The organism is Corynebacterium sp. HMSC05E07 (assembly GCF_001807225.1).
Lineage (GTDB): Bacteria > Actinomycetota > Actinomycetes > Mycobacteriales > Mycobacteriaceae > Corynebacterium > Corynebacterium singulare.
Map to the genome: position 1 here is coordinate 96,349 of NZ_KV788224.1, position 57,671 is coordinate 154,019.

The window sequence follows — 57,671 nt, forward strand, 5'->3', positions numbered from 1 at the left end:
AAGACCGAGAAGCCGGTGCCGTTTGAGACCGAGATCGTCTTTGATGATTCCTTGAAGGCGGGGGAGCAGGTCGTCGATAAGCAGGGCGAGAACGGTACCGAGGTTGTTACCTCCACTCAGAAGATTGTCGACGGCAAGCCTTCTGGTGAGCCGACTGTGACCACCGAGCGCACCAAGGAGCCGACCAACGCGGTCATCCGCGTGGGAACCAAGACCGAGGGCACGAACACCACCGAGTCCGAGGTTGAGGTTCCGTTCGAGACCGAGATTCAGTTCGACGATTCCCTGCCTGCTGGCACCCAGGAGACCGTCCAGGAGGGCAAGCCGGGCAAGGATAAGGTCACCACGACCCAGACCATCGAGAACTCGAAGGTCACTGGAACGAAGACCACGACTGAACGCGTTGAGGAGCCGGTCAAGAAGATCATCAAGGTCGGCACCAAGGGTGACACCACCTCTAAGACCGTTGAGTGGACTGAGAGCACCCCGTTCGAGGTTGAGGTTCGCGAGAACCCTGATCTCAAGGCCGGCGAGACCAAGATTGTTCAGGAGGGCAAGCCGGGCGAGGTCAAGCACACCGTCACGGTGACTTCTGATAACGGTGACATCACCACGGACGATTCGACTGAGACCATCAGCGAGCCGACCAAGCAGATCATCGAGGTTGGTACCGCACCTTCCCAGACTGAGCTGAGCGATAAGCACACCGAGCAGCTGCCGTTTGAGACGATCATTGAGGTTGATCCGAACCTCGAGGCCGGCAAGGTCATTGAGGACCAGGCAGGTTCCTTCGGTGAGAAGGAAGTAACCAAGGTTTGGAAGCTGAAGGATGGTGTAGCCGTAGGCGACCCGGAGACGACTGAGAACGTCACCAAGGAGCCGACCCCGCGTAAGCTCCGCATAGGTGCCAAGACCGTCACGGAGACCCAGAAGGTTACCGAGACGGAGAAGGTTACCGAGACGAACAACACCACGACGACCGTGACTGAAAAGGAGCCGGCACCGGCCCCCGCGCCGCAGATCGAGCGTTCTTTCTACGGTGTCCAACTGGTCAAGCCTGGCCAGTCTGAATCCCAGGATGTCAAGAACCACACGGACGGCAACACCTATGAGGTGCCGTCGGATGTTGATGGTTGGAGCGTCTCTGTTGATGAGAACGGCAAGGTGACGGCGACCGCACCGTCGACAGCAAAGTCTGGCGACTACATTGAGGTCCCAGTAACGGTGACCCCGAAGGATGGCAAGCCGTACGTGACCAACGCGGTGTTTATCGTCAAGGAGGACGCACCGATTGTGCCGCCGGAGCCGAGCGACCCAGAGGTCATCACGGCGCCGACCTACAACCCGGACGTCATCAAGGCTGGTGACACCAAGACGGTTGGTATCAACTACGGTCACACCGAGGGCAACACCTACGAGTTGGGTGAAGTTCCGTCTGGCTGGATTGTGACCATTGATGAGTCCACCGGTGAGCTGACGGTAACCCCGCCGGCTGACACCCCGAGCGGCACCATCAAGGAGATTCCGGTGAAGGTCACCACCAAGGATGGCGAGGTCTTTAACATCAAGACCGTCATCGGTGTGGTCAGTGATAACTGTGGTTGCGAACCGGTAGAGCCAGTTGAACCGACTGAGGATCCGAGCGAGGAACCTGGTAACACGGACAACAATCCGAAGCCAGAGCCAAACGATCCGGAGGTGCCAGCGGATCCGACCGGTGGCAGTGAGGAGCCGAATCCAGCGCCGGGTACTACCCCGACTGAGGATCCAACCGAGGACCCGACCGAGGACCCGACCGAGGACCCGACGGTTACCGTTACGGTCACTGAGGATCCGTCCAAGCCGACGCCGAGCGACGAGCCTAAGCCGACGAAGGAGGACCCGACGCCGTCTGGTGAGAACCCAACTGTGACGGTTACTGTGACCGAGACGCCGAACCAGCCGACCACGGATACTAAGCCGTCAGAGGGGCCGAAGGACCCAACTACGGACCCGAAGGACCCAACCGAGGACCCGACGGTTACCGTTACGGTCACTGAGGATCCGTCCAAGCCGACGCCGAGCGACGAGCCTAAGCCGACGAAGGAGGACCCGACGCCGTCTGGTGAGAACCCAACTGTGACGGTTACTGTGACCGAGACGCCGAACAAGCCGACCACGGATACTAAACCGTCAGAGGACCCGACCAAGCCAGCCGAGCCAAACGACCCGGACGAGCCAGGTACCCCAGAGGTTGACGGACTGTGGCCGGTACTCATCCCGCTGGTCCTGGTACCTGCGGTTCTTGGACACATCATGAACCAGCCGCACAACCCGGCAGCGCCGGCGCAGCCGGCTAAGCCGCTGAAGCCGGAGACCCCGAAGGACGCGGTGGAGCAGCTGAAGCCGCAGGATCCCAAGGCTCCGAATGCGGCAGAACAGCCGAACTCGATTGAGTCCAAGGATGTTGAGTCCAACGATGTTCAGCCGAGCCAGAGCGACAACACCAGCCGCTACACTGGCACAAGCCCGAACACGACGGATTCCAACAAGAGCACCAACTCTGGTCTTCTGGCCAACACTGGTGCGAACGTCCTTGGCCTTCTTGCCGCAGGCCTAGCCCTTATCGCTGGTGCCGCACTGCTGCTGCGCCCTGGTCGCCGCAAGGAATCCTAGAACTGACAAGGATCCCTGGGGGCCGGCCTGGCCCTTAGGCAACGGCGTGACACGGCCGTGAAAAAGAGCCCGAGCATCTGCTCGGGCTCTTCCTTGTATTCAGGGCACTCCGGAACTCATGTCCTTGCGAGGCCAGGGTGAGGGTGTGTGACGCTTGGACGATGGGGGAGGCGTCGACAAGCGCGCGAATGGTACAGCAGGGGCGCTGCGCCGTATCACGATGCTTGTTGGCCAGCAATTGTTAACCGCGCGGGGTAGTGGCGCTGCGATGGCCACGGCCAGTACGTGCAGGGAAGGGGCCGGGGCCACGGTGCAGCGCCGGCGCATGGCAAAGACCCCGGCCGCCACGACTCGGATGTGAGTGCGGCGACCGGGGCCAGTGCGTGTAGAGGACCTAGGCGTCTTTAGACGTCGAAGGCTTCCTCCAACAGGTTCTTCTGCTCAATCTGGTGAACCTTTGCGTTACCGGTGGCAGTCGAGGACTGCGAGCGGCGGGAAACGCGGACCATCTCCGGCATATCCGGAATGAGCTCACGCAGGTGCTCGTTGTAGAACGGCCACGGACCCTGGTTGGCCGGCTCGTCCTGAACGAAGCGAATCTGCTCAGCGTTCGGGTAAGACTTGAAGGCCTCACCCAGACGGTTGAACGGGATCGGGTGGAGCATCTCTACGCGCACGATGGCGATGTCATCGCGGCCGTCGGCCTCACGCTTCTTGGCCAGCTCCCAGTAGAGCTTGCCGGAGACCAGCATGATGGTCTTGACCTTCTCTGGGTCCCCAACCTTCTTGCCATTGATGTCGAAGAAGTTCGGGTCATTGATGACGGATTGGAACTTCGTGACCTCAGTGAAGTCGGAGACCGAAGAGGTCGCTGCCTTGTTACGCAGCATGGACTTCGGGGTGAAGACAACCAGCGGACGCTTCATCTCACCGAGAGCCTGGCGGCGCAGCAGGTGGAAGTGGTTAGCCGGAGTGGACGGCTGGGCCACAGTCATGGAGCCCTCAGCACACAGCTGCAGGTAACGCTCGATGCGGGCGGAGGAGTGGTCTGGGCCCTGGCCTTCGTAGCCGTGCGGCAGCAACAGGATCAGGCTGGAAAGCTGGCCCCACTTGGCCTCACCGGAGGAAATGTACTCATCGATGATGGTCTGCGCACCGTTGGCAAAGTCACCGAACTGCGCCTCCCAGGCCACAACAGCATCCGGGTTACCCACGGTGTAGCCGTATTCGAAGCCCATGCCGGCAAACTCAGTCAGAGCGGAGTTGTACACCATGAACTTGCCGCCGTTGCCCTTGGACCCAGCCAGGTGAGCAACCGGGTTGTATTCCTCGCCGGAGTTTGGGTCAAAGGCCACTGCGTGGCGCTGGGTGAAGGTACCGCGGCGGGAATCTTCGCCGGCCAGGCGGACGACCTTGCCAGAGTTCGCCAGGGAGCCGAAGGCAATGAGTTCGCCCCAGCCCCAGTCGATGCCACCCTCGCGGGAGGTCTTCTGGCGGTCCTTAGCAACCTTGCCCACACGCTTGTGGTACTCAAAGCCCTCCGGCGGGGTGCCGTAGGCATCGCCGATTTCGGCCAGTTCCTCGGCGGTGATGGAGGTGTCCAGACCACGAGTCAGCTCCTGGGAGGAGGTGATGCCGGTCTGCTCCTTCGGGCCAGCCTTCTCAGCTTCCTTGTGCTCAGCGAAGACGGACTCCATCTGGTCGTGGAAGTCACGTGCTGCTGCCTCTGCCTCGTCATCAGACAGGTCGCCGCGGCCAATGAGTTCCTCGGTGTAGCGCTCACGGACGGACTTGTGGTTATCAATGATGTCGTAGAGCTGCGGCTGGGTCATGGACGGGTCGTCGGCCTCGTTGTGGCCGCGCAGGCGGTAGCACACGAGGTCGATGAAGACATCCTTGCCAAAGCGGCGGCGGTATTCGGTGGCAAGCTTACCTACCCAGACAACGGCCTCCGGATTATCACCGTTGACGTGGAAGACCGGGCAGTCAAAGCCCTTCGCCAGGTCGGTGGCGTAGTGCGTGGATCGGCCCGAATCCGGGGTAGTGGTGAAGCCCACCTGGTTGTTGACCACGACGTGGACGGTACCGCCGGTGGTGTAACCACGCAGCTGAGAAAGGTTGATGGTTTCCTGAACCACGCCCAGTCCGGCGAAGGATGCATCACCGTGCAGCATGATCGGGACAACGGTGTGGCCCTCCGGGCCCTTGTCCAGGATGTCCTGCTTGGCGCGGGCAATACCTTCCATGACCGGGTCAACGGCCTCAAGGTGGGACGGGTTTGCAGCCAGTGTGACCTTGATTTCACCGTCGCCGAACATCTGCAGGTGCTCGCCCTCGGCGCCCAGGTGGTACTTCACGTCACCGGAGCCGCCGAGCTGGCCACCCTTGTAGTTGCCGTCGAACTCGCCGAAGATATCGGCCAGCGGCTTGCCCACAATGTTGAAGAGAACGTTCAGACGGCCACGGTGCGGCATACCAATAACGACCTCGTCGAGGTCCTGGCCGGCGGCAGTGTCAACGATGGAATCTAGTAGCGCAATGAGGGACTCAGCGCCTTCGAGGGAGAAGCGCTTCTGACCCACGTACTTGGTCTGCAGGAAGTTCTCGAAAGCCTCAGCGGCGTTGACCTTCTGCAGGATGTACTTTTGCTCAGAGTTGGTCGGCTTCGGCATGCCGGCCTCGATCTGCTCCTGCAGCCAACCGCGCTCGTCGCGGTCCATGATGTGGGCGTACTCGGAGCCTACCTTTAGGGTGTACGCGGAGCGCAGACGGGTGACGACTTCACGCAGCGTCATGGTCTCCTTGCCACCGAAGCCACCGACATTGAAGGTGCGGTCGAGGTCCCAGATGGTCAGACCGTGGGTAGCGAGGTCCAAGTCGCGGTGATCCGGCCACGGCAGACCAGGCTGCTTCCAGCCCAACGGGTTGACGTCCGCAAGCAGGTGACCACGGGAGCGGTAGGCCTCGATGTACTGCATGACGCGCGTGTTCTTATCGACGCCCGTGTTCGGGACGTCGGCAGCCCAGCGGAAGGGCTGGTACGGCACGTCGAGGGACTTGAAGAGCTCGTCCCAGAAGGCATTGTCCAGAATCAGCTCACCGATGGTGCGCAGGAACTCACCGGACTCCGCGCCCTGAATAACGCGGTGGTCGTAGGTGGAGGTCAAGGTAACGAGACGGCCCACGCCCATGTCTGCCAGGCGGTCAGGGGAGGTGCCAGCGAACTCAGCCGGGTAATCCATGGAGCCCACGCCAATGATGGAGCCAGAGCCCTTGGTCAGGCGTGCGATGGAGTGACGGGTACCAATACCGCCCGGGTTGGTGAGGTTAATGGTGACGCCGGAGAAGTCATCCATCGTCAGCTTGTTCTTGCGGGAGCGGTCCACAATGTCCTGGTAGGCATCGATGAACTCGGCGAAGGTCTTGTTCTCCGCCTCCTTAATAGCAGCAACCACGAGGGCGCGGGAGCCGTCCTTCTGCGGAAGGTCGATGGCCAAGCCCAGGTTGACGTGCTCCGGCTGAACCACAGTGGGCTTGCCGTCCTTGATTTCGTAGCGCACGTTCATGTCCGGGTGGATCTGAACGGCCTTAACGAGGGCGTAGCCCAGGATATGGGTAAAGGAGATCTTGCCGCCGCGGGTGCGCTTAAGATGATCATTGATCATCGCACGGTTTTCCCACATGAGCTTGACTGGGATGTCACGCACAGTGGTAGCGGTAGGAATCTCCAGAGACTCGTCCATGTTCTTAGCAATGGCCTTGAACATGCCCTTGAGCGGGCGGGAACCCGGCTCCGGTGCGTCCTGGATGCGGTCGAGCGGGGACTCGGCCTTTTTCTTGTCTGCCTTCGCCTTCGTGGCAGAAGTCTTGGAATCGCTCGGAGCCTTGGCACCCGGGGCGGCGGGGGACTTTTCAGCGCGTGCGGAGTCCTTGGACTCAGCAGCGCCCGCCTTGTCCTTGGCCGGGGCAGAAGCCTTGGAGCTGGAGGCCTTTGCGGAGGAGGCCTTGGGCTGTGCGGCTTGCTTGGGAGCTCCGTTTGCCTCAAAGTAGTCGCGCCACTCCTTATCTACGGAGTTGGGGTCCTTTGAGTACTGCTGGAACTGTTCGTCAATCAGCCACGCGTTCGGGCCGTAGATGCTCGAGTTGCTCACGGCAGGTGTTCGCCTCTTTCTGTGCTTCTAAGTTTGTCTTTAGTCGACTCTAGTAGGCCGTTCCATGGGTGCGAAAGGCACCCCGAAAGGTGTCTCCTCATATGATACGGCCCCTGTAAGTTTGCTCACTACCCTGGGGCGCGTTTCCCGTGTTTATTCCCCCTGCAGGGGGGAGAGCTGGGTGTCCGAATGCTTCATAACTTGGCGGGCAAGTTTACGGTTGGCAGTCGTTCCCAGTACCGCACCGACACCCATCGGCAGGAGCTTGGAGAGCCATGCCCACTTGTGCTTCTTTCGGGCCTGCTTGAGGAAGAGCTTGGTCAGTCGTCCGTTGATACCGCTCAGGGTGGGGCCGGAGAAGCGGGAAAGGGTAGCGGCCGACTTCATGCCGGAGAGCGTTGTGACGTCACCCAGCAGAGTATCGACCAGAGCGCTGCCTTGGGATCCGGTAAGGACAACGAGGACGAGAGCGCGGCGGCGCTCTTCATCACGAATGTCATCGCCGCGCAGGTGTGCGGAGGCCAAGATGTACCAGGCAGCGGCCTCGAGGAAAAGGAGTGATTCCGCACCAATGGCTGCAGCACCAGACACCAAACCGATGCCGGGGATGGCCGCTGAGGCGCCCGCAGCCGCACCGGTTCCAGAGACAATGTTGAGGAAGTGCTTGTCAATGAGCTCCTGCAGCTCTTGAGGGCTGGCATTCTTGTTGCTCTTCTTCAAGCGTTCGACGTAGCCGATGATGATAGAGGACTGTGCCGAGATCACCTTGTTGAGTGCGGCCATGAAGCTCTGGCTAATGCGGTTGTTTTCATCCACTTCGAGCTTCTCCACAGCGGCGGGTTCGTCCTGTGTCTTTTCTCCAAGTCCAAACATGTTTTTCACCTGATTTCGTCTAATTTATAAACAGTATGTACACCACCGTATCGAAAAACGTGTCCCCAGCGCGGAGCCAGGCTGTGGCATTAGTCTAGGTGCTATGAGCGAGTACGAGCCTTTCCCTCCGCGTGAGGTCAGCGCGGCTGCGGCCCGCCTGCTTGCTGAGAACCTGCATGCCCGCGCCCACGCAGCCCATGAGGCTGCCAAGACGGCGCTAGCGGATGACATCACTGTTTTAACGACCTCGGGATGGGTTCGCGGCTGCATTGAGGAGGAGTTGCGCCCTGACCGGCCAATCTCTTCTCCGGTGCGCTCATGGCGTGGGATTCCCTTCGGAGCGGATACCTCGGGAGATCAGCGTTTCCAGGAACCAAGGCCGGCACCGGCCTGGGAGGGGATCAGGGATTGCCGTGAGTTTGGACACGTGGCACCCCAGCCGGTTTATTCGTGGACGGATCGTATTGAGGGCTCGGAGGATTGCCTGACGCTCGATATCGTCCGCCCACACACTCAGCACAGCTCTGAATTCGTGCCAAATACGGAGAAGCTTCCCGTTGTTGTCTATTTACACGGTGGCAGCTTCATCGTTGGGTCCTCTCACATGCTCATGCTTCGCGGCTTTGAGTTCGCGGCGCAGATGGACGTGGTCTACGTGTCCGTCAATTTCCGTTTGGGGGCCTTGGGCTATCTAGATGTCCGCAGTCTTGGCGGGGAGGCCTGTGCCAACCCTGCCGTGGCGGATCAGGTTCTTGCTTTGGAATGGGTCCGCAAAAACATTGCTGCCTTTGGTGGTGACCCGGACAACGTCACCCTCATGGGTGAATCTGCCGGTGGCGCAGCAGTTCTCACGCTTTTGGCTGTTCCTCGTGCAGAGGGCTTATTTCACCGAGCTATTGCGCAGTCACCGCCGATTGGCATGATTCATTCGCGCGCTCAATCCATGTTCTGGGCGCGCGAGCTGGTGGACAAGATGGCGCTGCCTCGGGATGCAACGGCTGAGGATCTGCGGCGGGAGGACTTCGCGGATCTGGTGCGCTCTGGGCAGTCGATGATGTGGCGCGCGGGTGAGCTGCTGTATTTGAATTCCTGTTACGCCCCCACCGTGGATGGTGAACTCATTCCGCAGCATCCTATTGAAGCGTTTGAGGATGGTGCCCAACACCCAGTGCCGTTGCTCATCGGTACGAATTCCGGTGAAGCCAGCTTCGGTAAGTTTCTCTACCAACGTCAAAGCTCCCGAGAGCGCGCCGCGTTGCGCCTTCTGGCTTCCTTCGATCCGGAGAGCGCCCCTGATGTGGTCGCTGCCTATGGTGGGGCGGTGTCTCGTCGGGACTTTGGAGACTTGCTTACCGACGCCCTGTTCTGGGGCCCCACCGTCCGTGTTGCGGGTGAGCATGCGCGCCGTTATCCCACCTGGATGTACCGTTTCGATTTCGCCCCTGCGGCTCTGCGTTGGTTGGGCTTGGGAGCGATGCATTCGATGGAGCTATCCAATATCTTTGGTGACCCTGGGGCGTCGCGGGTGTCCTTTCTGACCACCATGGGTAAGTCCTCCGATATGGAAGAGGTTACTGAGAATATGCAGGCCCAATGGGGTTCATTCATCCGGAACGGTGCTCCGCTAGAGGATTGGCCGCGATACCGTTCCCCACAGCGCGAGACGATGATCTTTGACGTGGAACCTCATGTGGAATCGGCACCGATGGAATCGCGCCGCCAGGCGTGGGAGTCCTATGACATGTTGGAGTGGGGAACCGGACGTCCAGAAATCTTAAAGCGTCTGGGTTTCATGCCCGATGGCCACGATCGCGGGTAGGATGTGGGTGGCCTTGGCAGCAGCCGGGGTGAGACCGCCACATGGATGGATGTTAATCACATGAGCTTTTTTGAAGATATCGCTTCTGCGCTGGACGGGGAGGGTATTGAGTCCCGCGTCAACGATGATGTGATGTTTGTGCCCATCACCTCCGATTTGGAAATCCAGTTTGTGGAAATTGACCCGATTCTCCCCGCGGCCAACGTCTACATTGCTGCCGCGGATGTAGATGAGGATGATGAGGATTTTGAAGCAGTTCTCGTCTCCGTTGCCTTTTCCGTGGAGGATGCGGTGGAGGCGGTGTCTCGCCACATTGCCACCGACCAAGTGGTCACCGTGCTGCGAGACCTGCTTGAGGGTACCGATGAGCGCATTGCCGAGTTGGAGTTTGTCCAGGATGAGTTCAACCCGAACCTCGTCGTGGCTGACGTTGCTAACGATTCCGAATTGCGCGTTCTCGTTGAGACTATTGACGGTGTTCCGAGTGCAGTCGTGCGATTCCTCTCGTTTGACTTCGACGAAGAGGAACTCGACGAGCTTGAGGATGAGGCCATCAACGAGTTGTGGGAGAACGACTCTGTGGAGGACTTGAGGGAGGAGGAGCGCGTCGCGCTTTTCGACGCCGGGGAGTTCGACGACACCACCCTTGCCCCCATCATCGAAGTGCCTGCTGAGGCTCTTGAGCTTGGTACCTACACCGATTTTGATCGTCTTTTCGACGTCCTGAGTTTGGTCTCGGATCAGGCCTTGGATTGGGAGGCTCAGCTCGTTAGCGTGGATGACCCGGACTTTGATGAGCCGGACGTTTATGACATCTTCGGCGCTGACGATGAGGATGATGACGTGCTCTTCGACGATGACGAAGATGATGAGGACGACGACACCGATGTGGACGCTGATAATTCCAATGGTGAGGCTGACGACAGCGAAGGCTAGTCGCTTCGTGCGGAAGGGCGCGCTAGGATAATCGGGTACATTTTTGAACTCGATGAGGGGCGTCCAGGGACCATGCCGGTTGATATGGCTTTTCGCGGCCAGCGAATCTGCGTTGGTTTCGCCCTAGCATGTGCTGCATTCGCGTGGTGCCTCACGCTTGACCCAAACTTTGAACATGCCGATAGGACGTTTGAATCCGTCCTGCCAGCATCGGTCTGGGGTTTGAGCCTTCTTAGTGGGTTACTCTTTTTTGCCTCTCAATGGGGGACGCTGAGAAGCCATGCGATCATCAACCCGCTGTTTGCTATCGCCGTCAACATATTGGGATCCTTGTTGATCTTCAACCTCAACATTCCGCTGTATTTGGACACCGCCGGAACGATGTTTATCGCCATTCTCTATGGTCCAATTCTTGGCATGGGGACATCGGTGCTCTCAGTGAGTCTTGGGGCCGTCAGCAATCCGCTGGGCTTGGCATATGTTCCAAACGCCGTGATCGTGGCCTATTTGGTGGGGTGGATGGCTCGCCGCGGCGTGTTTAAGCGAATGATAGCCACGCTGCTCTCAGGCTATGGGCTTGGAATCGTGGCGGGGTTGGTGTCCTTGCCGTCGACACTGCTTGCGTTTGATGAGAATCTTCAGCGCGGACCCCGAGAGCTCACGAACTTCATCCTGTTGATTGTCCATGATGAAAACATTGCTGCGCTGATTCAGGCGATGAGTTCTGACCCCATCGATAAGGCCTTTACTGTGGTCCTCGTGTGCTTGGCCATTCGCTTTGCGCCGAAGCCCATCCGGTACTTCTTCGATCGCCCCGAAACCCATGCAGCCGTTGGCCGGGTCCTGACTGAGGACCGTTTTACGCTCTCACTAGATGAAGAGCCGCCCCACGGTCTTCTAGACCGCCTGCAGCGCTACTTGTAGCCGAACCCCCGGTGTGGAGGAGACAGCCATCGTAGGCGTAGCGGCTTAGGCCGCCTGGCTAAAGCCTTCGAAAAGTGACAGTGGTGACCGCACCGGGGTGTAGGAACTATCAACAAGCCACACAAAGGTTGCGGCGCTGCTGCTAGAAATCTCGTGCACGGCTGACACCAAGTCTTCTGGGACGAGCGTGCGGACCCACGCTTCAGCTAAGGCTGGCGATACTGGTTGTCCTGACGGAGACGTAATACGCACGGTAATGAGATAAGCCGGTACCCGCTTTTCACCGAAACCCAAAACGCGAGCCTGGGCGCGCTCGCCAACGCGATGACGGGAGACGGTGAGCGTCAGCGGTGGGGTAGATTCACCTTCTCTAGTCCGGAGCGACACAGGTGGCAGAGACTGTGACGGCGGCCGCCACTGCGGCGTGGGTCGGGCAAGTGAGCGTGGATGGTGGATGATGCTCTCGATGGATTCGAGGATCTCGGGGTGATGGAAAAGGATGTCCGCAGTGAGCTCACCGGTATCGATAGGAGATTGAATGGAGCGTGGGGAAGTGGTGCGAAAGGCGTTGTAGTTCTTCATGGCCTTCACACTAGAAGAGGGGATGGACACGAATTCGACTACAGTAGAAAATAAGTTCGATTATTTGGAGGGGTAGGCTACAGTTAGTGAAGCTATGAGTGACGGTGTGATGCAAGAACTAAAGATTCCGCGAGAAATCTGGGTGATGGTCTCGGCGGGTTTCATTATTGCCTTAGGCTACGGGCTGATTGCCCCATTGCTTCCCCAATTCATCGTCAGTTTCGATGTCTCGATGGCTGCCGCTGGGCTCGTCGTGTCCATATTCTCTGCGAGCCGCCTGATTTTCGCCCCTGCGGCGGGGCGCCTCATTGATCGAGCAGGAACGCGGGGCGTGTACCTCACTGGCTTGTTAACTGTCGCCATCACCACCGGACTAGTGAGCATTGCCCAGGACTATTGGCACATTGTGGTGCTGCGCGCTATTGCCGGAATCGGATCCACCATGTTCACCGTGGCAGCGATGTCCCTTATCGTGAAATTATCTCCTCCCGCTATTCGGGGGCGCTGCTCGGCGACGTACGCGACATCCTTCCTCCTGGGTAATGTTATTGGTCCACTCGTCGGCGCCAGCTTGTCCTTCCTTGGTTTTCGTTGGCCCTTCTTCATCTATGGGGTTGGGGTAGCAGTCGCTGCGCTCGTGGTCTGGGTGCTTATGCCCGTGGTCGACGAAGCTGAAGATCCGCGGCGTCGTTTGCCGCCGATGCGACTGCAGGAGGCATGGGGGGATACAGCCTATCGTGCGGTGCTTACCTCCAACTTTGCGCAGGGCTGGATCAATATGGGAGTGCGAGTTGCGGTGCTGCCTCTCTTTGCTGCTGCCATATTCCATAACGGTGCGGAAGCTTCCGGCATAGCACTAGCGGTCTTTGCTGCTGGCAATGCCGTTGTTCTGCAGTTTTCTGGATCGTGGTCGGACCAGGTTGGCCGGCGTCCTTTAATTATTGCTGGTTTGGTGGGGTCGGCGGTGTTTGTGGGAACTCTGGGCTTGGCGCACACCGTCTGGATGCTCCTTCTCCTGTCCGCCTTCGCCGGTGCTTCTTCTGGGCTCATTGTGCCGTCCCAGCAGGCGGCCATCGCTGATGTGGTGGGATCGAAGCGTTCTGGTGGGCAAGTCTTGTCTACCTTCCAGATGGCCGGTGACTTTGGGCAGATCCTCGGCCCCATCGTCATTGGATTCCTTGCGGACCACTACGGTTTCGAGGTGGCCTTTGCGCTCTGTGCTGTAGTGGCGGCAGGGGGTGTCGTTGCGTGGAGCTTTGGCCGCGACACTTTGCAAGACAGGAAGATTATTTTGCAGCGATTGCGCCGCGACTATAAACCAAGGTTATACTAGCCAGCAGGAATGTTAATGTTTGCGTTATTTTTCAGCAATATGCCACTGCACCCGCAACATTTTGAAGAAAAATGTCACGATCTAAAAATTTTTTGTTAAACTCGGGGTGTGAATTTTCAACAAAGGGTGGAGCGTCACCGGTCGGAACTTAGCAGGGCGGATGAGGCAGTTGTCGACGTTATCCTGAGTCGCCCCCAAGAGGCAGCTTTGTGGCGTGGCGAAGATGTCGCTGCAAAAGCCGGTGTGCACGGTTCGGCCGTAACTCGTACAGCGAAGAAGCTCGGATATAAAGGCTACTTGGAACTGCGTCAAGAGCTGCGCATGCTGCATGATCAGTATCTTGCCGCTGAGCATTCAAGCAGTAGTCAGACTTTCCGTAACGAGGCCGGCCAGACCATTTTGGGGCAGCTCGTCTCGAAGGAGTTGGACTCCCTGTCCGTGGCGTCGGGAAGCGTAGACCAGCACTCCGTCAACAAGGCTGCGGACTTGGTCATGAACGCTCGCGATATTTACATCTATGGCCGCGGTAACTCTATCCCGTTGTGCGACCAAGCTGAGCGTCGCCTGCGTCGACTCGGACGTTCGGTACACGACCTGTCTGGGGAGACCGACCGGGATATTGCTGAACAGCTCCTGCTTATGGGTGAGCCCGATTTGCTCTTGGTGTTTGCTTTCCGTCGCTCGACGCGCTCGCTCCGCCAGCTACTGAACTACGCTGAGATGGTGAAATGCAAGGTCATCCTCATTACAGATGATCTGCGTATCGTCCACCCAGTTCCCGTGGTGACTCTCGCGGCCCCGCGTGGCGATGAAGGAGCCTTCACTACTCTCTCTGTCCCGATGCTTATGCTGAACGCGATTGTGCTGTCCATTCTGCAACGCTACGAACATGACGTTGCCCCGTATCAGCAGAAACTTCAGAACATTCTGAATGGTTTCGAGCTGTAACGCTTGCTTTCGCTTCACTTCACTGTGCGTAAACCCCCACTCGATGTGGGGGGTCTCGTGCTTTAATGCGGGTTGCTGAATGTAAGCAAAGCCGCCAATGTGGTGAGGCTATTGTGTCCTCGGCTGAATTAGCGGTAAAAGCGATGGGGCAGGAGTGGGGGCGTGGCTCTAGTGGCCGGGGTGCTCTTTAGTGGATAGTGCGAGCTCGCTGGCTGCAGGCGGCCCAGCGCGGGTTATTGCCTGACGAAGACTTGAAGTTACGCTCGCGGAAACGCGTGAAGCCATAGTTAGAAGACTCGGAACCGGTGTTCGGGCGGCTCCATCGCTTTTGGTTATTCTCGCTGGCGGCGTCCATGTCCTTCCTCCGTCTGTTTCTGGCTAGCCATTTATACTTAGCTCATTTTAAGCTGATGAGAGAATGCTAGGTTAGGCTGTGTTGTTAGTCAATTTCACAGAGTGAGATCTTTCCATTCGGGGGTAGCTAGGCGTTGTACGTGTGGCCAATCGGAAAAATGGTTTACGTGTCATCAACTGCGGTTATCTATCGGCCCATCGTATTTGGGGGTGACTGGAGGTGTCCGAATTTAACTCAAGTCACCTGACGTTTGGATCCTGAAAATTCTTATAACAATTCGACGCAACTGTGCAAAATAACTTGCATTGTGCGGGTGGGGATCTAGACCAAAGGAGTTGTAATCGTATTTAGGCTACCGTGCGACCGGCGGTATAGAGTCTCTTCGGCATGTCACGGCGAAGGCGCCACTCAAACTGGATGGGCTTTTCACCCCTGTGGTCAACGTAATCGACGTTGCCGAGGAAAGTGTACGCCGATGCTGTTTCAACCTTGTTCTTCTTGGTAAAGCGTGTAGCAATGATGATATTGCCGCCGCGCTCGCGGTGTGTGATGTAACGCTCGGCCATCGCGGACTTGAGCGACGTTGTGGATTGTGACTCCCAATGCAATAGATCAGGGGACAACGGATAGTCGCGATAGTTAGTTGAAGCACTGACGTTTTCATCTTTCTGGAAGGTGATCAGGAACAGATCAGTATTCGACCTGTCGAAGCGTTTGACTCCTTCGCGCGGTAGGTTCGCCAATTTTTTGAGAGGTCCGTCATCCAGTGCCCCAATGAGTTCGGCAAGGCTGTAGTCTGCATGTGTTTCGAGCACGCTACTCGAAGACCTCTTCGGGATAACGCGGGATTCGTCGAGCGAGTATCGCATGACTTGGTTAACTTCGTTAACGAAGGCTGGGTAGGACCGGATAAGTGAGAACGCATCATCCAAAGTGGCGGGAACTGCTCTATTGGAGTTGGCCCAGAGAGCTAGAGTGAGCATGGTGGCATATCGCTTCTCCCGGTCATCCATGTCTTTTTCTGAAGGGCCGTTCGCTGCCATGAGACGGCTATAGGCTTCGACACGATCAGGGTCATTAATGTGGAGGAGCACGCGAATGCGGCTAAGAAGGAAACTCTCTACCTCATCTTCTATCGGCGATGGGAGGAGATTCTCGTCCCTGAGCAACGTCGTCCACGAAATTCCTTTGCGGCGGTAGATGTCCTCCACGGGAATATCGGAGGTGTGGAGGAAGGCTGAGAGGTCAGTAGTGCCGTGTTCGCTAATCTGAGCCCTAATTTTCTTAATGGAGTTGCGTGCCAGACGCTTAACGTTAGCCAGTACGCGTTCGGTCGTCACGCGGTCCAAGGTGATGTGGGAACCTGGCGGCGCGGTAGGAAAGCCTTGCTCTATTTCTCTGATTAAGCTCTTGCCGCGAGCGGCGGTGAGTACCTTGTAGCGCTCCTCAAAGTCGAATTCCTCATGTTGGAGGCCGAGAAAGTCAAAGACAATACACGCATCCTTCCCCTCGTTGAGACGTAGGCCGCGGCCAAGTTGCTGGACGAAGAGTACCGGGCTTTGAGTAGGGCGAAGGAGCAAAAGAGTGTTCACGGAAGGGATATCGACGCCTTCGTTGAAAATGTCGACGGCGAAAATGATTTTGATGTGGCCGTCGCGAAGCTGCGACAGAGCTTTTTGACGTTCCTGAGTGGTCAGTCTGCTGCTTACCGCTAGCGAAGGAATCCCGAATGCATTGAACTGCTCCGCCATGTACTCAGCGTGAGCGATAGACACACAGAAGCCGAGTGCCTTCATGGAAGCTAAGTCGAAGATGCGACGGTTGAGTTCATTGATGATAAACCTGGTTCGCTTTTCGCCGGCCTTGATGTACAACTCGCTGAGCTCTGATGCCTTGTAATCCTTCTTGCCTTGAACCCATGTCAAGCTCGTAAGGTCGGTATTGTCGTCGACGCCGTAGTAGTGCAACGGCGCCAGCAGTTGGAGCCGCAGTGCGTCCCATAGGCGAAGTTCATGGGCAACACGGTAATCGAAGAACTTTTGGACGTTGTGACCGTCGCCGCGCTCTGGGGTTGCCGTCAGTCCTAGAAGCTCGCGGGGCTGGAGGTAGTCCAAAATCTTCCGATAGGTTGCTGCTTCAGCGTGGTGAAACTCGTCGATCACGACGATCTCAAAGTGCTCGGGCGAGATGCGAGTCACGCGCTCTCCATGAAGCGACTGGATGCTCGCAAAAACGTGGTCCCAGTGATGAGGCTCCGAACCTCCGACAAGAAGCTCGCCGAAGTCAGAGGCCTGGAGAACTTCGCGATATGTGCGGTGGGCTTGTTCAAGAATCTCGCGGCGATGAGCAATGAACAGCAGCCGAGGCCTACGACCGTAGGATTCACAAAGTCGACGATAATCCAGCGCGGCTACCACTGTCTTTCCAGTACCGGTGGCTGCAATGAGAAGGTTCTTATGGCGGTCGTGGAGTTCACGCTCGGAACGCAACGCCTCTAGCATCTCCTGCTGGTAGGCGTATGGCTCGACGCGAAGTCCCGACAGTTCGAGTTTATGTCCCGATGCGGAGCCGAGGAACTGTGCTCCGTGCAGTGCTTCTAGCAGTCGATCGTAATCCCGTGCTGGCTCAAAAACCTTGAAATGATTATCATGCCAGTAGCTCTCGAAGGTCTTGATGAACTTTTCAATAATTTCCGGGGTGGAGGATCGAGAACCGCGAACGTTCCATTCCCAGCCGTCGACCAGCGCTGAGCGCGACAGGTTAGAGCTACCAATGAAGGCGGTATCGAAGCCTGATCTACGACGGAAAAGCCAGGCCTTAGCGTGGAGACGCGTCGATTTGTGTTCGTAACAAATGCGAACCTCGGCGTTGTAGTCTTCGACAAGGCGGCGAACCGCGGCGGCTTCGGTCGCACCGCAGTACGTCGAGGTGATCACACGAAGCGGAATTTGATGATCTCGCACATACTCAAGCTCGTCACTGATTACGGAGATCCCTGAGCTCTTGATGAAGGCACACAGTAGATCGACGGAGTCTGCAGTCCGGATTTCGCGGGCAATCTCTACCGACATATTGGTGTCATCCACACTATTGGTGAATAACGCGCTGGTGTTGAGGGAGACTTCAGGAAGAGAGGGAGGGTCAGCAAGCTCCGACCTGTAGATGGCGTAGAGCAACTGCTCAGCAGACATCCTCTCGTCTGAACCAAGGTGCTGCGCAAGGCTATTGATGAGCGCTACACGTTGTTCCGGATTCCTGATCTCGGTGAGTCGCTGCTCAAGGATCTTGGCGAAATGCTGCGCAACTGCAGCAGCAAACCTTGGACTCACCTCGGCGGAGCTATCCTCCACAATGCCCGAAGCAGCCGTGGGAATAGCCCGTTTTGTCTCCTCTATGCGCTCGTGAATACGGGCGGTAACAGGAGTTTCATATATGCCGAAAGGAAGGAGAGAGTGGGAGGTCATAGGCGCGACGAGATGAGTTCGACTGCTGGGATGTCTGCCGGTGCCCAGTCGAGTGTTTGAGCCTCAGCTGCGGTGACCCAGCGGGTGGCGTCATGGTCAGTAAGAACCAGCTCACCAGACTGGATAGTACACAGGAACGTGGTTAGTTCGATGGTGGCGAAGTCATATGTGTGGACAGTCGTGGTTACTTTGTCACCGACGACCGCCGTGAGGGAGAGCTCCTCGCTGAGTTCGCGAGCCAGGGCCTCTTCAGGAGACTCGCCCGGTTCAATCTTGCCACCGGGGAATTCCCACAATCCTGCCAAAGACTTTCCGGGAGCTTTTCGACAGGCCAAGACACGATCGCCATCAACAAAGATGGCGCCGACAACGCGAATCGGTGAACACATGGGACCAGTATGCCGGCTGGCCCGACTCTTATCCAGAGAACCCAAACTTTGACTAGACAGCGGGGACGGAAAAGTGCGCGTTCACGATGTCGTCGATAAGCCGGGCTGCAAGCTTGGCGGTGCGGGAGTCGAGGTCGAAAGAGGGGTTGAGCTCGACAACGTCGACAAGCGCAAGGCGTCCGGTGGAGGCGATGGAGATGGCAAGGTCGCGGATGATGCGAAGATCCACACCGAGGCCGGCGGGGGCAGAAACACCGGGGGCTTGGGCGGCGGGGAGGACATCCAAGTCGATGGAGAGGTGGATGGGGGACGAGTCGGCGCAGAGCTGTGTGGCGTGGGAACGCAGCTCATCCCGAGTCATGGCGAGCAGTTCCTCATCCAGGGTGATGGTGACACCGAGGTTGGCAGCCTCGTCGAAAAGAACCTTCGTGTTATTGGGGCGGGAGATGCCGAGAACGGAGTAAGCGAAATGTTCGGGGCCGACCAGCTCAGAAATCTGTTTGAAAGGAGTGCCAGACGTGGGCACATCGGCGGTGCGCAGATCGAAGTGAGCATCGAGGTTGATGATGTTCAGTGGGCCCTGAGCCCGGAAAGCGCCGCGGTGCGAGCCGAAGGCTGTCTCATGGCCACCGCCGAGAATGATCGGCAGGTGGCCTGCACGAGAGAGGGCCTCCACAGCGTCCGATAGGCGCTCATGGGAGGACTCGAGGTCGGTGCCTTGGGTGGTGATCGTGCCGGCGTCGTAAAGCACATGCTCATGGTGCAGCGCCAGGGAACCCAACGCGGCGCGCAAGGCAGCCGGGCCTTCCGCCGCGCCGGGGCGGCCATGGTTGCGTTCCACACCCTCATCAGAAGCGAAGCCAAGCAGGGCGATGCCAGGCTGTGCCTGAGGGTTCGTCACATCGAGGGGGCGGATCACACTGTGCCACCGCGCATGATCAGGACCTGGTCCATCGGAGCGGCCGGACCACTCAGGGGCAGGGGAGTACGCGGGGGCATCAACGCTGTTCATAGCTATCCTTTCGAGGTGGGAATGGAGTCACTGCTGGTGGCCTGAGTCCGGCGGCCCGTGACGTAGAAAATGGCGGTCATGAGGATGATGAAGCCAACGCCCACAGCAAGGGCCGGGCGGTACTGTGCCTGCCATGCCATGATGCCAAAAGTAAACGTGATGAAGGCGATGGCGAAGTATTGGCCCCATGGCCAGAAGGGAACCGTGTAGGTAAGGCTTGCGCGTTCCTCCGGGGACATCTTCTTGCGGGAGGCCACGTGGGCCAGAAGAATCATAAGCCAGACGTAGATGGTGGCGAAGGTAGCCAGGGAGGCAATGACCTCAAAAACATTCTCCGGGATAAGGGCGTTAAGGGCGGTACCGATGACCATGACGATAAGCAGGATGACCATGGTCATGACTGGTACGCCGCGTGCTTTCTTGGCCATGATCGCGGGGGCAAGGTTCTGGCGAGCTAAACCGGTGAGGACATTGCCAGCGCCGAAGAGATCGGCGTTGATGGCAGAGACCGCCGCGGTGATGACCACGACGTTGAGTGCGGCAGCGGCCCACGTGACGCCCAAGGTGGAGAAGATTTGGACAAAAGGACTTTCCTCACCGGTAATGGTGCGCCACGGGTTAATCATGAGGATGACCAGGATGGCGAGCACATAGAAGAGGAGGATGCGTACGGGGATGGTGTTGACGGCCTTTGGCACGGACTTCTCCGGTTCCTCAGCCTCCGCACTGGCGACGCCCACAATCTCCGTACCACCGAAGGCAAAGAGCACAAGGATAAAAGAGGCAATCATGCCGGACGGGCCGTTGGGGAAGAAGCCGCCATCGTTCACAAGGTTGGCGGGGCCAGTGGTCTCCGCGGTGGAGAGGCCGAAGGCCAAGACCGCTACGCCGCCAAGAATCATGGCGACGACTGCCCCGACCTTGACGATGGTAAAGGCGAATTCGAGCTCGCCGAAGGCCTTGACTGTTGCGAGGTTCGCACCGCCAACGAGGAGAAGCGTGGCAGCAACCCAGACCCATTGCGGTGAGCCGGGAAACCAGAATTGCATGTAGACGCCGATGGCGGTGAGGTCCGCGAGCGCCACGATGACCATCTCAAAGGCGAACATCCAACCGGTGATGTAACCAGCCCAGGGGCCGAGGAAGGCGCGCGCGTACTCAGCGAAAGACCCCGTGACCGGGTGGTGCACGGACATCTCGCCGAGTGCCCGCAGGAGGAAGTACACCACGGCGCCGCCAAGGAGATAGACCAGCAACACTGAGGGGCCGGCAGCTTGGATGGCGCTGGCGGAGCCGTAGAAGAGGCCGGTGCCGATGGCCGAGCCAAGTGCGATGAAGTGCAGGTGGCGGTGCTTGAGGCCTCTGCGCTGGGTGGTGGTCTCGGGCACGATGGCCGTCCTCCTCCTTTGTTACTAGTGCGAGTGGACAATGCGTCTGAGAGCTACTTTCCTCTAGTTGCCGCGCGGGGTCAATTCCATGACATTCTGTTCAGTGACGTGTCTTTCACTAGGTACCCGGGGGTGAGCTGGATGACATTTAAGAAAAATGTGGTTAGTATTCTTGTGACCCGCGTGTGGCTGTTGCGTGGGCATGGTTGGCGTGTCTTCCTTCACCGTGTGTTGGTGGGCTGCCTGCCGTGCTAGAGACGTGTACTTTGTCGCCCATTCCGTGAGGTAAAACATGAACAACGAAGACGCCCTTGTTGACGCCTTCTATGAAACCGAAGATGCCACGCCCACGAAAAAGGGGCTGTGGCGGCTGTTTGTCTACAGTGCCATCGGAGCTTTCGTCTTCTTTTTCCCCATTAGTTACGACGGGAAGAAGTCCATACCGCTTGACCATATGGTCACCATCATCCGTACACACGCAGAAGCTGCGGTGCCGTGGATTATTTTGGCGCTGGCCGTCTATGGCACCGTGCGCAGCATTGTGAACAAAAACTGGCGGGACGGCGCCATGCAAGCTGTGTTTACCGTGCTCAATGTCGTGGGCATGGTCGTTTCTTTCCTCATGGTGATAGGGACTTTGCCAGGAGTGCTGGCACATGAGGACATCGTTCCCTTCCTGTGGAACTCCATCGCCACGCCCGTAGGGCTTATCGTCCCCATTGGTGGTGCCTTCTTGGGCCTGCTTATTGGTTATGGCCTGCTGGAGTTCGTAGGCGTGTTCATGCAACCCATCATGCGGCCGCTCTGGCGCACGCCAGGGCGCTCCGCCATCGATGCCGTGGCTTCCTTTGTGGGTTCCTACTCGCTGGGTATTCTCATTACTGACCGGGTGTACCAGCGCGGCGGGTATACCGCCCGCGAGGCTTCCATCATCGCGACGGGTTTCTCCACGGTGTCTGCCGCTTTTATGGTCATAGTGGCCAAGCAGCTGGACTTGATGGACATGTGGGGAATCTATTTTGCTGTGTCCCTGGTGGTGACGTTCGTTGTTACCGCTATCACCGTGTGGATTCCGCCGCTCAGCACCATCCCCAACGAGTATGTTTCCGGCGTGACACCGGACCCAGAGAAGCCGGTCAAGGGCAATTACTTCTCAGCAGCATGGAGGGAAGCTTTGTTGCAGCTCGACCGTGCACCGTCGTTGAGGGCAGCTATCTGGGAGAACCTGCGCGACGGCGCGCGCATGGCCGCGGCCATTGTTCCGTCCATCATGTCGGTCGGCCTCATTGGCCTGCTGCTGGCTAAATTCACGCCGCTCTTTGATTGGTTGGGCTATGTGTTCTATCCCTTCGCATGGATTGTGCAGCTTCCAGAACCCGAGCTAGCGGGTAAAGCTGCAGCGATGGGGATTGCGGAAATGTTCCTACCAGCCACCATGGTGGCGGATTCCTCCAGCCTGACGCTGAAATTCGTCATCGGCGTGGTAGCGGTGTCTGCCATCATCTTCTTTTCTGCACTGGTGCCGTGCATTCTGGCCACCAAGATTCCTATCAAGCTATGGCACTTGGTTGTTATCTGGTTCGAGCGCGTGGTCCTTACCATTATCATTGCCACTCCGATTGCTTTCCTCGTGACCTAGCTAGACTGTCGCGCTATGAGCAACTCCCGCGTTCCGGCCGCGCGCAATGCGCTGGAAATCCTCCGGCTGCTATCCACCATCGATGTGCCCATTTCAGCGGCACGTATCCGCAGCGAGCTGGACCTGCCACGCTCATCCACTTACCACCTGCTCAAGGAGATGGTGGACGCGGGATTCGTGGTGCACCTCCCAGAGAACCAAACCTACGGGCTGGGCCTCGCGGCCTACTCCATGGCCGCGGCCTATGCCACGCAGCAACCCCTCGTACGGGCTACGCACAACCACCTCGAACGCATTGCTGGCAAGGTAGGCGGCTCTGGGCACCTGTCTCGCCTGGCGGGGTCAGAGATCCTTTACCTTAATGAGGTCCGGGCGCCGAAGGCTTTGTCTTTGGTGACGGACAGAGGGGTGCGCCTCCAAGCACAGCGCACCGCCTCAGGGCGAGCGATGCTGGCTCTGCTTCCGGAAGCCGAATGGCGTGCGGCGTATTCGGCCGGAGCTCTCAGCTTTGGGCAGTTCAAGTCCATCCTGCGTGACGTGCGTGAGCGCGGGTGGGCCGAAGAGGTTGAGGTGGTGGCGCGCGGACAAGCCTCGGTAGGGGTGGCAATCGTTGACCATGTGGGCAGGCCAGCCGCGGCGCTTGCGGTAACGTATCCGGTGGGCACTGCCGACGCACCATCCATAGCGCAGGAACTGCAGGCGGCGGCAGAGCAGGTGGCGGAGAGAATGTATGGACGGCGTTAGGGGTCAGGGGAGTGCCGGGGGTGCGCGCCGGGGTGGCTGTTGTACTATGAGCGCAACGCGTAGGGCTGTTGCGCGTATCACTTTATTTCCCTACTTGTGAAAGCAAGTATGTATTTTTTCGCGTGCCTTTTTCTCTGCCTGGCGTTGACGCGGGCGGTCTGAGGCCACGCGTCGACACGTGAAGGAGCCTTATCATGTCTATTTCTTATCCCTCATCCGTCACCGTGGGCATTGGTGCCTTGAGCATTGAGGAAGTTGTGGCCGTTGCGCGTTATGGCGCGAAGGTAGAGATCTCTCACGATGCTCTGGATGAAATTGCCACCACACGTTCCCGAGTGGAGGAGCTGGCCCAGGACCCGACGCCGGTCTACGGAATTTCCACTGGTTTCGGTGCGCTCGCTCGTCGCCACATTCCGGAAGAAATGCGCGCCCAGCTGCAGCTCTCCCTTGTGCGCTCCCATGCCGCAGGTACTGGCCCGGAGGTGGAGACCGAAGTCATCCGCGCACTCATGCTGCTTCGCCTCTCCACCCTGTGCACCGGCCGCACCGGCGTGCGCCCGGTGGTGGCGGAGACCTACGCCGCGGTGCTCAACGCCAACATTCACCCGGTCATCCGTGAGTATGGATCGCTAGGCTGCTCTGGTGACTTGGCGCCGCTGGCTCATGCGGCACTGGCGCTGCTGGGTGAGGGAGAGGTGCGCGTCGATGGCGGCGACATCATCCCGGCGGGTGAGGCGCTAAAGGCGGCGGGCATCGAGCCACTGCAGCTGCGTGAGAAGGAAGGCTTGGCGCTCATTAACGGTACCGATGGCATGTTGGGCCAGCTCTGCCTGGCCATTACTGATTTGCGCGAGCTGGCTAAGACGGCTGATATTGCTACTGCGATGACGGTGGAGGGCCTGCTGGGTACCCTCGTAGTTTTTGCCGATGATCTTCAGCAGCTGCGTCCGCACCCAGGTCAGGCGGATGCCGCTGCCAATATTCTGGCTGTGGCAGAAGGGTCTGCCATTCTGGAGGCTGCCCTTGAGGAATTCAAGAAGAACCAGGTTCAGGACGCCTACTCGGTGCGCTGTGCCCCGCAGGTGGCCGGCGGTTTCCGCGATACCGTGGCGCACACCGCTGTGGTAGCAGAACGCGAGCTTGCCGCAGCTGTGGACAACCCCGTCGTGACTAAGGATGGTCGCGTGGTATCCAACGGTAACTTCCACGGCGCTCCGGTGGCTTATGCGTTGGACTTCCTGGCTATTGTGGTGGCTGACTTGGCCTCCATGTCGGAGCGTCGTACCGACCGCTTCCTTGATACCGCCCGCAACCGCGGCCTACATGCATTCCTGGCCGATGATCCGGGCGTCGACTCCGGCCACATGATTGCGCAGTACGCGCAGGCAGGCATCGTCTCCGAGCTCAAGCGCCTGGCAAACCCGTCCTCCGCGGATTCCATTCCGTCCTCCGCTATGCAGGAGGACCATGTCTCCATGGGCTGGTCTGGCGCCCGCAAGCTGCGCAAGGCCGTCGATGGCCTGCAGCGAGTGCTCGCCATTGAAATCCTTACCGCGGCCCGCGCCATCGATATGCGCGAGGGTGAGCCGGCCAAGGGTACCGGCGCGGTTATCGCCGCCCTCCGCACGACCGTGCAGGGCCCGGGCACAGACCGCTACTTGAGTCCGGAGATTGAGGAAACCGTGCGCCTGGTCAAGGAAGGTGCGCTCGTGGATGCGGTAGAGGAGGTCGTCGGTACGCTGCGCTAAGCGCCACCCCGGCCCCCATGGACCCTGCTGAGTTTCGCACGGTCCATGGGGGCCTTTTCTGTGCGTTTTCGAATCCACGTGTCCAGACCTCAAAGCCGAACGGCGCAGGTGGGCGTCGAGAAGCGCGTGGCCAGTGCTTGGCGACGACCTGGGTGGTTGGACTTCTAGGTCTGGACATATGGCTCGAGCTTGGTAGGTTCACGATGATGCCGGTCGCTCGACAGTCTGGCATGTGAGACAGGTGGACAAAATGTGGTCTAGAAGATAGACGTGAGTCACAGTAGTTTGTTCTCTGTGACGCCAACCAAACTTCGGGGACAGCCCCGGGAAACCGGCCTGGGGTTTGGGAGGGCGTCGATAAGCACGAGTGAAAGGAAGCCATGTCTCAACCCCGCGAAGTACGCGCCCCGCGCGGAACCGAACTCACCGCCAAGTCTTGGCAGACCGAAGCCCCACTGCGCATGCTCATGAACAACCTTGACCCTGAGGTTGCCGAGCGCCCAGAGGACCTCGTTGTCTATGGCGGCACCGGCCGAGCCGCCCGCAGCTGGGAAGCCTTCGATGCCATCGTGGAGTCTCTCAAGGACCTCGAGTCCGATGAGACCCTCCTGGTGCAGTCCGGCAAGCCTGTGGGTATCTGGAAGACCAACGAGTGGGCACCCCGCGTGCTCATTGCTAACTCCAACCTGGTCGGTGACTGGGCCAACTGGGAGCACTTCCGCAAGCTCGAGGACGAGGGCCTCATGATGTATGGCCAGATGACGGCCGGCTCCTGGATCTACATCGCTACCCAGGGCATTCTGCAGGGCACCTTCGAGACCTTCGCGGCCGTGGCTAAGAAGCGCTTCAATGGCAGTCTGGCCGGAACCTTCACCCTGACCGGTGGGTGCGGTGGCATGGGCGGTGCGCAGCCGCTGTCGGTCACGCTCAACGGCGGTGCCTGCCTCATCGTCGACGTGGATGAGACTCGTTTGAAGCGCCGCCAGCACAAGCGCTACCTGGACGAGGTTGTGACCGACCTGGATGAGGCTCTCAAGCTTGTCTTGGACGCCAAGGAGAATAAGAAGCCACTGTCCGTCGGCCTCGTGGGCAATGCTGCTGAGATCTTCCCGGAGATCCTGCGCCGCCAGCGCGCGGGCGAATTCACCGTGGATATCGTCACGGATCAGACCTCCGCGCACGACCCGCTGAGCTACCTGCCCACCGAAATCACTGTTGAGGACTGGCACAACGAGGCTAAGGCCGACCCGACCACCTTCACCAAGAAGGCTCGTGAGGCCATGGCTGCCCAGGTCCAGGCCATGGTGGAGTTCCAGGATGAAGGCGCTGAGGTCTTTGACTACGGCAACTCCATCCGTGACGAGGCCCGCAAGGCCGGCTACCAGCGTGCCTTCGAATTCCCGGGCTTTGTTCCGGCCTACATCCGCCCGCTGTTCTGTGAGGGCCTGGGCCCCTTCCGCTGGGCTGCGCTGTCCGGCGACCCGGAGGACATCAAGGTCACCGACCAGGCGCTCAAGGAACTCTTCCCGGACAACGAGCACCTGCACAACTGGCTGGATGCCGCCGAGGAATACGTCGAATTTGAAGGCCTGCCGGCACGTATTTGCTGGCTGGGCTACAACGAGCGACACAAGGCTGGCCTGCTCTTTAACGATCTCGTCCGCGAAGGCAAAATCAAGGCCCCGATCGTCATCGGCCGTGACCACTTGGACTCCGGCTCCGTGGCCTCCCCGTACCGTGAGACCGAGGCCATGCTCGATGGCACCGATGCTGTGGCAGACTGGCCACTGCTCAACGCCATGACTGCCGTGTCCTCCGGGGCAACCTGGGTCTCCATCCACCACGGAGGAGGCGTGGGCATGGGCCGCTCCATCCATGCCGGCCAGGTCACGGTTGCTGACGGTACTGAGCTGGCCGCCGCGAAGCTGCGCGCGGTGCTCACTAATGACCCCGGCATGGGCGTTATCCGCCACGTGGATTCCGGTTACACTCGCGCCAAGGAAGTAGCGGACGAGCGCGGCGTGCGTATTCCGATGGAATTCAAGGCCCGCGACTAGACAAGAGAGGAATAGAAGATCATGTCCACCCTGTTTACTGGAATCTCTGAACTGCGTACGGTGTCGGAGGCTGGCACGCTTGCCGACGCCGCACTCATCGCCAACACCGACGGCACCATCGCCTGGATCGGAGCGGCGTCTGAAGCGCCGGACGCCGACGAGAAGGTCGACCTTGGCGGGCGCGCAGTTCTGCCGGGCTGGGTGGATTCCCATACCCACATGATCTTCGATGGCGACCGCTCCGCCGAGTTCGAAGCCCGCATGGCGGGTGAGTCCTACCAGGCCGGCGGTATTGCCGTGACCATGGATGCGACGCGCTCGGCAGGGGAGGAGCGCCTGGAAAAGCTGTTGGTGGAGCGTATTGCTGCAGCGCACCGCGGCGGAACCACCACGCTGGAGACTAAGACCGGCTATGGCCTCAATACCGAATCCGAGGCCGAGGCCGCGCGCGTGGCCGCCCGCCACGTTGATGACGTGACCTTCCTCGGCGCTCACCTTGTCCCGCCGGGGGCGGAGGCTGAAAGCTACCTCGACGAGGTTGTTGGCTCGATGCTCGATGGCGTGGCGGAGTATGTCCAGTGGATCGATGTCTTCTGCGAGCGGGGTGCGTTTGATGAGGAGCAGTCGCGCCGCGTGCTCGAAGCCGGCAAGGCCCGCGGGTTGGGTGTTCGTGTGCACGGTAACCAGCTTGGTGAAGGCCCCGGCGTGGCCCTCGCTGTGGAGATGGGCGCTGCGTCCGTTGACCACGTGAACTACCTCAGCGACTCAGACGTCGAGGCCCTCGCTGCCTCCGACACGGTGGCCACCTTGCTGCCCGCCTGCGACCTCTCCACGCGCGAACCCTTGGCCCCGGGGCGCACGCTTCTCGACGCCGGCGCGACCGTCGCCATCGCCTCCAACCTCAACCCCGGTACGTCGTACACCTCCTCCATGAATTTCTGCGTGACCACGGCTGTACTGCAACAGCACCTCACCCTCGACGAGGCGATTGCTGCCGGCACCCTCGGTGGTGCCACGGCATTGCGCCGCCAGGATGTTGGTGACGGTAAGGATGTGCAGGGCCGCCCCGCAAAGGGCTCGCTGGTTGTGGGGGCAGCTGCGGACCTTCACGTCCTCGACGCTCCGAGCGCCATCCACCTAGCCTACCGCCCGGGAATGCCGATGACCTGGAAGACCTTCGTGGCCGGTCGCGAGGTCTAGGCCGAAGGGGCAACGAGGACTCGAGCCCCTTAGCTTGAGCTACTGGCGAGGAAGAGCTCCGGCAGCCTTCGAACGTCTTCCGTGATGTGCGGGAGAAGTGCACGCTCAACGGCGGCCCTCGCAGCAAAATAGCTAAATGTACGTAGGTGCCGTACTCTGGTCTGGGCAATGAGCATTACCGATAACGCCACCGGCGGCGTGAACGAGCCGGAAGAATTCAATAAGTCGGAATCTCAGGAAAACTCGCAAGGTGGCGAGGCGCAGGACGCTTCGCAGGTGAATAACCAGGACACCGGGGCTGCGAATAACCCTGAGGACACCGGCGCTGAAGACACTTCAGCCACTGACAACTCCCAGGGTTTTGCACACCTCGGTCTGCCTGATGACGTTCAGGCCGCTGTCTCCAAGGTGGGCTTCACCCAGCCATCCCCGATCCAGGCAGAAACCATCCCGATCCTCATGGAGGGCCGCGACGTTGTCGGCCTTGCCCAGACTGGTACGGGTAAGACCGCAGCTTTCGCGCTGCCGGTTCTCTCCCAGATCGACGTCGATGCCCGCCACCCGCAAGCACTCGTCCTCGCGCCGACGCGTGAGCTGGCCCTCCAGGTCGCGGACTCCTTCCAGTCCTTCGCCGACCATCTCGGCCGGATCGAGGTTCTGCCTATCTATGGTGGCCAGGCCTACGGCATCCAGCTTTCGGGTCTGCGCCGTGGCGCCCAGGTCATCGTGGGTACCCCGGGCCGCGTCATCGACCACCTGGAGAAGGGCTCCCTGGATATCTCGCAGCTGCGCTTCCTCGTCCTCGATGAGGCCGATGAGATGCTCAACATGGGCTTCCAGGAAGATGTCGAGCGCATTCTTGAGGACACTCCGGATGACAAGCAGGTTGCGCTGTTTTCGGCCACCATGCCGAACTCCATTCGCCGCCTGTCCAAGCAGTACCTCAACGACCCAGCGGAAATTACCGTCAAGTCGGAGCGTCGCACGAATGACAACATCACCCAGCGCTTCCTGCTGACCCCGCACCGTCACAAGATGGATGCTTTCACCCGCATCCTCGAGGTCATCGATTACGACGCCATTATCGTCTTCTGCCGCACCAAGCATGAGACCGAAGAGGTGGCGGACAACCTCAAGGAGGCTGGCTACAACGCGGCTGCCATCAACGGTGATATTGCCCAGCAGCAGCGTGAGCGCACGGTTGACCAGCTCAAGGATGGCCGCTTGGACATCCTTGTCGCCACCGATGTCGCTGCCCGCGGCCTTGACGTAGACCGCATCACCCACGTGGTGAACTACGACATTCCGAATGACACTGAGTCCTACGTCCACCGCATCGGCCGTACCGGCCGTGCCGGTCGCAGTGGTGAGGCCATCTTGTTCGTCACTCCGCGTGAGCGCCGCATGCTGCGTTCCATTGAGCGCGTTACCAACGCCCGCCTCGAGGAGATGGACCTGCCGACGGCCGACGAGGTCAACGCTAAGCGCAAGGAGAAGTTCTTCGCCTCCATCGCTGCCTCGCAGGAGGACAAGCAGTTTGAGTTCTTCCGCGACATGGTCCGCGAGTACTCCGCTGCTGAAAACGTGGCCATGGATGACATCGCTGCGTCGATTGCCGTGCAGCTCCAAGGCGGTACTGACTTCCTGCTCAAGGAACGCCCAGTGACCAAGAAGGACCGTCGCGATCGCGAGCGCTTTGATCGTGACGGCCGTGGCCGTGACCGCGACCGCGGTGGACGGGGTCGTGACCGCGATCGTGACCGTGGCCCACGCCGCCCGGACGGGGACTTCGAGACCTACCGTCTGGACGTCGGCAAGCGCCAAGGCGTTCGCCCGGGCGCCATCGTGGGCGCACTGGCCAACGAAGGTGGCCTGACCTCCAAGGACTTCGGACGCATCACCATCGCGGTGGGCCACACGTTGGTGGATTTGCCGAAGAACCTGGACCCGGCCGTGCTGGATCGTCTCAAGGACACCCGCATTTCTGGCCAGCTCATCAAGATTCAGAAGGACACTGGCCGCCCGCCGCGCCGCAACTACGATGATGACCGTGACCGTGGTGGTCGCGGCGGACGCGGTGGCCGTGATCGCGGTGGACGCGGTAGCTATCGTGACCGTGACCGCGGTGGCCGTGGCCGTGACCGCGGCGGACGCCGAGGCGGCTGGCGCGACTAACGCCTGGCACGAAAGAAGCCTCCTGCACTGACAAGGATTGCGGCTCGGAGCTGAAGCTCTGGGCCAAGTCCCATAAGTGCGGGAGGCTTTTCTATGCTCTATCTGCGCGTGTGCGCAACGTTGTTATTTAGATGTACATGAGGAAGGCACACACAACCCACAGCAGATTGAAGATGCCGGAGAACATAGCCAGCTGCTTCTTCAGCTTGGAGGCATCCGCAGTGCCCGGGGTAGCGATAGCGGCCATGGCCTTATTCTGCTTCGGAATAATGACAACGAGCAGGATGACCCACGCGATGACGGCGAGCAGAAGCGCAATGTGGAACTGAATCTCGGACTTGTAGGCAGAGAGGTCGGTCAGGAAGACAGCCAGACCCAGAACCGGGACGATGGCGGAGATGTAGCCATAGGTGGACGTGATCTTGTTGAGGATGCTCGCAGCACCAGCAGCGGAAGCATCACCGGCAGCGGCCTTCTCAACCTGACCTGGGAAGGCGGAGGTGGAGATGCACACGGTACCGACCAGCAGAATGGCCGCGAAGACGTGGAGGAAAATTAGCAAGCTAGACATGAGGAGAAGTGTGTACCTTTCTGATCACGGGGTTTTCCAGCGAAAGTCTAACGGCGCCAGCTGATGAAATCGAATTGACACTGGTGGCGCATGGTCTCATAATCGCGGGCGGGGAGGGGCAACTCGTACTTTCGCGCCACCGCGGCCAGTCGCCGGGAATAATCGCAGCGGTCTGCTGGTGGAAGCCAGTCCGCGGGTAGCGAATCTGACTTGGTTTGGTTGAGCGCGCTGGCCGTGGCCACGAGGTTGAGAGGATCGTTGGCAAAGGCCAGCTTCTTGTCTTTCGTCCACATGGAGGCCCCGAGATCCCACGCCGCGGAGAGCGGGAAGACGTGATCGACCTCCACGCGGTTGCCGGCGGGGGCACGGGCATAGGGGTCATACAGAATGCCGTCAATAGTCTGCGACTTCATGACGGTGTCGCGGGTTCCTGGCAGCCAGCCCCCAAAGTCCGCGCGCACGTAGCCGGGGACCTCGACACGCGCGGACACGGTTGCCACGCCCAGGTCGGGCCCGGGCAAAAGGTGCCAACACGCGTAGAACACAGTGGCTACGGAAAGGAAGCCGATATAGGCCGTGCGCAGGTTCATACACTTTTAGACTGCGCGGTGGCTCTAGGGGTTCCCGTAGTGCTCCATTGCAGCGTCAAACGGTCCCTCTAGTTTGGTGCCTATACTTTGGTCTCTTTGCTCACCAAAGGAACCATTTAACCGTAGAAATAGCGTCTAAAAGGTCTCTTGTCAGTGCACAGGGACCAAAGTAAAAGAACCTTTTGGCCAGCATGTTAGGGCCATGCCTGAAACGGCGAAACCCCCGCCCCAGCAGAACGGTTAACTGCTGTCGGCGGGGGCCGCGTTGAAAGAGTCGGAAGGAAAACGAAAGGGGAGAGGGAAGTAGGCTACTTCTGAACCTGCTCCGCGGCCTCCTCGAAGTCGAGGTCCTTGTTGTTCTCGACTAGCTTGGCCAGGCGAGAAGCCTCCTCGAATTCCTGGGTGACCTTCTCGTCTGGAGCCTTCGTGGCCAGGGACACACCGACAGCCACGAGGAGTGCGGAGAGGAAGCCCGGAACCAACTCGTAGAGAGTATCGCCCAGCGGGCTCATGCCCCAGCCGATGGCCACGATGGCGCCGGTGAGCATACCGGCGATGGCGCCGGTGGAGTTGAATCGCTTCCAGTACAGCGACAGAAGGACGATCGGGCCGAAGGCGGAGCCGAAGCCGGCCCAGGCGAAGCCGACCAGACCCAGAATGGAGTCCGACGGGTTGATGGCCAGCAGGGCACCGATGATGGCGATGGCCACAACTGCAGTACGGGACAGGTTGATCAAGACGTTCTGGCTTGGCTTCTTCTTGGCAAAGATGAGGAAGAGGTCCTCAATGAGGGAGGTGGAGACAACCAGCATCTGCGAAGACATGGTGGACATGATGGCTGCCAGAACAGCGGTCAGGACCAGACCAGCGAACAGTGGGTGGAACATGACCTGGGCCATGTCCAGGAAGATGGTCTCGTAGTTCTCTTGGTCGGTAATAGAGTGGTTGGTCTCGGTGAAGAAGACGGTGCCGGACAGCGCAACGAAGATAGCGCCGATGAGGGAGATACCCATCCAGCTGACACCGTAGAAGCGGCCTGCGCGGGCATCGGAAGGCTTGCGCAGCGCCATGAAGCGCACGATGATGTGCGGCTGGCCGAAGTAGCCGAGGCCCCAGGCGAGGTTACCGATGATGACGGCGGCGGAGACGCCGGAGAACATGGAGAAGTAGTTCGGGTTCTCAATGGCGCCATCGGTGGCGTACGGGTTGTTGGCCGCAAAGCTGAAGATCTCGCTCGCATCGTTGAGAGAGAAGAGCACCATGATCGGCACGATAATCAAGGAGGCGAACATGAGCAGACCCTGGACAGTATCGGTGTAGGACACTGCCAGGAAGCCACCGACGAAGGTGTAGAACACCGTCACGGCTGCCACGATGAGCATGCCGACGAGGTAGTCGCCGCCGAAGGTGGACTCAAAGTAACGGCCGCCGGCCACCATGCCGGAGGAGACGTAGAAGGTAAAGAAGAAAATGATGATAGCCGCGGCGATAATGCGCAGCATGCGGGACTTATCGTGCAGGCGGTTTTCGAAGAAGGACGGCACGGTAATGGAGTTGCCGGCGATTTCGGAGTAGGAGCGCAGACGCGGCGCAACCCACTTCCAGTTCGCCCACGCACCGACGAGAAGGCCGATGGCCATCCAGAGCTCGGACATACCGGTCAGGAACAAAGCACCCGGCAGGCCCATGAGCAGCCAGCCGGACATATCGGAAGCACCGGCGGACAGGGCAGCCACGAAGGGGTGGAGGCCACGGCCGGCGAGAACGTAGTCGTCGTATTCATCCGTCTGCTTGTAGCTCCAGAAGCCAATGGCGGCCATGGCAAGCAGGTAGATGATCATCGCAACGACGTACCAAGTGGAGTCTTGCACTGATCTCTCCTTGAGTTTGAGATTAAGAGTAGGACTCATTCACGCTAACGAGGCTCAGGGCCCTGCCCAACTGGAAATTGGCACCTTGACCAGTATTTGGTAACCCTGGTCACAGCTTAATGTACGGTTTTACTGGCGTAACGCCATAATGTAACGAGACTATAACGATTGGGCATTTCGGCAGGATTTGGGAACTTTCTTCAGTCAGTGCCCCCAAATGGTGTGCTGCTAGACTGGCCGTTATGGCTTCTTACCTGCTGCATGGCCTCTGGCTGCCCGTCTCTGGCCTGAGTCTGTGGATCGAACAGGTCGAAGGACACAAGATTGTCATGCCCTCCGCTGTGCCTGAGGGCACCTTCCCGGACGTCGTCGACACAATCTTGGAGAAGAAAACCTTCCGCAACCGAGCGCGGGTGTCACTGCGCACACCAAAGGGCAAGGATGTTTCCCTCATGGTCCCCATGGCCATGTTCGCCCCAGATGAGGCAGTCGAAACCTTAGCCAAGCTGGAGTACCTCGATACTGACAGCCAGGCAGTCACGGCGGAGCAGCGCCTGACCATTGCTCCGGATCTCCTGTGGCTCATCCGCGCGTACCGCGGGCTCTACCGTTTCGTTCGTGCAGGGCGGGTGACCATCCGTCTTTCGTACCAGGCAGGCGAGTGGTACCCCATGTGGCAGCTGGCCTCCGGTTTGGGGGAGCGCAGCTGGCTGGCCGAAATGCTTGCCGCCGCGCCGGGCATTCTCACAATAAACAACCGCGCGCTGTCGGATGACTTGGCCGATGAGCTTACGCACTGGATCGCCTATACCCAGCTGAAGCCGCAGATCGAGGCGCCTCGCGCCGCGCCGTGGCATGATTTTGCCCTGGCACTGTTGAAGACCTCCCCTGTGAAGAAGGGCCGTGCTCAGCTTCTGCGCGGGCTTAACGAGTGGAAAGATTCCATCACGTCGGTGGATCTTCAGTTGGTCTTCCTCGTCGAAGAGCCGCAGGAGGATGAGGATCCGGAAGAGACTATCTGGCCCATCCGGGTGCTCGTGCGCTCCGGTACGGATTCTCCGCGTCCGGTGAAACAGGAGCAGTTGGATCGGGGGAGCGTCGAGAAGCTGCGTGATGCCCGTCGCCATGCCTTCGACGTTGCCCCGCGCCTGAAATACAACTCCGGACAGGCCTCACCCTACGGCGGTGACTGGGACGTCTACCTTTCAACGGAGCAGCTCGTGGAGTTCGTCACGCACGATGCCGCCGCGCTGCGCAAGGCGGGCTTCACTGTGATGCTGCCGAAGTCCTGGTCACATATGGAGACCAAGGCCAAGCTGGAAACTGTCGAGGCTCATGACCCAGCCGAGGGCTCCACAAAGGCGCACATCGGCATGGAGAAGCTGGTCAACTATGACTGGAAGCTCTCCGTCGGTGATACACAGCTCACTGATTCTGAGATGGAGGAGCTGGTCCAGTCTAAGTCGGGCCTCATTAAGCTGCGTGGTGAATGGGTCATGGCGGATACGCAGTCCCTCAACAAGATCCAGCAGTATATGCGTGAGCTCGCCGATACCGCCCGCAGGCGCGCGCTCAAGGAGTTGGAGAAGCTCGCCGCCACTGCTGAGATGGCGCGTCAGTTGGGTCAGCCCGGCTGGGAGGAGCTCGTGGCGGAGGTGGAGCGCCGCCGCAAGGAGTTCAACGAAGGCGAAGAAGAAGCCGTGGTCTCCCTCGCGGATCTGCGCGAGATGGCGCTCAAGTCCATGGCGGAGGACCCGATCGCCTTCACCGGATCTGAGTGGCACGCTTCGTTGCTCGGCGGGATGGAGACCACCGCGCCCGACCGCGTCGACATCCCTGATACGGTTCACGCGGAGCTGCGTGATTATCAGCGCCGCGGCGTTGACTGGCTCTATTGGATGTCGCAGAACAATATTGGAGCCGTGCTTGCCGACGACATGGGGCTGGGCAAAACCCTTCAACTACTGTCGCTGCTTGCCGTCGAAAAGGCGGCGTCTGACGACGCCGCATGGAACCCCACCCTGGTCGTCGCACCCACCTCCGTCGTGGGCAACTGGGCCCGCGAAGCCGCACGCTTCGTGCCGGACTTCACCGTCCTGGTTCAGCACGGCACGGGACGGCTCAAGGGCGAGGAGCTTGTCGCGGCCGCCCAAGCCTCCGACGTTGTCATCACGTCCTATGGCACCGTGGCCCGAGACTTCCTGACCTTGAGCAAGGTGGACTGGGATCGCGTGGTCCTCGATGAAGCTCAAGCCATTAAGAATGCCGCGACCCGTTCGTCCAAAGCTGTGCGCGCCATCCCGTCGCGTCACCGCGTGGCGTTGACCGGTACGCCCATTGAGAACCGGCTGTCGGAAATGCGCTCCATTCTGGATTATTGCAACCCAGGAATTCTCGGCTCGGCTTCTTTCTTCCGCAACCACTTTGCCAAGTCCATCGAACGCGAAGGCAGCGACGTCATGGCAGAGCGTCTGCGCCTGCTCACCGCACCTTTCATTCTCCGTCGCCTCAAGACAGACCCGAATATCATCGATGACCTGCCGGAGAAGTCCGAGCAAATCATCACCGTGCGGATGACCGATGAACAGGCGGCGCTGTACAAGGCCTTGGTCAATGACGTGGACGAGGCGCTGAAAAAGAAGGAGGGCATGTCGCGCCGCGGCCTTGTGCTCGCCTCGCTGACTCGCATTAAGCAGATCTGCAATCACCCGGCACACTTCCTTGGTGATGGCAGTCCCGTCACCATCAAAGGCAGGCACCGCTCCGGCAAGGTAGAAGAGCTTATGCGCATCGTCGACCAGGCCATCGAGTCCCATGAGCGCGTGCTCGTTTTTACCCAGTACAAAGCCTTCGGTGATATCCTCCAGCCCTATCTTTCAGACCAGTTGGGCTGCGATATTCCCTTCCTCCACGGTGGGGTGAGCAAGAATCGACGCGACCACATGGTGGAGGACTTCCAGGCACCCGATGGTGCGCCCGTCATGCTGCTTTCCCTGAAGGCGGGCGGTACGGGCCTGAACTTGACGGCGGCGTCGATTGTCGTGCACATGGACCGCTGGTGGAATCCGGCGGTGGAAAACCAGGCCACGGACCGTGCCTTCCGCATCGGTCAGGAGCGCAATGTGCAGGTCTACAAAATGATTACCGCCGGCACGCTGGAGGAATCCATCCAGGACATCCTGGACGGCAAGACGCAGCTCGCGGGCGCCGTCGTGGGCGAGGGCGAAGGATGGCTCACCGAGCTCACCCCAGAACAACTGGCGGAGCTTATGAGCTACAAGGGAGAGGAGAATTAAATGGCGCCAGCACGTCCCAAAGACGACAACGTCATCTACGCCAACTTCGGCACCCGCAAACGCGTGAGCACGCCGGAGGAGGTTCACCGCGTCGACCGCGTGCGCACTATGCAACCGGCGGCCACGCGCGTGATCAACTTTGTCAATGAGCAGACGGATTCCGGGCGCATCAGCCGCGGCCGCCAGTACGCAGCCGACGGTCACGTTGTGGGCCTTGACGTGCGCAATGGTGCGGTGCACGGCAAGGTTGCCGGCTCGCAGAACGAGCCTTTTGCGGTGCTCATTCAGGTGCCCTACCGCAACAATGAGGACATCGCGCGACTGTCGGAGATGTTTGCGCGCACCCCCAACTCCGTGGCGAAGGCCAGGGAGGGCATGCTTGCCGACGACGCCCTCGACATCCTCGTCGCCGAATTCGCCGACGACCTGCGCTTCTCCTGCACGTGCCCCGACCCGGAGTACGTGTGCAAACATGTCGTGGCAGTGGCAGACCGCCTGGCTGCCCGCATGGACGCAGACCCATCCGTAATTTTTGCCCTGCGCGGTCTGGACTTCGCGCGCCTCGAGCAGTCCGTGATGGAACAGGCAAAGTCAGCTTCGGAGGATTCCTACAGCGGAGCAGACTTAGATCCGGAGGAGCGTAATGCGTTGTTTTGGGCGGGGAGAGAGCTGCCTTTGCTTCCCGAACCTAAGTCCGCACCGGCGATTGATGATTCCGACCCTGACCTGCTGCGCAAGGCCATGCGCTCCGTGAGCCATACGAACATAGATGTGCTTCGCGCGGTCTCCGATGTCGACGACCTTTACTACTATCTGACGCACTAAGGATTCCCGCCGCCGCGATCTCGAGGGAGAAAAGGCTACATGACAGCAGTAACGTTCATCCACACCTCCGATTTTCAGCTGGGTATGACCCGCTGGTTTCTCAGCCCCTCCGCGCAATCGCGCTTTGATGATGACCGTGAAGAAGCAGTCGTTCGACTAGGGGAGTTGGCCACCGAGACCGGGGCGGAGTTCATTGTCGTGGCCGGAGACGTGTTTGAGCACAACTCTCTCAACACGTCCACGTTGTTGCGTTCCAAGGAAGTGTTGAAGAACCTACCGGTGCCGGTGTACCTGCTACCCGGTAACCACGATCCGCTCGTGGCGGATTCCATTTTCTTTAATTCCTTTGCGGATAACGTCCACGTCATTGCGGACTCTGAGCCCATCGAGGTTCGCTCGGGCGTGGAGATTGTTGGCGCTCCCTACCTTTCGAAGCGAGCAAACTATGACCTCGTGCGCCGAGCACTGGAACCACTCGAGCCGCTCGACCGCGCCTCCGGGGCGGTGGCACGCATTGCCGTGGGGCACGGCCAAGTTGAATCCCGCGCAGGTGAGGCCGAGGAATCTGATGCTGACACCATCGATCTGACCTTCGTGGAGGACTGCCTCGATCGCGGCGTCATCGATTATCTAGCACTCGGGGACACACATTCCACGGCTTCGTTGGGGCGTACCGGGAAAGTGTGGTTCTCCGGCAGCCCGGAGACAACGGCTTTCGATGACCGCGAGCGTGACTCCGGCAATGCCTTGGTGGTGCGGGTTGAGGGGGAGGCGGTGGACGTCGAGAAGCGCAGCGTCGGCCGGTGGGCCTTCCGCGCGCTTGACGCTGACGTCAACTCGATGGACGATGTCGAGCGTTTTCTTGCGGAGCTGGAGGAGATGCCGGGCAAGACGCGCACGGCAGTGAAGTACAGCCTGCGCGGCACGCTGGGCCTCAGCGCCCAAGCACGCCTGGAGCAGGGGCTCGCGAACCTAGAGGAGGTCTTTGCCTCCCTCAAACCCCGTGAACGCACGATGGATCTGCACTTGGCGCCGTCCGAAGATGAGCTTAGTGAACTGAGCCTGAGCGGATACGCCGCCGATGCCCTCTCCGAACTACTCGAGGACCTGGAGAATCCCACTGCCCGTGATGCCGCCAACCTGCTGTTTCGTCTCAGCGCGAAGGGAGCCTAAACCATGATGCACCTGCATTCTGTTGAGTTGAGCAACGTCCGCGGCGTGGAGCATCTTGAGGTCACGGACCTACCTGAGACCGGCGTCGTGGTGATTGGCGGACCTAATGAAGCTGGTAAGTCCACGCTGGTGGAGGCCATTTCTTTCGTGCTGACGGAAAAACACACCGCGGGTTCGAAGAAGATTAAAGCGTTGAAACCTGTTGGCCGTGACGTGGCCCCAGAAGTGACGCTGGAGGCCACTGTGGGGCCGTACCGTTTTCGCATTCACAAGCGGTGGCTGAAGAAGCGGGCCTCGGAGCTCCAGGTGTTTTCTCCGCGTCCGGGGCAGTGGACGGGAGCGGAGGCAGATGATGAGTTGGATCGGATTCTGTCTGAACACCTTGACCGCGCGCTGCTCGACGCACTTTTCGTGCGCCAAGATGATCAGCACGAGGGGATTGCTGCGGTTGGTATTCCTTCGCTGACTGCGGCCTTGGAAGAGGAGACCGGGTCGAATGCTGTGGCCGAGGACTCCGAGCTGCTCACGCGCATTGAGTCCGAATACATCCAGTACTACACCGCTAAGACAGACAAGCCGGCCGGAGAATACAAGGCAGCTATCAAGACGCTTGAGGAGGCTGAATCAGCCTATGCTGCTGCTGAGGCCTCCATGCGTGAGCTCGATGGTGTTGTGGAGCGTTATGAAGCTGCGGAGCTGAGGAAAACTGAGGCGGAGACTGCTCTTCCTGCGGCGGAAGAGGATTGTGTGCGGCTCGATGCTGAACTCGCTGCCGCCCGTGTGGCCCAGGAAAAGGTGACTGCCCAGGAAGCTGCCGTGGCCCGCGCGGCAGCGGCTGTGGCACGGGCCCAGGAAGATGCTGCTCGTCGCACCACTCTGGTGAAAGAACATGCGGACGCCACCGCAGCTGCTGAGCGTGCCGCGGAGGTCGTGGCAGAGGCCAAGGAACGCGCGGAGGCAGAGGCCGCTGCTCGCAGCAAGCTGGAAGAGGAACGCGCTGATATCCAGCAGAAATATGACGCTGTGCGCGAGGAACGTCAGCGTGCCCGCCGTGCCCAGCTCCGCGCGGAGCACGCGGCCCTCGGAACGCGTTTGGAGGCAGTGGCGTCTCTTGAAGACGCACTGGCTTTGCGCCGTCGTGAGCTGGCAGCAGCACCTGCGATTCCGAACCTGCGAGAGTTGGAGGAGGCCGAGCGTGAGGTGGGCATCCAGGACCGCTTGCGGGCGGCCGCTGCGGCGAAACTCTACGTAACTGGAACGGGCGAGGTTGTCGTGGAGGGAGAGGCCTTCTCTTTGACGTCAGGGGAGGAAACTCCGGTTGAGCTGCACGATGGCACGGAGCTGCGCATTGGCGATGTCACCGCACGGTATGCGGCCGCGGCCGGTGAATCTGGCGAGGAGAGTGTTGAGAAAGCTCGCGCGGAACTCGTGCGACTGCTCGAGGACGCCGGGTGCACCAACGTTGCGGAGGCCCGCGAAGCACAGGCGAAGCATGAGGAGCTTGCTGCGGCTGTGGAAGGTGCATCCCGCGAATTAGCAGCGGCCCTCGGCGGTGACGACCTCGGTGAGTTGAAAGCTCGCTTCGAATCGAGTTCGGCTGATCATGAGGAGAACGCAGAGGACGACGGTGAGCCCCCGCGCGAGCTTGCTGTGGTGGACAAGGAAGAAGAAGAGCTGCGTGGACGCCTCGATGAGCTGGACCGAGCTGTGGCACCCTACCGCGAGAACAAAGCCGCCGCGGCACTCGACGTTGCCACAGTCCGAGCCGAGGATGCTGAGGCTCAGCGCGTCCTCAAGGCGGAGGGCCTCGACGCTGCCCGCGCCCAGCTGCGTGACGCGGACGTCACTGCCGCCATTGAGGCTGCCCGTTCAGCCCAGGCAGCAGAGCAAGCTGCGCTCAAGGACATGTCAGGCGTCGATGTTGAGACTGCGGAGACCTTGGCTCAAGGCGCACGCACGCACGTGGACTCCCTGAAGAAATCCGTCGCCGATGCCAACGGCGACATGCGCGAGCTCAGCGGACGTATCGAGATGCACTCCGGTGCAGCAGAAGCCGTGGAAAAGGCCGCCGCGGAACTGGAGGTGGCCCGTGAGCGCCATGCGGCCACCGAACGCCGCGCGGAGGCGGCTCGATACCTGCGCATGCTCATGCTGCGTCACCGCGATGCCGCTCGGCAGCGCTATGCTGCACCTTTTGTTACTGCGCTCAGCGGTTTGGCCCGTACCGTCTTTGGCGGCGACGTGGACTTCCACTTGTCTGAGGAGCTCAAAGTGGAAGCGCGCAGCCGCAATGGGGACACCGTGGCCTTCGACGGTCTATCTGGTGGTGCCAAGGAGCAGCTGGGAATTTTGACTAGGTTCGCCATCGCCCAGCTGGTGTCCGGGGATTCTGTACCGGTCATCATCGACGACGCTCTCGGTTCGACCGACTCGACCCGCCTTCAGCTAATGGCAGCGCTTTTCACTAAAGCCGGTAAGAATTCGCAGGTCATCGTGCTGACATGCATGCCTCAGCGCTACTCCTGGGTTGCAGGCCGTACGGAATTAAGTATGGAAACTCTGAAAAAAATTTGAAATCGGGGTGTAGGGTTGGTGCCATGACTGCGGAAATTCGATGGCTGACTGACGATGAGCAACACCTGTGGCGTCAAGTGCTGAGCAGTATCCGCAAAATTGATCGCGGCATGGAAGAGACCTTGCTCGCCTGCGGGGACATCTCGATGTCCGAGTACTCCGTGCTTGTGTCCCTCTCAGAGGCCCCGGAGCGCCGTCTGCGCCTTCGCGAACTGTGCTCTGAACTTGAGTGGGACCGCTCCCGTGCTTCCCACCAGATCACACGCATGGCAAAGCGCGGACTGGTGACCAAAGAAAAATGCGAGGGCGATGCACGGGGAGTCGAAGTCGTCATCACCGACGCTGGGTTCGAGCGCCTCAAAGCTTCTGTGCCTGAGCACGTTGAATCAGTGCGCCGCTTGGTCTTCGACCACCTCGATCCTGCCGATGCACCTGCCCTCCTTCGATTCTGTGAAGGCGTACTCGCAGCAAATAACCTTCCGGGCTACTCCGGCTTTGTTCCCGATGAGCGTTTAGGCGGGCGCAGCTCCTAGCGCGTGCACCATCGCGGGTACAGTGGGGATGCCGACAGCACACTCACCAGGAGGTGATTCCGACATCATGATGGGACAAGAACTTTTCGAGCACCCGGAGCGTCAATACACTCAGTACCGAATTGAGGCGCTGAAGGACCTGAGCGCGCAGGTGGGCCCTGTGGATGACGTCGAGAAGCTCAGCGATGAACAGGCCGCTGCACTTGAGCAGGCCTTGGAGAAGCATCCTGACGGCGCTGTGACCTTTGATGAGCTATCTCAGATGTGGATTATCGGTGCCGAGGATGATATCAACCGCATGTTCCAGGATCGCGAGGAGTTCATCGAAGCCCTTGAAAACGACGAGGACCCTGGGGTCTAGCCACAAGTGGTGTCAAACTTACGTCGGATAGCGTCAGAGATTTCTGCGTTTGACTACGGCCGACTCTGCATAACCTGCTAACATACGTTGTGTTAAAGGGCGAGCATTTCTCTGGCGTAGGGGAGATGACTCCGGCGTGAGCATCCTCGGTGAGGAGCTAAGTGAAAGGACTAAACATGATCGACCAGCGCGATTTGGCTCAGGAGCAGCGCGAGGCTGCCGCACGCGACAAGGCTGACGGCTGGGTTTCTGTCTTCCTGCAGTGGATTCCCCTGATGCTCATCGTCGTGGTTGTTATCACTGCTCTCTGGCTCGGTATGTTTTACATTGAGCACGGCACCCTGGACATCACCCAGGAAATCGTGAACCCGTTCATCACGCAGTAGAGCGAACAGGTGGGACGCCTCTCTTGCGTCCATGAACCTTTATTCTCGAGCCCCAGCACCATGGTGCTGGGGCTCTGTTGTGTTTTTGCCCCAACGTCTAGCCTGCGGCCACGGGCGTGCATAGCGATAAAAGTGATACTGAAGGTGTCCTCGTGAGGTTCTTCAAGGATGCCGATTTCCCGATTGCTCCAGTCTTCTTAATGACTCATTTCCGCGAAGCCATTCACGTTGAGGCGCACCTCTGGTATGCGGGGCGGCGTGGTACCGATCCACAAAAGCCATGCAATTCCTTGACCGAGCGAACATGTGGGGAAGCTGCTCCACGAGGCTGGTTTGCTCAAGCCGCGTTCCTAGCTTCCATTAGCAACCGACCTTCGCGAGCAACCGACCTTCGCGCTCACGGGGGAGGCTCGTTGAGCGGTAGGCGGTCTGCCGGTGAGCGCGAAGGGCGTGGAGGCAGGCACACCCACGGTGTATGACACGCGCAGCTGCTGGGAATGATCGAGGACGAGAGCAGCCCCCCGTGGTGGCCCAACCTTTGGCGCGCTATGCAGCACCACGACTTTTCACTGGATACGCCAGCCCCTGTTCGGTAGCCTTGTGCTCTATGAGAGAAAGTGTCTACGTGCGACATCTTAACGGACCTCTCCTGTGGCTAGGAATCATTGTTGGCTTAGCTGTGGTGGCCGCGCTGCTGCCAACGATGGTTGATTCCACGTGGGCAGCACTTTTGTTTGGTGTGCTGGTCATTGTGGCAACGGTGGCCTGCATTGCCATGCGAGTCAAGATCGTCGTGAGCGACGACGGCGTGACCGCTTCCGTCCTGGGAGTCTTTCAGAAAAGAATTCCGCTCGATGACATCACCGGTGTAAGCATCGGCCCCGAGACGGGGCTGAAAGAAGGCGCAGGACCACGTGTTGTTGATGGTGCGCCGGCGTATATCGTTTCAGGCCCCACCGTGCGAATCGACCACGGTGCTTCCTCTTTCATCGCCTCGGCACAAGACCCTGGCAAGGTAGTCGCTGACATACAATCCCGCCTCGCGTTGAGCCCTGAGGCGGGGCCTAATGGTGGTGCCGAATAGCCCTCAGATAGAGGTATAAACGCAGCTCACGACATAAAAATTGTGCCCCTGACAGGGATCGAACCTGCGACCTTCGGTACCGGAAACCGATGCTCTATTCCGCTGAGCTACAAGGGCATCGCTGGCGAAATGCCAACGATGCGATTCTAGCGCATGGAGGGCAAGGCCAGAAATTGACGCTCATAAGATTGGAGGTGGAGGGGGTGGCAGCGCCGTCCCAGGAGGCTAGGAAGCCGAGCACAATGACATAGTGAGTTGTCAGTTCCTCTGGCCGCTTGAAGTGACCGCCGGTGAGCGAAGCGGATGAAAACGTGAGGAAGGCGCATAACAGAACTTCTCGCCGGTCTGGCTATGGTTCTAGGTTATGCGCCTTGAACAGTACTTTTCTGTCCTCTTCCCCCTGCGTGCAAGGTTATACAGCAACTCACACGTCAGCTGTCTGACCTATTAATTCTGGGGCTGCTCGGCCTGGGGCTGGTCGAGGAAACCCGGGGCATCGGCGGTGGTGACTTCGCCGGTGCGTAGGTAGTTAACCACAATGTTGTCAACGGCCTTGTTGCCCAAAGCGAAGTGGCCGTGGCCGGGACCATGGACAGTGACCACGCGGGACTGCATCGGGTCAGACAGTCCGCGGTAGTAGGCGTACGGGGTCTGCGGGTCGCCGGTGGACTGAATCTGCAGCGGCTTGGTAGCCAGCTGCGCGCCGCTGACCTGTACCGGCTTAGTGATTGGTGCGCGGCCACCGCAGCCGACGCCGGAGGCGTACATGGAGTTAAACAGCGTGAAGGGGTCAACGGTGACGTAGTTGGACCACAGGAAGGCTGGGATGGCGGTCGGATCCGTCGGCGCAGTGTTCTCATTGCACATGATGATGTTCTGCATGCTCTGCGTGTTCACTAAGGTCTGCAGCGCAGCTTCCTGGTCCGCTTCGCTAGCCTCCGGTTCGACTGCATTGAAGTCGAGCGGCTCGATGCCCCCGATGTGCTTGGCCATCGCGTCCCAGGCCTCTGGGCGCGGGACAACCTGATCGCGCGTGACCTGGAGGGTGGGGGAGGTGGCTTGGATGCCCTGCGGGTTGGATGCCTTGCCCGCGAGGTGCTCGGCCTGCACGCGCAGCTCGCCCGTGGCGGTCATGATGTTGGCTCCAGGCTGGCCGGCGAATTCCAGTCCCGGCGGGAGATCACCAATCTCGGCGTCCGGCGGCAATACGGTGGGGCGCACGCCAGCCTCGGCAGCGACAATCTGGGACCAGCGCTCGTAAGCCTTCAGCGGAGTCTTGCCCGCGTGGTAAATGTCATCGTTCTTCGCCACGAAGCTAAAGAAGTCATGCAGGGCATTCTCGTAGCCTGCCTGTTGGGAGGCGAAAATCTGGTTCCATGCCATTTGCGGGTTCATGCCGGAATCGAGGACTACCTTGTCCGTGTGCTGCGGGAAGAGCGTGGCATAAGTTGAGCCCAGGAACGTGCCATAGGACAGGCCGACGATGTTGATTGTGTCGTCGCCCAGCGCTTGGCGAACAACCTCCCAGTCACGGGCGGTGTTTTCGGTGGTGATGGAGTCGGTGTAGCCCGGGGTATTCTTCTCGCAATCATCGCGAGTGATAGCGCCCGCCTTGGTCAGGCCGTCGAGCGGATTAGCCGCGGCCTCGCTCATGCTGCAGTTAAGAGGCGCGGATTCCCGCAGGCCGCGGGGCTGCACGCCGATGATGTCGTAGTCCTGCTGAACCTCATCGGGCCAGTTGGCGTTGTTGACCCAGTTGTAGGCGTCACCATTCGGGCCGCCGGGGTTCGTAAACAGGCTGCCCTTGCGCTCACCGAGCGCCTTGAGACGGACGAAGCCGACCTCAATCGTGCCCTTATCCGGAGCGTCGTAGTAGGTCGGCACGGTTACATGACCACACTCGGCACGCTCTTGGTCAACCCCCTCTGGGCACTCGCCCCAGGTGATAGTGGGTTGGTCAGCGTGGGCAACAGCGGGTGCGGCAACTAGGCCAGCAGCAAGGGCTACAGGGCCTAGAACCGAGCTCAAAACGCGAGAAAAGCGCATAGAACAAGGCTCCTAAACTTCAGTGGGTAGGTACTCGCCTAATCCTATGCGCCACGAGTGATGTACGTCAGCTCTGTGAGGTTAGAGGTGGGGGTGGCTACCCCCGTCGGCCTCACTACTTAACAATCACCACAATGAGATCACGCGGACCGTGGACACCCTCGACACGGGTGAGCTCAATGTCCGAGGTTGCGGACGGGCCGGAAATCCAGGTGGCTGGACGCTCCGGGTTCATGCGCGAGACAACCTCTGGGATACCGAAGACAATCTGGTCATCGCGCACGATGCAGATGTGGCGGTCCGGCACGAGGGTTAGGGCGCGGCGGCCGCAAACCTCGTTGGACTCGAGCACGATGGTGCCGGTCTGTGCCGAGGTGACGTGGGACTCGGTGAGCACAGCGTCAACATCGTTGAGGTCGCGGGGGTCCTTGCTGTTGTCATCCGCGGTTGCGGTGCCCTCAAAACCGTCGAGCATGCTGGTGTCGATTCCAGGTGCATAGGTGACGGTGGAGCAGCCGCGGTCCTTCAGGAGGTCCACGATGGTGGCATTGAGGCCGGCCTCATCAGTGACGCGGACGTCAGCCTTGTAGTCCTCGAGGCGGTCTACCAGCATGTCACGCAGCTCATCATCGTTGAGTGTGCCTTCATGCTGGTACTCGCGCGGAACCTCGACATGATCGGGCAGCCCGGCCTGCTTCTGGGCAGCGGAGATACGCTTCAGAATTTCTTCTTTGGCGGCGCTGTTCTTGATGGTCACTTGATGCCCTCCTTCTTGGCTTGGGCGAGGAGTTCTTTGGCTTCGTCAGACTCGAACCACTGACGGAAGGACTTCTTCGGCGGGACAGCGGTATCACGGTATTCTGACCAGCCGGACATGAACAATGGCAGGCTATCGATGACGCCGTTGAAACCACCGAGTACGCGGCCAAGGGCCACCATGCGGGTGACCTGGTTCCACACCTTCGGGTTGCTCCACAAAAGCTGGGGAGCCTTGAAGATCTTCTCCTCCACCGGCGGGGTTGCATTGGTGACCTTCTGATGGCGGTTCTCCAGAATGACATCCGAAAGCGGGATGCGCACCGGGCAGACCTCATCGCAACGTCCACAGAGGGAGCAGGCGTACGGCAGGCTTGCCGAAGGATCGTTATGGTCCTTCATGCCGGTGAGCTGCGGGGTGAGGGAGATACCAATCGGACCCGGGTAGACGGAGCCGTAAGCGTGTCCACCTGCGCGCTCGTAGACCGGGCAGACGTTCAAGCAAGCGGAGCAGCGGATACACTTCAGGGCCTGGCTGCCAACCGGGGAGGACAGGGCAGCGGTGCGGCCATTGTCAAGGAGAACGATGTGGAAGTTCTGCGGGCCATCACCTTCCGTCACGCCGGACCACATGGAGGTGTACGGGTTCATGCGCTCAGCGGTGGAGGAGCGCGGCAGCAGCTGCAAGAAGACCTCAAGGTCCTGGAAGGTCGGAACAAGCTTCTCAATACCCATGACGGTAATGAGTGTCTCCGGTAGGGTGAGGCACATACGGCCGTTGCCCTCGGACTCCACGATGTTGATGGTGCCGGTCTCTGCGACGCCGAAGTTGGCGCCGGAGATGGCAACCTTGGCCTTCATGAACTGCTCACGAAGGAATTGGCGGGAGGCCTCAGCGAGCTCTGCTGGCTCGGCGGTCAGCGTGTCATCGGTGTTCGGCATCTTGTTGACAAAGATGTCCCGAATCTCAGCGCGGTTGCGGTGGATGGCCGGAACCAGAATGTGGGAAGGCTTATCCTCTCCCAGCTGAACAATGAGCTCAGCCAGGTCGGTCTCGCGGGCGTTGATGCCGGCCTCTTCGAGGTGCTCGTTAAGGGCGATCTCCTGGGTAGCCATCGACTTAATCTTGACCACGTCGGTCTCACCGGTTTCCCGGATAAGGCCCTCGATGATCTCGTTGGCTTCCTTGGCATCACGGGCCCAGTGAACGATGCCGCCGCGCTTGGTGACCTGCTCCTCGAATTGGAGGAGGAGCTCGCCCATGCGGGCTCCGACGTCTTCCTTGAGGGCGGAGCCAGCGTCACGCAGCTGCTCCCAATCCGCCGCCTCATCGACAGCGCCTTGGCGCTTGGTGCGAATGGAGGTGGTGGCGTGGCGCAGGTTGCGGCGCTGGGTCGCGTTGTTGAGACCTACGTGAGCCAAAGGCACGAAGGCCTTATTGCCGCGGAGGTTGCCGTAACCTTCGGGGGCACGCGGTGGAGTGGTATCGAGGAAAGAAGTCATTAGAGCATCTTCTCCTTAGAGTAGGCCGCGGAGTCTGGGGTCCACGGGTGTTCCTTGGTGGAGGCGAGAATTTCTGCCATGTGGATGGCGCGTACGCCGGCACGCTGGCGGGACAGTGCACCCCCAATGTTCATCAGGCAGGAGGAGTCACCACCGGTAACGAATTCGGACTCAGTCTCGCGGATGTGACGGGTCTTGTCACCGACCATAGCCGCGGAGACCTCGGCGTTCTTAATGGCGAAGGTGCCGCCGAAGCCACAGCATTCTTCCTTGTTGGGAAGCTCAACGAGATCGATGCCCTCAACTTCCTTGAGCAGCTGGTACGGGCGGTCACCCAGCTTGAGGAAGCGCAGGCCGTGGCAAGAGGGGTGGTAGGTCACGCGGTGGGGGAAGAATGCGCCCACGTTGGTGACGCCGGCTACGTCGACGAGGAACTCGGGCAGGTCCAGGGTCTTTTCCGAGGCCTTCTTGGCTCCGTCCACATCAGCAGCGGTGCCGAAGCGGTCTGCGATCTTGGTGTGCTGCTCACGAACGGCACCCACGCAGGAACCGGAGGCGGAGACAACATAGTCGATGGACGGATCGGCGAAGGCATCCGCGTAAGAGCGGATCATTCCCAGCGTTTCCTTCTGGTAGCCGGTGTTGATGTGCATCTGGCCGCAGCAGGTCTGCTCTTCAGGGAAGACGACGTCGTAGCCCAGGCGGGACAGGACGAGAGCCGTGGCCTTGTGAGCATCGGGGAACAAAGAGTCTCCGATACACGTGGAAAACAATGCTATTCGCATTAGTGTTGTGCTCCTTATCTGCCTTATGCAGTTTGATCCCTCAATAAAGCGAGGGAGAGAGATGCATAGGACATTTGCCTACAGGTATAGCCGGGATTCTACCGTGGAAAATAGATTTTCTCGACATGAAAAATCCGGTTACCTGGATCTTTAACGCAACACTAATGTTGTAATTTTCTCACATGCGCCTTTAATGACGCATCAGCCGCCGCGCCCAGTGAAGTGCGCAGCGGCTGATGAAAAATGTGCGCCCGAATCCGGGGGCATTCTATTGTGTCGGGATGTTTACGGGACCAAGAAGCCGAGAACGTTGGTCATGAGGAAGACGATGACACAGACCACGGCCAGGAAGGCCACGGAGTAGCCCACAACGGCCTTGAAGATGCGGGATTCCTCGCCCTCCATGTTCACTGCGGTGGCAGCGATGGCCAGGGACTGCGGTGAAATCATCTTGCCCACAACACCACCGGCGGTGTTCGCGGCCAGCATAAGATCCGGGTTGACGCCGATGCGGTCGGCGGCGGTGACCTGCAGGTTGGCAAAGAGGGCGTTGGCGGAGGTGTCGGAACCAGTCACCGCAGTACCAATCCAGCCCAGAACCGGGGAGAAGAGCGCGAAGATGCCGCCTACAGAGGCCACGAACTGGCCAATGGAGATGGTTTGGCCGGAGTAGTTCATGGTGTAGGCCAGCGCCAGAACCAAAATAATGGTCAGCGCGGAGAACTTCATGCGGTTGATCACCTCGCCGAACTTGGCCACTGGTGCGGAGGCCTCCAGCTTGTAGCGGCCACTTTCGTTGAAGATCATGTAGACCACGGCCACGATGATGCCGGAAATGAGCAGCAGCGTGCCCGGGTTGCCCAGCACGTTGAACTTAAAGGCGGTGTCCATGGCGTTGCCGTCGGCGTCGATAATCGTGCCGTCGAGAAGCGGCCACGGGATGTTGAGCTGGATGAAGCCGAAGATGGCAGGCCATGCGGTGGCCACAGCGAAGACGGCGGTGACAACCGCGTAGGGCAGCAGGGCCATCCAGATGCGGCGGCCGTTGAGATCGGTGACCTCCTCCTGCGCAGGCAGCTCCATGCGCTCACGCAGGCTGTCGACGCCCTTGGGCTTCCACACGCGCAGGAAGAGGAAGCCGGCGCCTAGGGACACGATGCAGGCTACGACGTTGGTGAGCTGGTAGGCAAAGAAGGTCGCGGTGGCCCACTGCGCGATGGCGAAGGAGACACCGATGACTGCGGCGGCGGGGCCGGCTTCCTTGACGCCACGCATGCCGTCGAGGATGAAGAGGATGAAGAACGGAACAACCGCAGCGATGAGCAGCACCTGCAGGGAGATGAGGCTTGCGATGTCCGCGGTCTGCTCGGCGGTACGGCCGCCAACGGAACCAGCGGTGGTCACGGGGATGCCGACGGCGCCGAAAGCAACCGGAGCGGTATTGGCAATCAGAACGGTGGTCGCAGCCTTGAGGGGCTTCACGCCCAGCGCCAGGATCATCGTGGCGGTAATAGCCACCGGGGCACCAAAGCCGGCGAGGGCCTCCAGCAGGCCGCCGAAGCAGAAAGCAATGAGGATGGCCTGGATACGGATATCGCCATCACCCAAGAGGTCAAAGGTCTTGCGCAGGTCCTCGAAGCGGCCAGAGGATACCGTCACCTCGTAGAACCAGATGGCGGTAATGATGACCCAGACGATGGGGAAGAGTCCGAAGAGTCCGCCGCGTAGTGCAGAGGAGAGCGCCATATCCGTAGGCATTCCCAAGCCGAAGATAGCGATGAGCAAGGCCACGAGGAGGGCTACCGCACCGGAGGTGTGGGCGCGAGCCTTGAGGCCCAAGAGCATGATGAAGAATGCAATGAGCGGCAGGGTAGAGACCGCTGCGGTCGCTCCCACGCTGCCGGCAATGGCATCCGTAGTGATGTTGAAGGTAGACATAAAGCTCAATTCACGGTCTTTCTCGCACACCCGTGGCGCGCCCACAAGAGTTATTGAGCGGTCACAAGGAGACGGTGCGAGGCGATGGAACGATACAGTTAGCGTGTTTAGCGTAGAACCTGTTGCCCCGATGTGCTGCATTGTGCACCCGATGGGGGTGAGTGAGCCTCCTAACAGTGGCTGCGGTTGGTCCCTTGCGTGCGACCTGATAGTGCCTCCCAGCGGCAAGGACGATAGACTCTGGGCCTATGAATCCTGAAGATCTTTCCGCCCTGATCAAAGACACAGCAGCCGCCGTGCTCACCGAGCACGAGTTGGACGCCTCCGTCCTGCCGGAGACCGTGACCGTGGAGCGCCCGCGCAACCCGGAGCACGGCGATTACGCCACCAACCTGGCTCTCCAGGTGGCGAAGAAGGCGGGCACCCAGCCGCGCGAGCTGGCGCAGTGGCTTGCCGACGCCCTCGCGGGCAACGACGCCATCGATGAAGCCTCCATCGCAGGTCCCGGCTTCCTTAACATCCGCTTGGCCGCAGCCGCTCAGGGCGCGATTGTTTCCCAGGTGCTCGAAGCCGGAGAAGCTTTTGGCCGTAACACCACCTTCCAGGGTATGAAGATTAATCTGGAGTTCGTTTCTGCGAACCCGACCGGCCCCATCCACCTGGGCGGCACGCGCTGGGCAGCTGTGGGCGACTCCTTGGGCCGTGTGCTGGAGGCCTCTGGCGCGGAGGTTACCCGCGAGTACTACTTCAATGACCACGGCGGTCAGATCGACCGCTTTGCTCGCTCCCTCGTGGCGGCCGCCAAGGGCGAGCCCACCCCGGAAGATGGATACGGCGGTGATTACATCAAGGAAATTGCCCAGGGCGTGCTCGAGCAGAACCCGGCCGCGCTCGAGGGCAGTGACGCAGAGGTGCAGGAGAACTTCCGCGCCACCGGCGTCGAGATGATGTTCGCCCAGATTAAGGAATCCCTCCATGAGTTCGGTGTGGATTTCGATGTGTACTTCCATGAGAACTCGCTCTTTGAGTCCGGCGCGGTGGACAAGGCTATCCAGACGCTGAAGGACAACGGCAATCTCTATGAGTCGGAGGGCGCGTGGTGGCTGAAGTCCAGCGAGTACGGCGATGACAAGGACCGCGTCGTCATTAAGTCCGACGGTGACGCTGCGTACATTGCCGGTGATATCGCGTATGTTGCGGACAAGTTTGATCGCGGCCACGACCTCGCTATTTACATGCTGGGCGCGGACCACCACGGCTACATCGCTCGCCTGCGCGCCTCCGCCCAGGCATTGGGCTATGACCCGAAGGCCGTTGAGGTTCTCATTGGCCAGATGGTCAACTTGGTGCGCGATGGCAAGGCCGTGAAGATGTCCAAGCGTGCCGGCACGGTTATTACCCTTGATGACCTCGTCGAGGCCATTGGCGTTGACGGCGCGCGCTACTCCCTGGTGCGCTCCTCTGTGGATTCCAGCCTCGACATCGATTTGGGTCTGTGGGCATCCCAGTCCGCGGATAACCCGGTGTATTACGTCCAGTACGGTCACGCGCGCATCTGCTCCATCCTGCGAAAGGCTGCAGAGTTGGGGCTTGATGGTGCCGCGCTTGGCGACGTCCCCCTCGACCTCCTCATCCACGATAAGGAAGGCGATCTCATCCGCACCCTGGGCGAGTTCCCGGAGGTTGTGGCCACCGCTGCATCTCTGCGCGAGCCGCACCGCATCGCACGCTACGCCGAGGAACTCGCGGCGGTCTTCCACCGTTTCTATGACCAGTGCCAGGTGCTGCCGAAGGCTGGAGAGGACACCGAGCCGATCCACCGTGCCCGCTTGGCCTTGGCCAGCGCTACCCGCCAAGTCATGGCCAACGCCTTGACTATGGTAGGTGTGAGTGCGCCGGAGAAGATGTAAGCATGCCGGACTTTAATTCTCTTCCCTCTCATGTCTGGCCGCGCAATGCCTCGCGCGGGTCTGACGGCGTGGTCTCCATCGCGGGGGTCAAGCTCACCGAACTTGCCGCGGAATACGGTACTCCGCTCTACGTATTCGATGAGCAGGATTTCCGCTCGCGCTGCCGCGATATGGCCAAGGCTTTTGGCGGCCCGGATCATGTGCATTACGCCTCCAAGGCGTTCATCACCAAGCGCATTGTGCGCTGGGTTGATGAGGAAGGTTTGTGCCTCGACGTGGCCTCCCTGAATGAAGCCAAACTGGCGCTGGCTGCTGAGTTCCCGCCGGAGCGTATGACCGCGCACGGCAACAACAAGGAGGACGAGTACCTCCAGCTGTGCGTCGACAAGGGCATCGGCCACGTTGTCCTCGACAACGAGGAGGAGTTGTCCCGCCTCAACGGCATCGCCGCGGCCGCAGGCCGCGTGCAGCCGGTGATGATCCGCGTCAAGCCTGGCGTGGATGCCCATACCCACGAGTTCATCGCCACCGCGCACGAGGACCAGAAGTTCGGCATTTCGCTGTCTACGGGTGCTGCTTTCACGGCGGCCCACAAGGTGCTGGAATCCGCAAACCTCAAGCTCGTTGGCCTGCATTGCCATGTCGGCTCCTCAGTCTTCAACGCCGATGGTTTCAAGCTCGCCGCTGAGCGCGTGCTCAGCCTGTACAAGCGCATTCACTCTGAGCTTGGCGTGGCACTTGAGGAACTCGACCTCGGCGGCGGTTTCGGTATCCCGTACATGGAGTATGAGGAAGCACTCGATGTCGCCGCGCTGGCTAAGGATCTGCTGGATGCCGTGGAGCGTACCGCCACCGAACTCGACATCAAGCCTCCCTTCGTGCTCGTCGAGCCTGGGCGTTCCCTCGTCGGCGCGTCCGCAGTCACGCTGTACCGCGTGGGCACGGTCAAGGACGTGGAAACCGGTAAGGCGGATCTGCCCATGCGCCGCTACCTTTCTGTGGACGGCGGCATGTCGGACAACATTCGCCCGGCTCTCTACGGCTCGGACTATGACGTGCGCGTGGTCAACCGCCGCACGCAGGGCGAACCCGTGGACTCGCGCATCGTGGGCTTTCACTGTGAGTCCGGCGATATTCTCGTCGACGAGCGCCGCTTTCCCTCGGACATCACCACGGGGGACATCCTCGCCTTCGCCACCACCGGCGCCTATCAGTACATGATGGCCTCGCGCTACAACGGAGCTCTCCGCCCGGCAGTGGTCTCCGTGCGCGATGGGCAGCACAAGCTCATGCTGCGGCGAGAGACGGTGGATGACCTGTTGGCGCTGGACGTCGACTAGCACGGCGGCATCATTTCATTCAGTGAGATGGTGCCGGTCGCGGGGGCACTCCCCAGCACACGCATAGAAATAGACAGCTCGTTCTGTATAGTGATGTGCTGTCACGCAAGAACCACACGCAACTTCAATTAAAGGGACACCATGACGACGACGAACCGTACCGCTAAGCCCGAGGGCGAGCCCGTAGGAATCGCCCTGCTCGGATTCGGCACCGTAGGCGCCGAGGTTTTCCGCCTCGTGCAGGAAAACGCCAACGCTTTTGCCCACCGCATTGGCGGCCCCGTGGAGATCCGCGGCGTGGCCGTGCACAACAAGGATAAGCTGCGTCCGGGAGTGCCTCAGGAGCTGCTTACCGACGACGCCAAGGCCCTTGTCCTCCGCGATGACATCGACCTTGTTGTCGAGGTCATCGGAGGCATCGACTTCCCACGCGAGCTGGTCCTCGCCGCACTTAATGCCGGCAAGTCCGTGGTCACCGCCAACAAGGCGCTCGTGGCAGCGCATGCGGATGAGCTGGCGGAGGCCGCCGACCGTGCCGGTGTGGATCTCTACTTCGAGGCTGCGGTGGCCGCTGCCATCCCGGTCGTCGGCATGTTGCGACGCTCCCTGGCGGGTGATCAGGTCCAGCGCATTTCCGGCATCGTCAACGGCACCACTAACTTCATCCTGGATGCGATGGAGTCCACCGGTGCCTCGTATGAAGATGCGTTGGCTGAGGCTACCCGCTTGGGCTATGCTGAGGCTGACCCCACCGCGGACGTGGAGGGCCACGACGCCGCATCCAAGGCCGCCATCTTGGCCTCTCTTGGCTTCTACACGCGCCTGACCTTTGATGATGTCTACTGCGAGGGAATCTCCAAGGTCACCGCAGATGACATCAAGGCTGCCAACCAGGCCGGCTACTCCATTAAACTCCTGGCTATTTGTGAGCGCCTCGTGGACGAGGAGACCGGTAAAGAGTCCGTTAATGCCCGCGTGCATCCGACTCTCGTGCCGAAGGACCACCCGCTGGCGTCGGTCAGCCAGTCCTACAACGCCATCTTCGTTGAGGCAGAGGCTGCTGGTTCCCTCATGTTCTACGGAAACGGCGCCGGTGGTAACCCGACCGCCTCGGCAGTGCTGGGTGATGTCGTGGGTGCTGCCCGCAATATCGTTCACGGCGGCCGTGCTCCAGGGGAGAATACCTACGCTAACCTGCCGATTGCGGAGTTTGGTGAGGTGGAGACCCGCTACCACGTGGACATGGAGGTTGAGGATCGCACCGGCGTTCTCTCTGCTATCTCCGGCGTCTTTGCTCGCCACGGCGTGTCCCTGCGCACGGTTCGCCAGGAGGACGGCGAGACGTCTGCCCGCCTCATCGTGGTCACCCACGCGGCCAAGGAAGCTGTACTCGAGGATATCGTCGCGTCCCTCGGTGAGCTCGACGAGGTCAAGGCCGTCCACTCCGTTATCCGTCTGGGCGTTTAGGAAACTGACATGAGTATCGATATCGAACTGGGCACCAAGGTCACCGTTCAGGTGCCGGCCTCCTCGGCTAACCTGGGCCCGGGCTACGACACTTTGGGCATTGCGCTGTCTCTCTATGACACCGTTGAGGTCGAAGTCATCCGTTCCGGCCTCGAGGTGGACATCTTCGGTGAAGGCGCCGAAGATTTACCGCGTGACGGTTCACACCTCGTGGTTAAGGCGATCCGTTCGGCCCTCAAGGCCGCGGATGCGGAGGTATCTGGCCTGCGTGTGGTCTGCAACAACAACATCCCGCAATCGCGTGGTCTCGGCTCCTCGGCGTCCGCCGCCGTGGCGGGCGTGGCTGCCGGCAACGGTTTGGCGGGTTCGCCGTTGTCCGAGGAGCAGGTCGTGCAGCTCTCCTCGGCCTTTGAGGGGCACCCCGATAACGCTGCCGCCTCTGTCTTGGGCAATGCTGTGGTCTCATGGACCACGGTGCCTGTTGACGGCCACTCCTTGCCGGAGTACCGCGCGGCGACCCTGGACGTGCACCGGGACATCAAGGCAACGGCTCTTGTTCCGGATTTCCATGCCTCAACCCAGGCCGTGCGCCGCGTCCTGCCGTCCCACGTCACGCACGCAGATGCTGCCTTCAACGTGTCCCGCACCGCGGTCAACGTTGCGGCGCTCACCGCTTATCCGGAGCTGCTCTGGGAAGGCACGCGCGATCGCCTGCACCAGCCTTATCGCGCAGATGTGCTTCCGGTGACCGCTGAGTGGGTCAACCGCTTGCGTAACCGGGGCTTCGCCGCGTATCTCTCCGGTGCCGGTCCTACCGTCATGGTGTTGCACACCGATCCTATTGAGGAGTCCATCCTCGATGAGGCCCGTGCGCAGGGCCTTCGAGTCCTTGAATTGGAGGTCGCCGGACCAGTGAGTGTCGAGCGCGGTTAAAACCTCTCAGCGCGGTGCCGGAGGGCGGCACCGCGTTGTCGTGTGTTAACTCGCGGCTTTGACGTTGACCCGGCAGACCCCATTGCCGGAGTGCGGGATGAGCTTGAGGTTGAGTCGCCCGCCGGCGTCCACGGCGGACTGCTCAAGGTAGCCGTCGTGGATGGCGCAGACGAAGGGGGAGGGGCGGATACCGGCAGTGACGAACGGACAGGCGTGAAGTTCTAGGTCTGTCTCGCCCGTCTGATTAAACTTGTCGATAGACGTCACCGGGTCAAACCCCATATCGCGCATGGTGCGATAGAGCGGGGCAAGAGCATCGGCGCTGTTTACTCCCTTGTCGGTGGTGGACTGTGCCCAGCGGCGACCAATCTCGCGTGCCTGCTCAGAGGCGAAGTCATCGAGCTGGTCTTTATCAGCCAGCATCTCCGCGAGCACGCTGATGAGGGACACGTATTCCTCGGCTACGGAGCGATTATCCGGCACGCGCACCTGGAAGATGAGTGAGGGGCGACCGCGGCCCCGTGCCGGGGCGGTGATGACGCGCACGGCGCCGGCATTGACCAGCTCGTCGAGGTGCCCACGCGCGGTGTTGACGTGCATGCCCATGGCGTCTGCAACGTCAGCTGCTTTCGCCCCTTGTGGATACTCCTGCAGGGCTTTAAGCACCTCGCGCTGCTTGGGCGAGAGACGAAGAGACTCAGGGAAAAGCTCCGTGGAGGAACGGGGAGTGCGCGTAGACATCAGCAGATGGCTCCTTCAGAAGGTTATGAGAAAGATCCTACAACTCGTCCCTGGATTTTCTACAATTTTCACCGACTTTTCGGTGGGGTATTCCCCACGACGTGGGGGGAAGGCCGATCATTAAATACGGGTGTATATAGAAACCGCGCCATGATCGAGATGACAGCGCACCGTTGTTCCCGGCGCGGGGTCCCCCGCAACTGCGCTGACACGCAGACGGTGTGGCCCTGCATCAGCGAGTATGTCGCCGCCGCCTACTGCGGCCACTGCCCGCAAGGAGAGGTCGCCGCCTCTATCCGCGGTGAGCGCGGTGGGTGGGAAGGCCGCCCAGGCGGCCCCTTCATCTACGTGTGGGGCGGGGAGAACAATCTCGCCAGAAGTGAAGGTGCCATCTGTCACCGTTCCCTTAAGCAGGTTGAGTCCCGCAAGCTGGGCAACGAATTCATTGGGAGGCTGGGCGAGCAGATCCCGTGCGGTGCCCTTCGCAGTGATGGATCCGCTCTCCATAACGAGGATGTCGGTGGCCAGGGCGCTGATGTCATGGAGGTTGTGCGTGACGAGCACGGTCGTGCGATCGGGTGCTGCCACGGAGAGGA

At 60.1% G+C, this 57,671-nt stretch carries 42 protein-coding genes and 1 tRNA gene (1 of these 43 running past the window's edge); 24 read left to right on the top strand and 19 right to left on the bottom strand.

The annotated features are described in order from the left end of the window. Positions 1–2,655: G5 domain-containing protein (locus HMPREF3149_RS05710; RefSeq protein ID WP_210385413.1), on the top strand; the 2,655-nt coding region annotated here is incomplete at its 5' end. 404 nt (positions 2,656–3,059) lie between these two features. Here HMPREF3149_RS05710 and HMPREF3149_RS05720 read toward each other — a convergent pair. Both HMPREF3149_RS05720 and HMPREF3149_RS05725 read right to left on the bottom strand, forming a co-directional pair. After that, complete coding sequence (locus HMPREF3149_RS05720; protein ID WP_070537066.1) at positions 3,060–6,806, bottom strand: multifunctional oxoglutarate decarboxylase/oxoglutarate dehydrogenase thiamine pyrophosphate-binding subunit/dihydrolipoyllysine-residue succinyltransferase subunit; 3,747 nt, start codon at positions 6,804–6,806, stop codon at positions 3,060–3,062. A 153-nt stretch (positions 6,807–6,959) separates the two neighbouring features. Beyond that, positions 6,960–7,679: a hypothetical protein gene (locus HMPREF3149_RS05725; protein WP_070537067.1), complete on the bottom strand. Its 720-nt coding sequence runs from the start codon at positions 7,677–7,679 to the stop codon at positions 6,960–6,962. A gap of 103 nt (positions 7,680–7,782) precedes the next feature. Between HMPREF3149_RS05725 and HMPREF3149_RS05730 the strand changes: the two genes are divergently transcribed. From HMPREF3149_RS05730 to HMPREF3149_RS05740, 3 genes are all read left to right on the top strand, one after another. Next, positions 7,783–9,498 carry a carboxylesterase/lipase family protein gene (locus tag HMPREF3149_RS05730; RefSeq protein ID WP_070537068.1) on the top strand — a complete coding sequence of 572 codons (1,716 nt, stop codon included), beginning with the start codon at positions 7,783–7,785 and terminating at the stop codon, positions 9,496–9,498. 60 nt (positions 9,499–9,558) lie between these two features. Beyond that, entirely contained in the window at positions 9,559–10,434 is an 876-nt protein-coding gene (locus HMPREF3149_RS05735) for a DNA primase (RefSeq protein ID WP_070537069.1), read from the top strand. Positions 10,435–10,764: 330 nt separating this feature from the next. Beyond that, positions 10,765–11,358: a hypothetical protein gene (locus HMPREF3149_RS05740; protein ID WP_246819953.1), complete on the top strand. Its 594-nt coding sequence runs from the start codon at positions 10,765–10,767 to the stop codon at positions 11,356–11,358. A gap of 45 nt (positions 11,359–11,403) precedes the next feature. On the opposite strand, the gene HMPREF3149_RS13870 is transcribed toward HMPREF3149_RS05740, so the two are convergent. Continuing rightward, positions 11,404–11,940: a hypothetical protein gene (locus tag HMPREF3149_RS13870; RefSeq protein ID WP_246819954.1), complete on the bottom strand. Its 537-nt coding sequence runs from the start codon at positions 11,938–11,940 to the stop codon at positions 11,404–11,406. Positions 11,941–12,034: 94 nt separating this feature from the next. On the opposite strand from HMPREF3149_RS13870, the gene HMPREF3149_RS05750 reads away from it, so the two are divergent. Both HMPREF3149_RS05750 and HMPREF3149_RS05755 read left to right on the top strand, forming a co-directional pair. Then, complete coding sequence (locus HMPREF3149_RS05750; protein WP_070537071.1) at positions 12,035–13,273, top strand: MFS transporter; 1,239 nt, start codon at positions 12,035–12,037, stop codon at positions 13,271–13,273. 108 nt (positions 13,274–13,381) lie between these two features. Beyond that, complete coding sequence (locus HMPREF3149_RS05755; RefSeq protein WP_042530380.1) at positions 13,382–14,221, top strand: MurR/RpiR family transcriptional regulator; 840 nt, start codon at positions 13,382–13,384, stop codon at positions 14,219–14,221. A gap of 187 nt (positions 14,222–14,408) precedes the next feature. Here HMPREF3149_RS05755 and HMPREF3149_RS13565 read toward each other — a convergent pair whose 3' ends face one another. From HMPREF3149_RS13565 to HMPREF3149_RS05775, 5 genes are all read right to left on the bottom strand, one after another. Next, positions 14,409–14,576: a hypothetical protein gene (locus tag HMPREF3149_RS13565; RefSeq protein ID WP_158407798.1), complete on the bottom strand. Its 168-nt coding sequence runs from the start codon at positions 14,574–14,576 to the stop codon at positions 14,409–14,411. 347 nt (positions 14,577–14,923) lie between these two features. Continuing rightward, positions 14,924–18,040 (bottom strand): DUF3427 domain-containing protein, encoded by a 3,117-nt coding sequence (locus HMPREF3149_RS05760; RefSeq protein WP_070537072.1) that lies wholly within the window; start codon positions 18,038–18,040, stop codon positions 14,924–14,926. Further along, the gene (locus HMPREF3149_RS05765; protein WP_070537073.1) at positions 18,037–18,429 is read right to left on the bottom strand and encodes a (deoxy)nucleoside triphosphate pyrophosphohydrolase; all 393 of its coding nucleotides are present in this window, start codon (positions 18,427–18,429) and stop codon (positions 18,037–18,039) included. Before HMPREF3149_RS05765 ends, HMPREF3149_RS05760 begins: the two co-directional genes overlap by 4 nt. A gap of 52 nt (positions 18,430–18,481) precedes the next feature. Continuing rightward, the gene (gene hutG / locus HMPREF3149_RS05770) at positions 18,482–19,441 is read right to left on the bottom strand and encodes a formimidoylglutamase (protein ID WP_070537074.1); all 960 of its coding nucleotides are present in this window, start codon (positions 19,439–19,441) and stop codon (positions 18,482–18,484) included. Positions 19,442–19,443: 2 nt separating this feature from the next. After that, positions 19,444–20,829 carry an amino acid permease gene (locus HMPREF3149_RS05775; RefSeq protein WP_141741458.1) on the bottom strand — a complete coding sequence of 462 codons (1,386 nt, stop codon included), beginning with the start codon at positions 20,827–20,829 and terminating at the stop codon, positions 19,444–19,446. A gap of 292 nt (positions 20,830–21,121) precedes the next feature. On the opposite strand from HMPREF3149_RS05775, the gene HMPREF3149_RS05780 reads away from it, so the two are divergent. The 6 genes from HMPREF3149_RS05780 (at position 21,122) to HMPREF3149_RS05805 (ending at position 30,392) form a co-directional block, all read left to right on the top strand. Then, positions 21,122–22,468, top strand: coding sequence for a YjiH family protein (locus HMPREF3149_RS05780; protein WP_070537075.1), 1,347 nt, complete (start codon positions 21,122–21,124; stop codon positions 22,466–22,468). A gap of 15 nt (positions 22,469–22,483) precedes the next feature. Next, positions 22,484–23,212: an IclR family transcriptional regulator gene (locus tag HMPREF3149_RS05785; RefSeq protein WP_070537076.1), complete on the top strand. Its 729-nt coding sequence runs from the start codon at positions 22,484–22,486 to the stop codon at positions 23,210–23,212. A gap of 194 nt (positions 23,213–23,406) precedes the next feature. Beyond that, on the top strand, positions 23,407–24,960 hold the full coding sequence (gene hutH / locus HMPREF3149_RS05790) for a histidine ammonia-lyase (protein ID WP_042530394.1): 1,554 nt from the start codon (positions 23,407–23,409) through the stop codon (positions 24,958–24,960). A 380-nt stretch (positions 24,961–25,340) separates the two neighbouring features. After that, a complete protein-coding gene (locus HMPREF3149_RS05795) occupies positions 25,341–27,017 on the top strand; it encodes a urocanate hydratase (RefSeq protein ID WP_070537077.1) in 1,677 nt (558 codons plus the stop codon). Positions 27,018–27,038: 21 nt separating this feature from the next. Next, positions 27,039–28,217 (top strand): imidazolonepropionase, encoded by a 1,179-nt coding sequence (hutI, locus tag HMPREF3149_RS05800; protein ID WP_070537078.1) that lies wholly within the window; start codon positions 27,039–27,041, stop codon positions 28,215–28,217. Between the two features lie 168 nt (positions 28,218–28,385). Continuing rightward, positions 28,386–30,392 carry a DEAD/DEAH box helicase gene (locus tag HMPREF3149_RS05805; protein WP_070537079.1) on the top strand — a complete coding sequence of 669 codons (2,007 nt, stop codon included), beginning with the start codon at positions 28,386–28,388 and terminating at the stop codon, positions 30,390–30,392. Between the two features lie 127 nt (positions 30,393–30,519). Here HMPREF3149_RS05805 and HMPREF3149_RS05810 read toward each other — a convergent pair whose 3' ends face one another. The 3 genes from HMPREF3149_RS05810 to putP form a co-directional block, all read right to left on the bottom strand. Continuing rightward, a complete protein-coding gene (locus HMPREF3149_RS05810; RefSeq protein ID WP_070537080.1) occupies positions 30,520–30,963 on the bottom strand; it encodes a DUF2269 domain-containing protein in 444 nt (147 codons plus the stop codon). Between the two features lie 47 nt (positions 30,964–31,010). Next, entirely contained in the window at positions 31,011–31,553 is a 543-nt protein-coding gene (locus HMPREF3149_RS05815; RefSeq protein WP_070537081.1) for an HNH endonuclease family protein, read from the bottom strand. A gap of 308 nt (positions 31,554–31,861) precedes the next feature. Beyond that, positions 31,862–33,424: a sodium/proline symporter PutP gene (putP, locus tag HMPREF3149_RS05820; protein ID WP_070537082.1), complete on the bottom strand. Its 1,563-nt coding sequence runs from the start codon at positions 33,422–33,424 to the stop codon at positions 31,862–31,864. Positions 33,425–33,666: 242 nt separating this feature from the next. Between putP and HMPREF3149_RS05825 the strand changes: the two genes are divergently transcribed. The 8 genes from HMPREF3149_RS05825 (at position 33,667) to HMPREF3149_RS05860 (ending at position 43,656) form a co-directional block, all read left to right on the top strand. Beyond that, positions 33,667–36,720, top strand: coding sequence for a DEAD/DEAH box helicase (locus HMPREF3149_RS05825; protein WP_070537083.1), 3,054 nt, complete (start codon positions 33,667–33,669; stop codon positions 36,718–36,720). Continuing rightward, a complete protein-coding gene (locus HMPREF3149_RS05830; RefSeq protein ID WP_070537084.1) occupies positions 36,721–37,545 on the top strand; it encodes an SWIM zinc finger family protein in 825 nt (274 codons plus the stop codon). 39 nt (positions 37,546–37,584) lie between these two features. Continuing rightward, positions 37,585–38,718, top strand: coding sequence for a metallophosphoesterase family protein (locus HMPREF3149_RS05835; RefSeq protein WP_070537085.1), 1,134 nt, complete (start codon positions 37,585–37,587; stop codon positions 38,716–38,718). A gap of 3 nt (positions 38,719–38,721) precedes the next feature. Beyond that, the gene (locus HMPREF3149_RS05840; RefSeq protein ID WP_070537086.1) at positions 38,722–41,292 is read left to right on the top strand and encodes an AAA family ATPase; all 2,571 of its coding nucleotides are present in this window, start codon (positions 38,722–38,724) and stop codon (positions 41,290–41,292) included. Between the two features lie 23 nt (positions 41,293–41,315). Then, positions 41,316–41,825: a MarR family winged helix-turn-helix transcriptional regulator gene (locus HMPREF3149_RS05845; RefSeq protein WP_042530416.1), complete on the top strand. Its 510-nt coding sequence runs from the start codon at positions 41,316–41,318 to the stop codon at positions 41,823–41,825. A gap of 67 nt (positions 41,826–41,892) precedes the next feature. Beyond that, entirely contained in the window at positions 41,893–42,186 is a 294-nt protein-coding gene (locus HMPREF3149_RS05850; protein WP_042530418.1) for a hypothetical protein, read from the top strand. 176 nt (positions 42,187–42,362) lie between these two features. Then, positions 42,363–42,572, top strand: coding sequence for a hypothetical protein (locus HMPREF3149_RS05855; RefSeq protein WP_042530420.1), 210 nt, complete (start codon positions 42,363–42,365; stop codon positions 42,570–42,572). A gap of 625 nt (positions 42,573–43,197) precedes the next feature. Further along, positions 43,198–43,656, top strand: a complete 459-nt coding sequence (locus HMPREF3149_RS05860; RefSeq protein WP_246819955.1) for a hypothetical protein — start codon at positions 43,198–43,200, stop codon at positions 43,654–43,656. A gap of 43 nt (positions 43,657–43,699) precedes the next feature. Here the strand turns inward: HMPREF3149_RS05860 and HMPREF3149_RS05865 are convergent. The 6 genes from HMPREF3149_RS05865 to HMPREF3149_RS05890 all read right to left on the bottom strand — a co-directional run bounded on the left by HMPREF3149_RS05865 (position 43,700) and on the right by HMPREF3149_RS05890 (position 50,684). Next, positions 43,700–43,773: transfer RNA gene (locus HMPREF3149_RS05865), tRNA-Arg, on the bottom strand. Positions 43,774–44,103: 330 nt separating this feature from the next. Beyond that, positions 44,104–45,702, bottom strand: coding sequence for an alpha/beta fold hydrolase (locus tag HMPREF3149_RS05870; RefSeq protein WP_070537088.1), 1,599 nt, complete (start codon positions 45,700–45,702; stop codon positions 44,104–44,106). A gap of 115 nt (positions 45,703–45,817) precedes the next feature. After that, complete coding sequence (locus HMPREF3149_RS05875) at positions 45,818–46,459, bottom strand: LutC/YkgG family protein (protein WP_210385414.1); 642 nt, start codon at positions 46,457–46,459, stop codon at positions 45,818–45,820. Further along, complete coding sequence (locus tag HMPREF3149_RS05880; RefSeq protein WP_070537089.1) at positions 46,456–47,961, bottom strand: lactate utilization protein B; 1,506 nt, start codon at positions 47,959–47,961, stop codon at positions 46,456–46,458. Before HMPREF3149_RS05880 ends, HMPREF3149_RS05875 begins: the two co-directional genes overlap by 4 nt. Next, on the bottom strand, positions 47,961–48,746 hold the full coding sequence (locus tag HMPREF3149_RS05885) for a (Fe-S)-binding protein (RefSeq protein WP_070537090.1): 786 nt from the start codon (positions 48,744–48,746) through the stop codon (positions 47,961–47,963). The genes HMPREF3149_RS05880 and HMPREF3149_RS05885 overlap by 1 nt, the downstream gene beginning before the upstream one ends. Before the next feature lie 285 nt (positions 48,747–49,031). Then, positions 49,032–50,684 carry an L-lactate permease gene (locus tag HMPREF3149_RS05890; RefSeq protein ID WP_070537091.1) on the bottom strand — a complete coding sequence of 551 codons (1,653 nt, stop codon included), beginning with the start codon at positions 50,682–50,684 and terminating at the stop codon, positions 49,032–49,034. A 248-nt stretch (positions 50,685–50,932) separates the two neighbouring features. On the opposite strand from HMPREF3149_RS05890, the gene argS reads away from it, so the two are divergent. The 4 genes from argS (at position 50,933) to thrB (ending at position 56,334) form a co-directional block, all read left to right on the top strand. After that, positions 50,933–52,594: an arginine--tRNA ligase gene (argS, locus tag HMPREF3149_RS05895; protein WP_070537092.1), complete on the top strand. Its 1,662-nt coding sequence runs from the start codon at positions 50,933–50,935 to the stop codon at positions 52,592–52,594. 2 nt (positions 52,595–52,596) lie between these two features. Next, entirely contained in the window at positions 52,597–53,934 is a 1,338-nt protein-coding gene (gene lysA, locus HMPREF3149_RS05900) for a diaminopimelate decarboxylase (protein ID WP_070537093.1), read from the top strand. Positions 53,935–54,075: 141 nt separating this feature from the next. Then, positions 54,076–55,401: a homoserine dehydrogenase gene (locus HMPREF3149_RS05905; RefSeq protein WP_070537094.1), complete on the top strand. Its 1,326-nt coding sequence runs from the start codon at positions 54,076–54,078 to the stop codon at positions 55,399–55,401. Between the two features lie 9 nt (positions 55,402–55,410). Continuing rightward, on the top strand, positions 55,411–56,334 hold the full coding sequence (gene thrB / locus HMPREF3149_RS05910) for a homoserine kinase (RefSeq protein ID WP_070537095.1): 924 nt from the start codon (positions 55,411–55,413) through the stop codon (positions 56,332–56,334). A 45-nt stretch (positions 56,335–56,379) separates the two neighbouring features. Here the strand turns inward: thrB and HMPREF3149_RS05915 are convergent, their stop codons facing one another. Next, the gene (locus tag HMPREF3149_RS05915) at positions 56,380–57,075 is read right to left on the bottom strand and encodes a helix-turn-helix transcriptional regulator (RefSeq protein WP_070537096.1); all 696 of its coding nucleotides are present in this window, start codon (positions 57,073–57,075) and stop codon (positions 56,380–56,382) included. 120 nt (positions 57,076–57,195) lie between these two features. Beyond that, positions 57,196–57,671: the end of an ATP-binding cassette domain-containing protein gene (locus HMPREF3149_RS05920; protein WP_070537097.1), read on the bottom strand. It continues 1,297 nt past the right edge of the window; the window shows 476 of its 1,773 coding nt (coding positions 1,298–1,773); its start codon lies off the right edge, out of view — the gene reads right to left on this strand; its stop codon occupies positions 57,196–57,198.

Bases quoted from the DNA above. Each gene is read 5' to 3' on its own strand.
- HMPREF3149_RS05760 (WP_070537072.1), bottom strand. From the start codon at position 18,040: ATGACCTCCCACTCTCTCCTTCCTTTCGGCATATATGAAACTCCTGTT.
- HMPREF3149_RS05810 (WP_070537080.1), bottom strand. From the start codon at position 30,963: ATGTCTAGCTTGCTAATTTTCCTCCACGTCTTCGCGGCCATTCTGCTG.
- HMPREF3149_RS05785 (WP_070537076.1), top strand. From the start codon at position 22,484: ATGAGCAACTCCCGCGTTCCGGCCGCGCGCAATGCGCTGGAAATCCTC.
- HMPREF3149_RS05850 (WP_042530418.1), top strand. From the start codon at position 41,893: ATGATGGGACAAGAACTTTTCGAGCACCCGGAGCGTCAATACACTCAG.
- HMPREF3149_RS05840 (WP_070537086.1), top strand. From the start codon at position 38,722: ATGATGCACCTGCATTCTGTTGAGTTGAGCAACGTCCGCGGCGTGGAG.
- HMPREF3149_RS05795 (WP_070537077.1), top strand. From the start codon at position 25,341: ATGTCTCAACCCCGCGAAGTACGCGCCCCGCGCGGAACCGAACTCACC.
- HMPREF3149_RS05825 (WP_070537083.1), top strand. From the start codon at position 33,667: ATGGCTTCTTACCTGCTGCATGGCCTCTGGCTGCCCGTCTCTGGCCTG.
- HMPREF3149_RS05765 (WP_070537073.1), bottom strand. From the start codon at position 18,429: ATGTGTTCACCGATTCGCGTTGTCGGCGCCATCTTTGTTGATGGCGAT.
- HMPREF3149_RS05830 (WP_070537084.1), top strand. From the start codon at position 36,721: ATGGCGCCAGCACGTCCCAAAGACGACAACGTCATCTACGCCAACTTC.
- hutI (WP_070537078.1), top strand. From the start codon at position 27,039: ATGTCCACCCTGTTTACTGGAATCTCTGAACTGCGTACGGTGTCGGAG.
- HMPREF3149_RS05855 (WP_042530420.1), top strand. From the start codon at position 42,363: ATGATCGACCAGCGCGATTTGGCTCAGGAGCAGCGCGAGGCTGCCGCA.
- HMPREF3149_RS05805 (WP_070537079.1), top strand. From the start codon at position 28,386: ATGAGCATTACCGATAACGCCACCGGCGGCGTGAACGAGCCGGAAGAA.
- HMPREF3149_RS05890 (WP_070537091.1), bottom strand. From the start codon at position 50,684: ATGTCTACCTTCAACATCACTACGGATGCCATTGCCGGCAGCGTGGGA.
- HMPREF3149_RS05880 (WP_070537089.1), bottom strand. From the start codon at position 47,961: ATGACTTCTTTCCTCGATACCACTCCACCGCGTGCCCCCGAAGGTTAC.
- thrB (WP_070537095.1), top strand. From the start codon at position 55,411: ATGAGTATCGATATCGAACTGGGCACCAAGGTCACCGTTCAGGTGCCG.
- HMPREF3149_RS05835 (WP_070537085.1), top strand. From the start codon at position 37,585: ATGACAGCAGTAACGTTCATCCACACCTCCGATTTTCAGCTGGGTATG.
- HMPREF3149_RS05725 (WP_070537067.1), bottom strand. From the start codon at position 7,679: ATGTTTGGACTTGGAGAAAAGACACAGGACGAACCCGCCGCTGTGGAG.
- HMPREF3149_RS05845 (WP_042530416.1), top strand. From the start codon at position 41,316: ATGACTGCGGAAATTCGATGGCTGACTGACGATGAGCAACACCTGTGG.
- HMPREF3149_RS05815 (WP_070537081.1), bottom strand. From the start codon at position 31,553: ATGAACCTGCGCACGGCCTATATCGGCTTCCTTTCCGTAGCCACTGTG.
- HMPREF3149_RS13565 (WP_158407798.1), bottom strand. From the start codon at position 14,576: ATGGACGCCGCCAGCGAGAATAACCAAAAGCGATGGAGCCGCCCGAAC.
- HMPREF3149_RS05885 (WP_070537090.1), bottom strand. From the start codon at position 48,746: ATGCGAATAGCATTGTTTTCCACGTGTATCGGAGACTCTTTGTTCCCC.
- HMPREF3149_RS05905 (WP_070537094.1), top strand. From the start codon at position 54,076: ATGACGACGACGAACCGTACCGCTAAGCCCGAGGGCGAGCCCGTAGGA.
- hutH (WP_042530394.1), top strand. From the start codon at position 23,407: ATGTCTATTTCTTATCCCTCATCCGTCACCGTGGGCATTGGTGCCTTG.
- HMPREF3149_RS05750 (WP_070537071.1), top strand. From the start codon at position 12,035: ATGAGTGACGGTGTGATGCAAGAACTAAAGATTCCGCGAGAAATCTGG.
- HMPREF3149_RS05730 (WP_070537068.1), top strand. From the start codon at position 7,783: ATGAGCGAGTACGAGCCTTTCCCTCCGCGTGAGGTCAGCGCGGCTGCG.
- HMPREF3149_RS13870 (WP_246819954.1), bottom strand. From the start codon at position 11,940: ATGAAGAACTACAACGCCTTTCGCACCACTTCCCCACGCTCCATTCAA.
- lysA (WP_070537093.1), top strand. From the start codon at position 52,597: ATGCCGGACTTTAATTCTCTTCCCTCTCATGTCTGGCCGCGCAATGCC.
- argS (WP_070537092.1), top strand. From the start codon at position 50,933: ATGAATCCTGAAGATCTTTCCGCCCTGATCAAAGACACAGCAGCCGCC.
- HMPREF3149_RS05735 (WP_070537069.1), top strand. From the start codon at position 9,559: ATGAGCTTTTTTGAAGATATCGCTTCTGCGCTGGACGGGGAGGGTATT.
- HMPREF3149_RS05870 (WP_070537088.1), bottom strand. From the start codon at position 45,702: ATGCGCTTTTCTCGCGTTTTGAGCTCGGTTCTAGGCCCTGTAGCCCTT.
- HMPREF3149_RS05780 (WP_070537075.1), top strand. From the start codon at position 21,122: ATGAACAACGAAGACGCCCTTGTTGACGCCTTCTATGAAACCGAAGAT.
- hutG (WP_070537074.1), bottom strand. From the start codon at position 19,441: ATGAACAGCGTTGATGCCCCCGCGTACTCCCCTGCCCCTGAGTGGTCC.
- HMPREF3149_RS05915 (WP_070537096.1), bottom strand. From the start codon at position 57,075: ATGTCTACGCGCACTCCCCGTTCCTCCACGGAGCTTTTCCCTGAGTCT.